This is a genomic window from Chromobacterium sp. Ag138, assembly GCF_055181315.1.
This window is the reverse complement of the sequence record NZ_JBUPWA010000001.1, coordinates 2,601,764-2,654,769: the sequence shown is the minus strand read 5'-3', so window position 1 is coordinate 2,654,769 and position 53,006 is coordinate 2,601,764. Positions and strand designations below refer to the sequence as shown.

61 protein-coding genes (1 of these 61 cut by a window edge) are annotated in these 53,006 nt (G+C 63.3%); 38 read left to right on the top strand and 23 right to left on the bottom strand.

Annotated features, from left to right (window positions below):
• The 4 genes in view from ACY3GB_RS12250 to ACY3GB_RS12235 are tightly spaced (each overlapping or abutting the next) and all read right to left on the bottom strand, a layout consistent with a single transcriptional unit that may run on beyond the window.
• Window positions 1-85, bottom strand: the 5' end (the start) of a protein-coding gene (locus ACY3GB_RS12250) for an RDD family protein (protein ID WP_463088982.1). 437 nt of this gene lie to the left of the window's left edge; only the first 85 of its 522 coding nucleotides appear in the window; its start codon is at window positions 83-85; its stop codon lies beyond the left edge, outside the window.
• Window positions 82-477, bottom strand: a complete 396-nt coding sequence (locus ACY3GB_RS12245; protein WP_463088981.1) for a DUF3106 domain-containing protein — start codon at window positions 475-477, stop codon at window positions 82-84. Before ACY3GB_RS12245 ends, ACY3GB_RS12250 begins: the two co-directional genes overlap by 4 nt.
• Complete coding sequence (locus ACY3GB_RS12240; RefSeq protein ID WP_463088980.1) at window positions 470-850, bottom strand: DUF3619 family protein; 381 nt, start codon at window positions 848-850, stop codon at window positions 470-472. Before ACY3GB_RS12240 ends, ACY3GB_RS12245 begins: the two co-directional genes overlap by 8 nt.
• Entirely contained in the window at window positions 847-1,413 is a 567-nt protein-coding gene (locus tag ACY3GB_RS12235) for an RNA polymerase sigma factor (protein ID WP_021478381.1), read from the bottom strand. Before ACY3GB_RS12235 ends, ACY3GB_RS12240 begins: the two co-directional genes overlap by 4 nt.
• 193 nt (window positions 1,414-1,606) lie before the next feature.
• On the opposite strand from ACY3GB_RS12235, the gene ilvB reads away from it, so the two are divergent.
• The 4 genes from ilvB (at window position 1,607) to ACY3GB_RS12215 (ending at window position 5,478) form a co-directional block, all read left to right on the top strand.
• Window positions 1,607-3,373 (top strand): biosynthetic-type acetolactate synthase large subunit, encoded by a 1,767-nt coding sequence (gene ilvB / locus ACY3GB_RS12230; RefSeq protein ID WP_463088979.1) that lies wholly within the window; start codon window positions 1,607-1,609, stop codon window positions 3,371-3,373.
• A gap of 10 nt (window positions 3,374-3,383) precedes the next feature.
• A complete protein-coding gene (gene ilvN, locus ACY3GB_RS12225) occupies window positions 3,384-3,875 on the top strand; it encodes an acetolactate synthase small subunit (RefSeq protein ID WP_011134142.1) in 492 nt (163 codons plus the stop codon).
• Between the two features lie 45 nt (window positions 3,876-3,920).
• Window positions 3,921-4,937 carry a ketol-acid reductoisomerase gene (gene ilvC / locus ACY3GB_RS12220; RefSeq protein ID WP_463088978.1) on the top strand — a complete coding sequence of 339 codons (1,017 nt, stop codon included), beginning with the start codon at window positions 3,921-3,923 and terminating at the stop codon, window positions 4,935-4,937.
• A gap of 178 nt (window positions 4,938-5,115) precedes the next feature.
• Window positions 5,116-5,478, top strand: coding sequence for a hypothetical protein (locus ACY3GB_RS12215; RefSeq protein WP_463088977.1), 363 nt, complete (start codon window positions 5,116-5,118; stop codon window positions 5,476-5,478).
• A 132-nt stretch (window positions 5,479-5,610) separates the two neighbouring features.
• Here the strand turns inward: ACY3GB_RS12215 and asd are convergent, their stop codons facing one another.
• Window positions 5,611-6,453 carry an archaetidylserine decarboxylase gene (asd, locus tag ACY3GB_RS12210; RefSeq protein ID WP_463088976.1) on the bottom strand — a complete coding sequence of 281 codons (843 nt, stop codon included), beginning with the start codon at window positions 6,451-6,453 and terminating at the stop codon, window positions 5,611-5,613.
• Window positions 6,454-6,656: 203 nt separating this feature from the next.
• The gene (locus ACY3GB_RS12205) at window positions 6,657-7,646 is read right to left on the bottom strand and encodes a DUF2860 domain-containing protein (protein ID WP_463088975.1); all 990 of its coding nucleotides are present in this window, start codon (window positions 7,644-7,646) and stop codon (window positions 6,657-6,659) included.
• Window positions 7,647-7,853: 207 nt separating this feature from the next.
• On the opposite strand from ACY3GB_RS12205, the gene ACY3GB_RS12200 reads away from it, so the two are divergent.
• The 3 genes from ACY3GB_RS12200 (at window position 7,854) to ACY3GB_RS12190 (ending at window position 11,876) form a co-directional block, all read left to right on the top strand.
• Complete coding sequence (locus ACY3GB_RS12200) at window positions 7,854-8,510, top strand: response regulator (RefSeq protein WP_463088974.1); 657 nt, start codon at window positions 7,854-7,856, stop codon at window positions 8,508-8,510.
• A 46-nt stretch (window positions 8,511-8,556) separates the two neighbouring features.
• Entirely contained in the window at window positions 8,557-9,903 is a 1,347-nt protein-coding gene (locus tag ACY3GB_RS12195) for a HAMP domain-containing sensor histidine kinase (RefSeq protein ID WP_463088973.1), read from the top strand.
• Between the two features lie 185 nt (window positions 9,904-10,088).
• Window positions 10,089-11,876: a 2-isopropylmalate synthase gene (locus tag ACY3GB_RS12190; protein WP_463088972.1), complete on the top strand. Its 1,788-nt coding sequence runs from the start codon at window positions 10,089-10,091 to the stop codon at window positions 11,874-11,876.
• 274 nt (window positions 11,877-12,150) lie between these two features.
• Here ACY3GB_RS12190 and ACY3GB_RS12185 read toward each other — a convergent pair whose 3' ends face one another.
• Window positions 12,151-12,594: a hypothetical protein gene (locus ACY3GB_RS12185; RefSeq protein ID WP_463088971.1), complete on the bottom strand. Its 444-nt coding sequence runs from the start codon at window positions 12,592-12,594 to the stop codon at window positions 12,151-12,153.
• A 221-nt stretch (window positions 12,595-12,815) separates the two neighbouring features.
• Between ACY3GB_RS12185 and bioD the strand changes: the two genes are divergently transcribed.
• The 6 genes from bioD (at window position 12,816) to ACY3GB_RS12155 (ending at window position 17,994) form a co-directional block, all read left to right on the top strand.
• The gene (bioD, locus tag ACY3GB_RS12180) at window positions 12,816-13,448 is read left to right on the top strand and encodes a dethiobiotin synthase (protein WP_463088970.1); all 633 of its coding nucleotides are present in this window, start codon (window positions 12,816-12,818) and stop codon (window positions 13,446-13,448) included.
• A 175-nt stretch (window positions 13,449-13,623) separates the two neighbouring features.
• Complete coding sequence (gene coxB / locus ACY3GB_RS12175; protein ID WP_463088969.1) at window positions 13,624-14,739, top strand: cytochrome c oxidase subunit II; 1,116 nt, start codon at window positions 13,624-13,626, stop codon at window positions 14,737-14,739.
• A gap of 13 nt (window positions 14,740-14,752) precedes the next feature.
• A complete protein-coding gene (gene ctaD / locus ACY3GB_RS12170) occupies window positions 14,753-16,390 on the top strand; it encodes a cytochrome c oxidase subunit I (RefSeq protein ID WP_463088968.1) in 1,638 nt (545 codons plus the stop codon).
• Window positions 16,387-16,947, top strand: coding sequence for a cytochrome c oxidase assembly protein (locus ACY3GB_RS12165; RefSeq protein WP_463088967.1), 561 nt, complete (start codon window positions 16,387-16,389; stop codon window positions 16,945-16,947). The genes ctaD and ACY3GB_RS12165 overlap by 4 nt, the downstream gene beginning before the upstream one ends.
• Before the next feature lie 2 nt (window positions 16,948-16,949).
• Window positions 16,950-17,126, top strand: coding sequence for a DUF2970 domain-containing protein (locus ACY3GB_RS12160; RefSeq protein ID WP_463088966.1), 177 nt, complete (start codon window positions 16,950-16,952; stop codon window positions 17,124-17,126).
• A 10-nt stretch (window positions 17,127-17,136) separates the two neighbouring features.
• Window positions 17,137-17,994 (top strand): cytochrome c oxidase subunit 3, encoded by an 858-nt coding sequence (locus ACY3GB_RS12155; protein ID WP_463088965.1) that lies wholly within the window; start codon window positions 17,137-17,139, stop codon window positions 17,992-17,994.
• A gap of 6 nt (window positions 17,995-18,000) precedes the next feature.
• Here the strand turns inward: ACY3GB_RS12155 and ACY3GB_RS12150 are convergent, their stop codons facing one another.
• On the bottom strand, window positions 18,001-18,198 hold the full coding sequence (locus tag ACY3GB_RS12150; protein WP_021478398.1) for a DUF2909 family protein: 198 nt from the start codon (window positions 18,196-18,198) through the stop codon (window positions 18,001-18,003).
• 103 nt (window positions 18,199-18,301) lie between these two features.
• Here ACY3GB_RS12150 and ACY3GB_RS12145 point away from each other — a divergent pair, with 103 nt between their 5' ends.
• From ACY3GB_RS12145 to ACY3GB_RS12040, 22 genes are all read left to right on the top strand, one after another.
• Complete coding sequence (locus ACY3GB_RS12145) at window positions 18,302-18,916, top strand: SURF1 family protein (protein ID WP_463088964.1); 615 nt, start codon at window positions 18,302-18,304, stop codon at window positions 18,914-18,916.
• A complete protein-coding gene (locus tag ACY3GB_RS12140; protein ID WP_463088963.1) occupies window positions 18,903-19,412 on the top strand; it encodes a hypothetical protein in 510 nt (169 codons plus the stop codon). Before ACY3GB_RS12145 ends, ACY3GB_RS12140 begins: the two co-directional genes overlap by 14 nt.
• Before the next feature lie 47 nt (window positions 19,413-19,459).
• Window positions 19,460-20,491 carry a COX15/CtaA family protein gene (locus ACY3GB_RS12135; RefSeq protein ID WP_463088962.1) on the top strand — a complete coding sequence of 344 codons (1,032 nt, stop codon included), beginning with the start codon at window positions 19,460-19,462 and terminating at the stop codon, window positions 20,489-20,491.
• Complete coding sequence (locus tag ACY3GB_RS12130; protein ID WP_463088961.1) at window positions 20,488-21,387, top strand: heme o synthase; 900 nt, start codon at window positions 20,488-20,490, stop codon at window positions 21,385-21,387. Before ACY3GB_RS12135 ends, ACY3GB_RS12130 begins: the two co-directional genes overlap by 4 nt.
• Complete coding sequence (locus ACY3GB_RS12125) at window positions 21,387-21,965, top strand: SCO family protein (protein ID WP_463088960.1); 579 nt, start codon at window positions 21,387-21,389, stop codon at window positions 21,963-21,965. The genes ACY3GB_RS12130 and ACY3GB_RS12125 overlap by 1 nt, the downstream gene beginning before the upstream one ends.
• A gap of 45 nt (window positions 21,966-22,010) precedes the next feature.
• The gene (locus ACY3GB_RS12120) at window positions 22,011-22,775 is read left to right on the top strand and encodes a flagellar brake protein (protein ID WP_463088959.1); all 765 of its coding nucleotides are present in this window, start codon (window positions 22,011-22,013) and stop codon (window positions 22,773-22,775) included.
• Between the two features lie 36 nt (window positions 22,776-22,811).
• Complete coding sequence (gene hisG / locus ACY3GB_RS12115; RefSeq protein WP_011134165.1) at window positions 22,812-23,453, top strand: ATP phosphoribosyltransferase; 642 nt, start codon at window positions 22,812-22,814, stop codon at window positions 23,451-23,453.
• Between the two features lie 90 nt (window positions 23,454-23,543).
• Window positions 23,544-24,854 (top strand): histidinol dehydrogenase, encoded by a 1,311-nt coding sequence (hisD, locus tag ACY3GB_RS12110; protein ID WP_463088958.1) that lies wholly within the window; start codon window positions 23,544-23,546, stop codon window positions 24,852-24,854.
• Between the two features lie 188 nt (window positions 24,855-25,042).
• Window positions 25,043-26,119: a histidinol-phosphate transaminase gene (gene hisC, locus ACY3GB_RS12105; RefSeq protein WP_463088957.1), complete on the top strand. Its 1,077-nt coding sequence runs from the start codon at window positions 25,043-25,045 to the stop codon at window positions 26,117-26,119.
• A 7-nt stretch (window positions 26,120-26,126) separates the two neighbouring features.
• Window positions 26,127-26,720: an imidazoleglycerol-phosphate dehydratase HisB gene (gene hisB / locus ACY3GB_RS12100; RefSeq protein WP_463088956.1), complete on the top strand. Its 594-nt coding sequence runs from the start codon at window positions 26,127-26,129 to the stop codon at window positions 26,718-26,720.
• Window positions 26,717-27,124 (top strand): VOC family protein, encoded by a 408-nt coding sequence (locus tag ACY3GB_RS12095; RefSeq protein ID WP_106075698.1) that lies wholly within the window; start codon window positions 26,717-26,719, stop codon window positions 27,122-27,124. The genes hisB and ACY3GB_RS12095 overlap by 4 nt, the downstream gene beginning before the upstream one ends.
• Before the next feature lie 4 nt (window positions 27,125-27,128).
• The gene (hisH, locus tag ACY3GB_RS12090) at window positions 27,129-27,767 is read left to right on the top strand and encodes an imidazole glycerol phosphate synthase subunit HisH (RefSeq protein ID WP_463088955.1); all 639 of its coding nucleotides are present in this window, start codon (window positions 27,129-27,131) and stop codon (window positions 27,765-27,767) included.
• A gap of 21 nt (window positions 27,768-27,788) precedes the next feature.
• On the top strand, window positions 27,789-28,529 hold the full coding sequence (gene hisA, locus ACY3GB_RS12085) for a 1-(5-phosphoribosyl)-5-[(5-phosphoribosylamino)methylideneamino]imidazole-4-carboxamide isomerase (RefSeq protein ID WP_021478411.1): 741 nt from the start codon (window positions 27,789-27,791) through the stop codon (window positions 28,527-28,529).
• A gap of 72 nt (window positions 28,530-28,601) precedes the next feature.
• Entirely contained in the window at window positions 28,602-29,366 is a 765-nt protein-coding gene (hisF, locus tag ACY3GB_RS12080; protein WP_166439555.1) for an imidazole glycerol phosphate synthase subunit HisF, read from the top strand.
• Entirely contained in the window at window positions 29,363-29,746 is a 384-nt protein-coding gene (gene hisI, locus ACY3GB_RS12075) for a phosphoribosyl-AMP cyclohydrolase (RefSeq protein ID WP_070980015.1), read from the top strand. Before hisF ends, hisI begins: the two co-directional genes overlap by 4 nt.
• A gap of 135 nt (window positions 29,747-29,881) precedes the next feature.
• Window positions 29,882-30,208, top strand: coding sequence for a phosphoribosyl-ATP diphosphatase (locus tag ACY3GB_RS12070; protein ID WP_463088954.1), 327 nt, complete (start codon window positions 29,882-29,884; stop codon window positions 30,206-30,208).
• A gap of 16 nt (window positions 30,209-30,224) precedes the next feature.
• Window positions 30,225-30,548 carry a histidine triad nucleotide-binding protein gene (locus tag ACY3GB_RS12065; RefSeq protein WP_021478415.1) on the top strand — a complete coding sequence of 108 codons (324 nt, stop codon included), beginning with the start codon at window positions 30,225-30,227 and terminating at the stop codon, window positions 30,546-30,548.
• Between the two features lie 36 nt (window positions 30,549-30,584).
• Window positions 30,585-30,791 (top strand): Sec-independent protein translocase subunit TatA, encoded by a 207-nt coding sequence (tatA, locus tag ACY3GB_RS12060; RefSeq protein WP_166439558.1) that lies wholly within the window; start codon window positions 30,585-30,587, stop codon window positions 30,789-30,791.
• Between the two features lie 14 nt (window positions 30,792-30,805).
• Window positions 30,806-31,324: a Sec-independent protein translocase protein TatB gene (gene tatB / locus ACY3GB_RS12055; protein ID WP_463088953.1), complete on the top strand. Its 519-nt coding sequence runs from the start codon at window positions 30,806-30,808 to the stop codon at window positions 31,322-31,324.
• Complete coding sequence (gene tatC / locus ACY3GB_RS12050) at window positions 31,321-32,064, top strand: twin-arginine translocase subunit TatC (RefSeq protein WP_463088952.1); 744 nt, start codon at window positions 31,321-31,323, stop codon at window positions 32,062-32,064. Before tatB ends, tatC begins: the two co-directional genes overlap by 4 nt.
• Window positions 32,061-32,408 (top strand): DUF2069 domain-containing protein, encoded by a 348-nt coding sequence (locus ACY3GB_RS12045; RefSeq protein ID WP_021478419.1) that lies wholly within the window; start codon window positions 32,061-32,063, stop codon window positions 32,406-32,408. The genes tatC and ACY3GB_RS12045 overlap by 4 nt, the downstream gene beginning before the upstream one ends.
• A gap of 200 nt (window positions 32,409-32,608) precedes the next feature.
• Window positions 32,609-34,240, top strand: a complete 1,632-nt coding sequence (locus tag ACY3GB_RS12040) for a methyl-accepting chemotaxis protein (RefSeq protein ID WP_463088951.1) — start codon at window positions 32,609-32,611, stop codon at window positions 34,238-34,240.
• Window positions 34,241-34,306: 66 nt separating this feature from the next.
• Here ACY3GB_RS12040 and ACY3GB_RS12035 read toward each other — a convergent pair whose 3' ends face one another.
• The 11 genes from ACY3GB_RS12035 to ndhC all read right to left on the bottom strand — a co-directional run bounded on the left by ACY3GB_RS12035 (window position 34,307) and on the right by ndhC (window position 45,801).
• Window positions 34,307-35,095, bottom strand: a complete 789-nt coding sequence (locus ACY3GB_RS12035; RefSeq protein WP_463088950.1) for a TatD family hydrolase — start codon at window positions 35,093-35,095, stop codon at window positions 34,307-34,309.
• On the bottom strand, window positions 35,095-35,778 hold the full coding sequence (locus ACY3GB_RS12030; RefSeq protein ID WP_463088949.1) for a hypothetical protein: 684 nt from the start codon (window positions 35,776-35,778) through the stop codon (window positions 35,095-35,097). The genes ACY3GB_RS12035 and ACY3GB_RS12030 overlap by 1 nt, the downstream gene beginning before the upstream one ends.
• Window positions 35,779-35,818: 40 nt before the next feature.
• Window positions 35,819-36,358 (bottom strand): NUDIX domain-containing protein, encoded by a 540-nt coding sequence (locus tag ACY3GB_RS12025; protein WP_463088948.1) that lies wholly within the window; start codon window positions 36,356-36,358, stop codon window positions 35,819-35,821.
• Window positions 36,355-38,115 (bottom strand): ABC transporter ATP-binding protein, encoded by a 1,761-nt coding sequence (locus ACY3GB_RS12020; protein ID WP_463088947.1) that lies wholly within the window; start codon window positions 38,113-38,115, stop codon window positions 36,355-36,357. The genes ACY3GB_RS12025 and ACY3GB_RS12020 overlap by 4 nt, the downstream gene beginning before the upstream one ends.
• Window positions 38,105-39,847, bottom strand: coding sequence for an ABC transporter ATP-binding protein (locus tag ACY3GB_RS12015; RefSeq protein WP_463088946.1), 1,743 nt, complete (start codon window positions 39,845-39,847; stop codon window positions 38,105-38,107). Before ACY3GB_RS12015 ends, ACY3GB_RS12020 begins: the two co-directional genes overlap by 11 nt.
• 67 nt (window positions 39,848-39,914) lie before the next feature.
• Window positions 39,915-40,832 carry a bestrophin family protein gene (locus ACY3GB_RS12010; RefSeq protein ID WP_463088945.1) on the bottom strand — a complete coding sequence of 306 codons (918 nt, stop codon included), beginning with the start codon at window positions 40,830-40,832 and terminating at the stop codon, window positions 39,915-39,917.
• Window positions 40,833-40,928: 96 nt separating this feature from the next.
• On the bottom strand, window positions 40,929-42,767 hold the full coding sequence (locus tag ACY3GB_RS12005) for a lipoprotein N-acyltransferase Lnb domain-containing protein (protein ID WP_463088944.1): 1,839 nt from the start codon (window positions 42,765-42,767) through the stop codon (window positions 40,929-40,931).
• Complete coding sequence (locus ACY3GB_RS12000; RefSeq protein WP_343480333.1) at window positions 42,767-43,120, bottom strand: hypothetical protein; 354 nt, start codon at window positions 43,118-43,120, stop codon at window positions 42,767-42,769. Before ACY3GB_RS12000 ends, ACY3GB_RS12005 begins: the two co-directional genes overlap by 1 nt.
• Before the next feature lie 580 nt (window positions 43,121-43,700).
• A complete protein-coding gene (locus ACY3GB_RS11995) occupies window positions 43,701-44,129 on the bottom strand; it encodes a hypothetical protein (protein ID WP_463088943.1) in 429 nt (142 codons plus the stop codon).
• Window positions 44,126-44,935, bottom strand: coding sequence for a hypothetical protein (locus tag ACY3GB_RS11990; RefSeq protein ID WP_463088942.1), 810 nt, complete (start codon window positions 44,933-44,935; stop codon window positions 44,126-44,128). Before ACY3GB_RS11990 ends, ACY3GB_RS11995 begins: the two co-directional genes overlap by 4 nt.
• Window positions 44,936-45,441: 506 nt before the next feature.
• On the bottom strand, window positions 45,442-45,801 hold the full coding sequence (gene ndhC, locus ACY3GB_RS11985) for an NADH-quinone oxidoreductase subunit A (RefSeq protein WP_463088941.1): 360 nt from the start codon (window positions 45,799-45,801) through the stop codon (window positions 45,442-45,444).
• A gap of 550 nt (window positions 45,802-46,351) precedes the next feature.
• Here ndhC and ACY3GB_RS11980 point away from each other — a divergent pair.
• Complete coding sequence (locus ACY3GB_RS11980) at window positions 46,352-47,830, top strand: adenosine deaminase family protein (protein WP_463088940.1); 1,479 nt, start codon at window positions 46,352-46,354, stop codon at window positions 47,828-47,830.
• A gap of 34 nt (window positions 47,831-47,864) precedes the next feature.
• Here ACY3GB_RS11980 and ACY3GB_RS11975 read toward each other — a convergent pair whose 3' ends face one another.
• Window positions 47,865-48,269 carry a hypothetical protein gene (locus tag ACY3GB_RS11975; protein ID WP_463088939.1) on the bottom strand — a complete coding sequence of 135 codons (405 nt, stop codon included), beginning with the start codon at window positions 48,267-48,269 and terminating at the stop codon, window positions 47,865-47,867.
• Window positions 48,270-48,496: 227 nt separating this feature from the next.
• Window positions 48,497-48,877 (bottom strand): DUF1484 domain-containing protein, encoded by a 381-nt coding sequence (locus ACY3GB_RS11970; protein WP_463088938.1) that lies wholly within the window; start codon window positions 48,875-48,877, stop codon window positions 48,497-48,499.
• Window positions 48,878-49,148: 271 nt separating this feature from the next.
• Here ACY3GB_RS11970 and ACY3GB_RS11965 point away from each other — a divergent pair, with 271 nt between their 5' ends.
• Together ACY3GB_RS11965 and ACY3GB_RS11960 are read left to right on the top strand one after the other, a co-directional pair.
• Entirely contained in the window at window positions 49,149-49,412 is a 264-nt protein-coding gene (locus ACY3GB_RS11965; RefSeq protein WP_046158542.1) for a helix-turn-helix domain-containing protein, read from the top strand.
• A 569-nt stretch (window positions 49,413-49,981) separates the two neighbouring features.
• Window positions 49,982-51,127: a restriction endonuclease gene (locus ACY3GB_RS11960; protein WP_463088937.1), complete on the top strand. Its 1,146-nt coding sequence runs from the start codon at window positions 49,982-49,984 to the stop codon at window positions 51,125-51,127.
• Window positions 51,128-51,809: 682 nt separating this feature from the next.
• On the opposite strand, the gene ACY3GB_RS11955 is transcribed toward ACY3GB_RS11960, so the two are convergent.
• Both ACY3GB_RS11955 and ACY3GB_RS11950 read right to left on the bottom strand, forming a co-directional pair.
• Window positions 51,810-52,079: a hypothetical protein gene (locus ACY3GB_RS11955; RefSeq protein WP_463088936.1), complete on the bottom strand. Its 270-nt coding sequence runs from the start codon at window positions 52,077-52,079 to the stop codon at window positions 51,810-51,812.
• Between the two features lie 62 nt (window positions 52,080-52,141).
• Window positions 52,142-53,006, bottom strand: an 865-nt coding sequence (locus tag ACY3GB_RS11950) for an IS110 family RNA-guided transposase (RefSeq protein ID WP_463088935.1), incomplete at its 5' end; no start/stop codon positions are given.

Sequence of the window (53,006 nt, the reverse complement as noted above, 5' to 3'; positions counted from 1 at the left end):
TCAGCAGCATGGCGACGATCAGCAGCGATTCATAGAACAGGCTGGCCAGGCAGCGGGCGAGGCCGGGAGTGGCGTTATCGGTCATGGCGAGGAAGCGAGTGGTTTGGCGTCGCGCGAGCGCAGCCGGCTCAGCGCCTGTTCGCGCTCGGCCGCGGGCAGTTGCTGCAGCTTCTTCCAGTTGGCGCGGATTTCGTCGCGCTGGGGCTCGCTCAGCTCGGTCCAGGCCTTCAGCCGGCGTTGCAGCCGCTGCTGTTGGCCGGATGTCAGTTCGGCGAAGCGCGGAACGATGGTCAGCAGATCCTGCTTCTTGTCGGGCGCGTAGCGGTTCCAGTCGGCGGCCAGCGGCGCCAGCACCTGCTGCTGCTCGCTGTTCAGTTGTTCCCAGCGCGGATCCGCCAGGGGGGAGGAGTGGACGAAGCGGGGAATCAGCAGGCCGGCCAGGCAGACCGCCCTGGTCAGCCATCCGGCCTTATTCATGCAACCCCCGGCTGAAATGCGGCTCCAGCAAGGAATCCAGCGGCAGGTCCTGGGACAGCACGGTGGCGTCCACCGCGTCGGTTTCGGCCATCAGCCCTTCCACCAGCATCAGGCCGGCGCCGGTGACCACGGCGAAACCCAGCGCCGCGCTGCCGCGCTTGATCAGCAGGGTGTGGCGTTGCGCCCAGAGCAGGATTTTCTCCTGCAGGCCGCAATTTTCGGCGGCGCGCTGTTCGAAGCGGCGCATCGCGGCGGCGCGCGCGTCTCTCAGGCTGGCGATCTGCCGGGGCGTCGGATCAGAATGGGGATTGTCCAGTATGCGGGCGATATGGACGGGCAAATGGTCTCCCTGCCCGTCATTGGCGTGTTTCATAGCAAAACTCCCTTCTGCGCAAGAATGGCCGCCAGGGTGTGGTTGGCGCGCGAGCAGTGCGTCTTCACGCTGCCCTCGGAGCAACCCATGACCAGAGCGGTTTCGGCAACATCCAGTCCTTCCCAGTAACGCAGCAGAAACGCCTCGCGTTGACGGGCGGGCAGCAGTTGCAGCGACGCGTCTATCATCAGCGCCACTTCCTTGCGCTGGTACCACTGCTCCGGATTGGTGTGCGCCTCGTCGGCGGCGACGTCCAGCGTTTCGAGCGGATCGAGGGAGTCGTCCTCGGCGTGGGTGGGGATCAGCGACGACAGCAGGGTGCTGACGAAGCTGCGCACCTTGCTGCGCCGGTAGTGGTCGCGGATGGTGTTCTGCAAGATGCGCTGGAAGATCAGCGGCAGCTCGTGCGCGGGCGCGTGCGCGTAGCGGTCGGCCAGCTTCATCATCGAGTCTTGCACGATGTCGAGCGCATTGTCTTCATGCCGAACCGCGTATAGCGCCTGCTTGAAGGCGCGCTTCTCCACCGACTCGAGGAAGTCGGCCATTTCCTTGCGGCTTGCCATCTGTGCATTTCAGGTTGATGCCAACCAAAGATGGTAGCAGAGCATGATTCACTAGGCTAGTGGCAGTTTTTCTTCTGAAATAACCGTGGCTTAGCGGTATTTTGCACCTGCACAAAATCACTTGACCGTACTTTGAGCAATAAGCTAAGGTCTTTGAGCAAACGGGATGAAATCAACACGAAATAGAGGCGATATGCAGATATCGGGCGCCGAAATAGTAGTCCGCTGCCTGCAGGAAGAGGGGGTCGAATTCGTCTTCGGCTACCCAGGGGGCGCAGTACTGGAAATCTACGATGCCATCTTCCGACAGGACAAATTCAAACACGTGCTGGTGAGGCATGAACAGGCGGCCGTGCACGCCGCCGACGCCTATTCCCGCTCCAGCGACAAAGTGGGCGTGGCGCTGGTGACCTCCGGTCCCGGCGCGACCAATGCCGTGACCGGCATCGCCACCGCCTACATGGACTCCATTCCGATGGTGGTGATCTCCGGCCAGGTGCCTTCCCCGGCCATCGGCCTGGACGCGTTCCAGGAAGTGGACATGGTGGGCATCACCCGTCCCTGTGTGAAGCACAACTTCCTGGTCAAGGACGTGAACGAGATCGCCGCGACCATCAAGAAGGCGTTCTACATTGCCAAGAGCGGCCGCCCCGGCCCGGTGGTGGTGGATATTCCCAAGGACATTACCCAGGCGCGCGCCGAGTTCCGCTATCCGGACAGCGTGCACATCCGCTCTTACGTGCCGGCCACCCGCGGGCACAGCGGACAGATCAAGAAGGCAGTGAACCTGCTGCTTGAGGCCAAGCGTCCTTACATCTATGTCGGCGGCGGGGCGGTGCAGGGCCGCGCCGAAGCCGAGGTGACCGAGCTGGTGCGGTCCTTGAACCTGCCGTGCACCAACACGCTGATGGGCCTGGGCGCCTATCCGGGTTCCGACCGGCAGTTCCTGGGCATGCTGGGCATGCACGGCACTTACGAAGCCAATATGGCGATGCAGTACTGCGACGTGCTGATCGCCGTGGGCGCGCGCTTCGACGACCGCGTGATCAGCGTGCCGTCGCACTTCCTCGGCCAGGCCAAGAAGATCATCCATATAGACGTCGATCCGTCGTCGATCTCCAAGCGCGTCAAGGCCGACATACCCATCGTCGGCGACGTCAAGCTGGTGCTGCGCGAGATGCTGGACCAGCTCAAGCAATCCGGCCAGAAGCCGGATGGCTCGGCGCTGAACCAGTGGTGGAAGCAGATCGAGGAGTGGCGCGGCCACGACTGTCTGCTGTACACGCCGTCCGATGAGCTGATCAAGCCGCAGTACGTGGTGGAGCAGCTGTACCAGATCACCGGCGGCCAGGCCATCATCACTTCGGACGTCGGCCAGCACCAGATGTGGGCAGCGCAGTACTACAAGTTCGACCGGCCCAAGCAATGGCTGAACTCCGGCGGCCTCGGCACCATGGGCTTCGGCCTGCCGGCGGCCATCGGCGCGCAGCTGGCCAACCCCAACGCGCAGGTGGCCTGCATCACCGGCGAGGGCTCGATCCAGATGAACATCCAGGAGCTGTCCACCGCCAAGCAGTACCACACCCCGGTCAAGGTGGTGGCGTTGAACAACCGCTACCTGGGCATGGTGCGCCAGTGGCAAGAGTTCTTCTACGGCACCCGTTACTCCGAGTCGTACATGGACGCGTTGCCGGACTTCGTCAAGATCGCCGAGGCTTATGGCCACATCGGCTTCAAGGTGGAGAACCCGGCCGACGTGGAGCCGGTGCTGCGCGAGGCGTTCAGCGACAAGCTGAAGGAGCGCCTGGTGTTCCTGGATTTCCGCACCGACCAGTCGGAAAACGTGTTCCCGATGATCCAGAACGGCAAGGGCCTGGATCAGATGGACCTGCCGGCGCACATGCGCGCCATCCAGCAGGTGCCTTTCGAGAACAACCGTGACTACGGCAATATGTGCTAAGGCGGCCGGCATGCGACACATCTTATCCATACTTCTGGAAAACGAGGCGGGCGCGCTGTCGCGCGTCGTCGGGCTGTTTTCGGCCCGCGCCTACAATATCGATTCGCTGACAGTGTCCACCACCGAGGACCCGACATTGTCGCGGATGACCATCGTCACCCACGGTTCCGACGAAGTCATCGAGCAGATCACCAAGCAGCTCAACAAGCTGATCGAGGTGGTCAAGGTGATAGACCTCAACGAATCCGAGCACATCGAACGCGAGATGATGCTGATCAAGGTCCGCGCCGTAGGCAAGGACCGCGAGGAGATGAAGCGGATGGCCGACATCTTCCGCGGACGCATCATCGACGTGACGGAAAAGACTTACACCATCGAGCTGACTGGTACGAGCGACAAGCTCGGCGCCTTTATCGAGGCGGTGGACCGCACAGTGATCCTGGAAACGGTCCGTACCGGCGCATCCGGCATCGGTCGAGGCGAGCGGGTTCTGAAAATCTGAGCAGGGCTGCAAGTCCCTCAGCAAACCAATACCAAGGATAAAGAAATGAAAGTTTATTACGACAAAGACGCCGATCTCTCCATCATCAAGGGCAAGAAAGTGGCCATCATCGGCTACGGCTCGCAAGGCCATGCGCATGCGCAGAACCTGAAGGAATCGGGCGTCGACGTCATCGTCGGTTTGCGCAAGGATGGCGCGTCGTGGAAGAAGGCCGAAGCGGCCGGCCACAAGGTCAAGGAAGTGGCCGAGGCGGTGAAGAAGGCCGACGTGGTGATGATCCTGCTGCCGGACGAATCCCAGCCGGACGTCTACCACAAGGACATCGCGCCCAACCTGAAGAAGGGCGCGGCGCTGGCCTTCGCCCATGGCTTCAACATCCATTACAACCAGATCGTGCCGCCGGCCGACGTCGACGTGATCATGGTGGCGCCGAAAGGCCCGGGCCATACCGTGCGCTCCGAGTACCTGAAGGGCGGCGGCGTGCCGACCCTGATCGCCGTCTACCAGGACAAGTCCGGCAAGGCGCGCGACGTGGCCCTGTCCTACGCCGCGGCCAACGGCGGCACCAAGGGCGGCGTGATCGAGACCAACTTCCGCGAGGAAACCGAGACCGACCTGTTCGGCGAGCAGGCCGTGCTCTGTGGCGGCGCCGTCGAGCTGGTCAAGGCCGGCTTCGAAACGCTGGTGGAGGCCGGCTATGCGCCGGAAATGGCCTACTTCGAGTGCCTGCACGAGCTGAAGCTGATCGTCGATCTGATGTACGAAGGCGGCATCGCCAACATGAACTACTCGATTTCCAACAACGCGGAGTACGGCGAGTACGTGACCGGCCCGGAAGTGGTGACCGCCGCCACCAAGGAAGCGATGAAGAAGGCGCTGTACCGCATCCAGAGCGGCGAGTACGCCAAGATGTTCATCCTGGAAGGCAAGACCAACTACCCGGCCATGACCGCCCGCCGCCGCCTGACCGCCGCCCACCCGATCGAGAAGGTCGGCGCCGAGCTGCGCGCGATGATGCCGTGGATCGCCAAGAACAAGCTGGTGGACCAGTCCAAGAACTGATCGATCAACGGTCTGTTGTCGATGACGAAGCCGGGCGCAAGCCCGGCTTTTTCACGTAAATAACATAAAGAAATAAGCTTAGAAATAAACTTTGTAGTAAATGTTAGTTTTCATTAATATTGTAGATTCCGAGTAATTGATCTACTGCTGAAAAGCTGTTGAAAACCAAGATAAATTCATGAAACACAGAATCTGTTTGCCGTTGTTGGTGGGTGTCGTCGCAGGCTTGTCGGCATGCTCTTCTTTTAAAGCCACGATCCTGCCGCAGCAGGAAGGCAGCTTTACTGCGGTGGCCACCGCGGCTTCCTACAAGGATGCGGTGGAAAACGCCGTCGGCAAGGCCGGCGAGGTTTGCAAGAAACAGGACAAGAAGCTGGTCATCCTCGATCGGAAGGAAGAATCCAAAGACCAGGGGGACGGCGAGGTGATGAAGGCGGCGAAAACCGCCACCGACATCGTGCTCAAGCTGAGCACGCTGGGCATTGTTTCCCGCGGCGGCGATGAAGACTACAAGGTCACGCTGCAGTGCAAGTGCGAGTAAGCTAAGGCATCGCTTCGCGTACGTTTTGCCGGCCTTGGCCAGCTGCCGCGGCTTGGACAAACGGCTGTCCGTATCGCAGTGGAAACTGCGTATAAGGACAGCCATTTTTACGCTCTAATCCGCGACGCGGCTTTACGACGCCATCGCCTCGCCCAGCCGCACCGGGCTGGCGGCCTGCCACTGCGGATTGAATTTCAGCGGCCCGGCCGGGTACAGCAGCACTACGGTGGAGCCGAGCAGGAAGCGGCCCATTTCCTCGCCCTTGGCCAGACGGATGTCCTGGCCGCGGTAGTCCCATTTCTCCACCGCCGGCCGGCGCGGCGGGTTGACCACGCCGTGCCAGACGGTGGCCATGCTGCCGACGATGGTGGCGCCGACCAGCACCATCACGAACGGCTGCCCCTGCTCGTCTTCGAATACGCACACCACGCGCTCGTTGCGCGCGAACAGCCGGTCCACGCCGCGCGCGGTGGCCGGATTCACCGAGTACAGGTCTCCCGGCACATAAGTCATTTCCAGCAGCTTGCCGGCGCAGGGCATGTGGATGCGGTGATAGTCGCGCGGGCTGAGGTAGATGGTGGCGAAGTGGCCGTCGGCGAAGCGGGCGGCCAGCTCGGCGTCGCCGGCCAGCAGCGCGGTGGCGCTGTAATCGCGGCCCTTGGCCTGGAAAATGCGGCCGCTGTCTATCGGGCCCAGCTGGCTGACCGCGCCGTCCACCGGGCAAACCAGGCGGGCGTCGGCCAGCGGCCGCGCGCCGGGCCGCAGCGCGCGGGTGAAGAAATCGTTGAAGGTGGCGTAGGCGGCCGGATCGCTGTTGGCTGCTTCGCTCATGTCGACGTGGAAGCGGGCGATGAAACGGCGGATGGCGGCCGTGGTGATGCCGCCGCCCTTCCAGCCGGCGAAGCAGCCGGCGAGCCGGGTCAGCGCCAGTTTGGGCAGGATATGTTGAGACAGCACGAACAGGCGCTCGGACACGGGCATTTCCTGATGATGAGTTTAACCGCCCATTATATCGCAGCTGAGCGCGGCTGGCCCGCCGTCTGCCGATGGCGCGGGGCTTTCGCGCGGGCCATGCCGATTTCCCTAATGGACTAGCGCTCGACAGGAAGCGCCGCAGCCATCTGGCGCTGGGTCGCCAGCGCCCGCCTTGGCGACGCTAGCCGCGCGTTTCGACTGGATCAAAAATGGTAGCCCAGGCCGATGGACACTTCTCGGATATGTGCGTTGAAATAAGCCAGGTCCGAGTTGGCGCGGCCATAGTTGCCGCTGAGAAAGGCGGACCAGGCCTTGGCGCCGAACAGGTTTTTCCGGGTCAGGCCCAGGCTGAGCAAAGCGTCGCGGCTATCCGCTTTCTGGCCGGCAAAGACCGGATTGCCGGCTTGATAGCGGGTGCGGAGCGCTGTGAGGGAGGCGGCGGCGTCCCAGTCCGCGCCTTGGTAGGCGTAAGCCAATTGCACCCCGTAGCGTCGGGTGCTCATCGCCTTGCCGTCCAGATCGGCGCGCGCGTATATCAGTCCGGGGGTCAGCGTATGCGCGCCCTGGCCGTCCAACTTCCAGGCATAAGCGGCTTGGACGCCGTAGTTGTTGCCATTGCGTTGCAGCAGGGCTTGATTGGCCAGCGTCAAGCCTTGCGCCTGTCCACTTTGCTCATTGCTCAGCTTTTGCCTGGCGTAGCTGAAACTGGCGCTGAACGGTGTATTCAGGATGTTCGACCAGCCCAGCGCCAGACCCGCGCTTTTCAGCTTGCCGTCCTGACGGTCGACATTCAAGGCATAGGGGTCCAGCCAGACTTCGCTCTCGCCATAAGTCAGCGCTGCCGACACCGTGCCGGCTTGCGGTAGTTGCTGGCGCACGCCCAGCTGCAGGCCGCCTCCCGCGGCGAAGGTGCTGGTATTGGAGGGCGAGATGAAGAGCTGGGTGCCTGTGCCGGCGAAGCCATAGCTCAATTCGCCTTCGATCAGGGGGGCAGTGCCGGATTGCGAGGCTGGCGATTGCGTCAAGCTGGTGGCGCGGGGGTGGCCGTCGTTCGGTGCCTTGAGGAAATTGCTGGCCAGCTGATAGTGGCTGACGCCCAGCTGGAAGGTCCCGGAGAAACCGTCTTGTTCATTCTCTGCGGCGGTTGCCAGCACAGGGACGCTCAACAGTATCAATACGGCATGATGCCTCATCGGATATTCCTTTGGATGGATTGAAAAGAGCGGGCCGCCGGGTGGGCAATTCATCCTGGCGCTGGATGGCCAAGCCGATTGTCTGTCTTGAGCGCGCGACCATATACTCGATGGCCAGCGCAAAGAGAGAGGGCATCCCGTTTGTATGGTGCAAGTATGCGTATGCCAACCTTTTGCTAAGCCAAAGACTGTTGCGGTGAAACGAAAATGCATCTATTGATTGTTGAGGATGACTTGGACCTGGGCCGAGCTTTGCAGGCCGCGTTGAAAGCCGAAGCGGTGACGACCGAATGGGTGCGCAAGCTGGCGGATGCGGACGCCTTGCTCGAGCCGGACCGGTTCGATTGCGTATTGCTGGACTTGGGCCTGCCGGACGGCAGCGGCTTGGCCTTGTTGCGGGCCTGGCGGGCCAGGCAGATCGCCGTGCCGGTGATCATGATTACGGCCAGCGCCGATTTGAACGATAAATTGGCGGGTTTGGACGATGGCGCCGATGATTATCTGTGCAAGCCGTTTGCAGTGTCGGAAATGGTGTCGAGAGTCCGGGCGGTATGTCGCCGCAGCGCCCGCCAGGCCAGCGAAGTCTGGAGCCTGGGCGCGCTGAGCCTCAAGCCCCGCGTGCATTTGGCTTGGCTGGATGGCCTGGCGCTGGACTTGTCGCCTCGCGAATTCCGTTTGCTGGTGGAACTGGCGCGCGACCCTGGCCGCATCGTGTCGAAAACGGTGCTGGGACAACGTCTGGAGCCGCTTGGCGATATTGTCGACGGCGCGGCGATAGAGGTGCACGTGTCCAATCTGCGCCGCAAGATAGGCGCCGAACGCATCCGCACCGTACGCGGCGTGGGCTATCAGTATGTGGTTTAAGCGACTGGCGGATGGTTTGGCGCCGTCGCTGACGAGGCGGGTCTTGTTGGCGTTGCTGCTGGCTTTCGCCTTGATATGGCTGGTGCTGGTTCGGCTGGAGTACCAGGAGTCGAGGTCATCTGAATCCCGGCGCCAAGTTTTGTGGAGAGTGGCCGATCTGATTTCCGTGACGCTGTCGCCTGGCCGAATGGAGCGCAATCGGCAGGCCTTGGAGACGGCGGATCGCTTGTTCAACGCATCGCGGCGCATCAATGTGGCCTCCAAGGTCGAAGTCGACTATCCGGGCGATTTGTTGATTTCCGCGCGCACGCGGCAAGGCGAATGGATCTACGCTTCGCCGGGCGTCCCTGCCATTGCGTTGCCGGCGCGTGATTTGAACAAGGGCGTGGTGCAGCTGCAAGGAAAAGCGTATCGGGTAGCGGAGCGTCTCTATGCTGCTGGATATTTGACTGTGTTCGAGCCGGTGATTCCAGACGAGGAAGTGCTGCCTTTTCTCACGAAGCAATATATCGCGCCCCTGGCCATCTCTTTTTCATTAGTCCTGCTGCCGCTGTGGCTCGCCATTTCGCGCGGCTTGCTGCCGCTGAGGCGCTTGGCCGATTATCTGAACCGTCGCGCCTCCGATGATTTTTCTCCTTTGTCCATGCGCTTGCCCTACCGGGAGTTGAAGCCGATTGTCCAGGCGCTGGACCAGCTGCTCAGGCGCAGCCGCGACAGCATCGCTCGCGAACGCGCCATCGTGCAGGATGCCGCCCATGAGATGCGCACGCCGTTGGCGGTGATTTCCACGCAGGCGCATGCTTTGGCCCGCGAGGAGGATGCCGAAGCCAGGCAGCAAAACCTCGCCGCTTTGGAGCAGGCGGTGGCCCGTCATTCGCATTTGGTGCAGCAGCTGTTGCAGCTGGCGGCGCTGGATGGCGTGGAGAGCGAGCGCCGGCAACAGGTCGATCTGGTCGAGGTGACGCGCAATGCCTTGATCGGCTTGTCGCCGCGGGCGGAGGCAAAGGGCATGGAACTGGAGCTGGACTCGCCTGATGGCTTGCTGGCCAGCTTGGCTTTGGTTTCCTTCCTCTCCATTGTGGATAATCTACTGTCCAATGCGGTGGCCTATGGCCGCGCCGGCGGTCGCGTCCGGGTGCGGCTTGCCGCCGCTGATGGACGAATCGAGTTGGTGGTGGCGGATGACGGGCCTGGCATCGCCGTCGAGGACAGGCCGCATCTGTTCGAGCGCTTTTACCGGGGCAAGACGGCATCTGCGCCCGGTTCCGGCTTGGGGCTCGCCATTGTTTGGCAGGCGGTGCGGGCGCAGGGCGGCCGCATCCGGATGGCGGAGGGGCTGGAGGGGCGGGGCGTGGCGTTTCATATCAGTCTGCCCTGGTGGTCGCCAAGTTAGATGCTCGGTAAGATTTGTCCAGGCGTCTGCGGGCGCCTTTTTTTACGGCTAAATTCTACATTTTGTCTAAAAAATAAAGTTGGACATGAATTGTGACGAATTTGACACAGATATTTTCTGTCAAATTTGACCTTGTGTCTCATGTTTGAGTAGGCTGATTCAAAACATGCTGCAGGAGCACATTGATGCAAGTGGATATTGAACGACTGGTCGCGGACTTCGGCGGACCGAGCCATCTGGCCGATGAGCTGAACCGTCTGTTCCCCGACGAGCCGGTGAGCCGCGCAGCGATATACAAATGGAGGGAGCGCGGCAGCCTGCCGCTGACCCAGTTGAGCCGGCTGGCGCAATTGGCCGCGGGACAGGGCAGGCGTTTTGATTTCAACGACTATCTGGTCGGCGAGCCGAGCCAGGCGGCAGGGAGAACTATCGACATGGGCGAGCGCCTCTACATTTTCGACACCACCTTGCGCGACGGCGAGCAGTCGCCGGGCGCCTCGATGACCAAGGAAGAGAAGATCCGCATCGCGCGCCAGCTGGAGCGCCTGGGTGTGGACATTATTGAGGCCGGCTTCGCCGCCGCCAGCCCCGGCGATTTCGATGCTATCCGCGCCATCGCCGAAACCATCAAGGATTCCACCGTCTGTAGCCTGGCGCGCGCCAACGAGCGCGATGTGCGCGCCGCCGGCGAAGCGATCAAGCCGGCCGCGCGCGGCCGCATCCACACCTTCATCGCCACCAGCCCCATCCACATGGAAAAGAAGCTCCGGATGAGTCCGGACGAAGTGGTGGACGCGGCGGTGAAGGCAGTCACGATCGCCCGAGAATATACCGATGATGTCGAGTTTTCCGCCGAGGACGCCTTGCGTTCCGACATCGACTTCCTGGCCCGCATCTTCGGCGAGGTGATCAAGGCCGGCGCCACCACGCTGAACGTGCCGGACACCGTCGGCTACGCGGTGCCGCGCTTGACCGAGGCCTTCTTCCGCGAGTTGATCGCCCGCACACCGGGCGGCGACAAGGTGGTCTGGTCCGCCCATTGCCACAACGATTTGGGTATGGCGGTGGCCAACAGCCTGGCGGCGGTGCTGGGCGGCGCGCGCCAGGTGGAGTGCACCATCAACGGCCTGGGCGAGCGCGCCGGCAACGCCAGCCTGGAAGAAATCGTGATGGCGGTGAAGACCCGCCGCGACGTGTTCGGGGTGGACAGCCGAGTCGACGCCACCCAGATCGTGCCGGCATCCAAGCTGGTGTCCACCGTCACCGGCTACCCGGTGCAGCCGAACAAGGCCATCGTCGGGGCCAACGCCTTCGCCCACGAGTCCGGCATCCACCAGGACGGCGTGCTCAAGCACCGCGAAACCTACGAGATCATGTCGGCCGAATCGGTGGGCTGGAGCGCCAACCGCCTGACCCTGGGCAAATTGTCCGGCCGCAACGCGTTCAAGACCAAGCTGTCCGAGCTGGGCATCGTGCTGGACAGCGAGGAGGCAGTGAACGCCGCCTTCGCCCGCTTCAAGGAGCTGGCCGACAAGAAGCGCGAGATTTTCGACGAAGACCTGCACGCGCTGGTGTCCGACGAGATGGTCAACATCGAGCGCGAGGACTACAAGCTGGTGTCGCTGAAAGTGGTCAGCGAAACCGGCGAACCGCCGCTGGCCAGCATCGTGTTTGTCGAGCACGGCGAGGAGCAGCGCGGCGAGTCCAGCGGCTCCGGTCCGGTGGACGCGGCGTTCAAGGCGATCGAAGCGGTGGTCGACAGCGGCGCCGAGCTGGAGCTGTATTCAGTGAACGCCATCACCAAGGGCACCGAGTCCCAGGGCGAGGTGACGGTGCGCCTGTCGCGCGACGGCCGCATCGTCAACGGCCAGGGCGCGGACACCGACATCATCGTCGCCAGCGCCAAAGCTTATCTATCGGCGCTGAACAAGCTGACCATCGAGGAGAAAGTGAGCGCTCAGGCCGTGGTCTGAGCCGACTGAGGTTCCCCGGCGCGGCGGCCCGTCGCCGCGAGGAGGCGGCAAGGTTTTCCATCCCGTTCTTGTCGTTGCGCCCCGCGGCCCGAGCCGCCAAGCCAAAAGGCTTTCACCCCATCCCGCGTGAAATCCTGCGCAGGCCTATCCGGCCGAACTCATCGCGCCCACGCCCAAAAGGCCGACGGCACGACGCCGACCCACAAGGTCGGCGTTGGCACGTCGAGGGCGCGGCCCCCGCGCCGTTGGAGAAACCGGCGCCAGACTGCGATTGCTATGTCGCCAATGCCGCTTGGGCAGGCTGCAGCAGCCTGCGGTAGCCGGCCATTTTCACCCAGTGCGCGATCCACAGCGCGAGAGCGGGTAGCGCGGCCAGCAGATTGACGTAGGGAATGAAGCACAGCACCTGCAAGATCACCAGCGCCAGGCTGATGCCGAAGCCGCCGTCGCCCGGCTGTTGCCGCTGCGCCAGCTCCTTCCGCAATGCGCTGGACAGCAGCAAGATGTAGATCATGTACCAGACCAGCCCCAGGCCTGGAATCAGCGCCAGCCAGATCAGTCCGCCGGCCAGTGGACGGCGCTCTTCTCCGACGGCGTTCATCGTCTGATGCAGGGTCAGGAAATAGAAGATGCTGACCGCCAGCACCAGCGCGCCCACCACCACCAGCACCATGATGCCCATGCCGGCCAGCGCGGCCAAAGTTTCGCTCTCTTTCATGGCGAGTTCCTAAAAAAGTTGAGGATTGCGATTTTGGCATGGCGCGAGTTGGCCTTTGCCTGGCGACCTGATCTTTATGCTTAAAGGATTGCGCATGCCCTGTTGAAGGCGGAGACGGCGGCCGGTGGCGCCGGAAGTGTTGAAATATCGGCGCGGCCTAGTGTAAAACGTCGGTCCCGGCCCAGGGCGTCGGCGCGGGACAACCATAATCGGGAGCGAGCATGAGCCAAGGCTATTTCATCACCGGCACCGACACCGAGATCGGCAAGACCCATTCCGCCGTCGAACTCATCCATTCGTATCAAGAGCAGGGCAAAACCGTGTTGGCGATGAAGCCGGTGGCGTCCGGTTGCGAGATCTTGCCGGACGGCGGCTGGTGGAACGACGATGTGGCCAGGCTCACCGCGGCAACCGGCCAGACCGACCTGGAACTGATGAATCCCTATCGCTTCCTGCCGCCGGTGTCGCCGCACATCGCCGCGCGCGAAGCGGGCGTGGAGATCGAGCTGCCGCGCATCGTCGATCATTGCCGGCGCCTGCGGGCGCAGGCCGACATCGTGCTGGTGGAGGGGGCGGGCGGCTGGCTGGCCCCGTTGTCCGACAGCCTGTTCATGTCGGACATGGCGCGGGCGCTGGCGCTGCCGGTGATCCTGGTGGTGGGCATGCGGCTGGGCTGCATCAATCACGCCTTGCTGACGGCGCAGGCGGTGCGCGGCAGCGGGCTGGAGCTGGCCGGCTGGATCGCCAACTGCGCGCAGCCGCCGCAAGCGGCCTACGCGGAGAATCTGGCCACGCTCAAACGCCACATTCCGGCCCCGCTGCTGCTGGAAATCCCCTACCGGCCGGCGGCCTGAGCGCCTTCCCATGGACGGCGGCCGCCGTCCATGGCCCCGATCCGCGCGCATTGCGCCGCGTCATGACGCATTCTTGTTTTTCTTGACATTGCTCCTACGATGAAAACATGCCGGCAACAAGCCGGTGCTTGTGCATGCAGTGCATTGTGTCGGTCGTCTTGACCTAGGGGGCAACATGTCTTGTTTGCGCATTCCGCTATGCCTGCTGATGGCCGTCCAGAGCGCGGCCGCGGCCGAATTCAACCTGCAGCCGCCGGTCACCCCGCTGGCGCGCACCGAATACCACCTGCACACCATGTTGCTGATCGTCACCGGCGTGATTTTCGCCGTGGTGTTCCTGGTGATGCTGTATTCCATCTTTCATCACCGCAAATCGGCTGGCAACGAGGCCAAGCAATTCCACGAAAACACCACGGTGGAGATCATCTGGACCGTGGTGCCGCTGCTGATCCTGGTCGTCATCGCGGTTCCCGCCACCCGCGCGGTGCTGGCGCAGAAGAGCACCCGCAGCGAGGACATGACCATCAAGATCACCGGCTACCAGTGGAAATGGCGCTACGACTACCTGGACGACAATTTCGGCTACGTCAGCCATCTCGCCACCCCTAGGGAAGCGATCGAGGGAACCATCCAGAAGCCCGCCAACTACCTGCTGGAAGTGGACGAGCCGCTGGTGGTGCCGACCGACCGCAAGATCCGCCTGCTGTTGACCGCCAACGACGTGATCCACTCCTGGTGGGTGCCGCAGCTGGGCGTCAAGCAGGACGCGGTTCCCGGCTTCCTGCGCGACAGCTGGATGCTGATCGAGAAGCCCGGCGTCTACCGCGGCCAGTGCTCGGAGCTATGCGGCAAGGATCATGGCTTCATGCCCATCGTGGTGGAAGCCAAGTCGCCGGCCGACTACGAAAAATGGCGCGCGGCCAAGCTCAAGCAGATGGCAGCCGCCGCCGACGATCCCAACAAGGTGTGGAAGCTGGAGGACCTGAAGGCGCGCGGCGAGAAAGTCTACGCCCAGAACTGCGTGCCCTGTCACCAGGCCAATGGCAAGGGCATCCCGGGCACGTTCCCGGCGCTGGACGGCTCGCCCATCGCCACCGGCGACAAGGCGGGCCACATCGAGATCGTGCTGTTCGGCGGCAAGAAGAATCCGGCGATGGCGGCCTGGGGCAAGCAATTGTCCGATACCGACATCGCGGCGGTGATCACCTACGAGCGCAACAGCTGGGGCAATCATACCGGCCAGATCGTGCAGCCCAAGGAAGTGAAGGCTGCGCGCGGCAAGGCGGCATAAGGAGTCGGACCTAATGGCAATCGCGGAAACCACCCACGCCGGCGGCGCCCACCATGGCAAGCCGCATGGCATCGCCCGCTGGCTGATGGCCACCAACCACAAGGACATCGGCACGATGTACCTGTGGTTCTCGTTCACGATGTTCCTCACCGGCGGCGTGCTGGCGCTGTGCATCCGCGCCGAGCTGTTCAGCCCCGGCCTGCGCTTCTTCCAGCCGGAGCTGTTCAACCAGCTGACCACGCTGCATGGCCTGATCATGGTGTTCGGCGCCATCATGCCGGCCTTCACCGGCATGGCCAACTGGATGCTGCCGCTGATGATAGGGGCGCCGGACATGGCTTTCGCGCGGATGAACAACTGGAGCTTCTGGCTGCTGCCGCCGGCGGCGCTGCTGCTGCTGATGTCGTTCGCGGTGCCGGGCGGCGCGGCCGCCGCCGGCTGGACGCTGTACGCGCCGCTGTCCACGCAGATGGGCATGGGCATGGACATGACCATCTTCGCCATCCACATCCTCGGCATCAGCTCCATCATGGGGTCGATCAACATCATCGTCACCATCCTCAATCTGCGCGCGCCGGGGATGACGCTGATGAAGATGCCGATGTTCGCCTGGGCCTCGCTGATCACCGCTTACCTGATCATCGCCGTGATGCCGGTGCTGGCCGGCGCGGTGACCATGGTGCTGACTGACCGCCATTTCGGCACCCACTTCTTCAATGCCGCCGGCGGCGGCGATCCCATCCTCTACCAGCACGTGTTCTGGTTCTTCGGCCACCCCGAGGTTTACATCATGGCGCTGCCGGCCTTCGGCATCGTCAGCCAGGTGATCCCCACTTTCGCCCGCAAGCCGCTGTTTGGCTACACCTCGATGGTGTACGCCACCAGCTCCATCGGCATCCTGTCCTTCATGGTGTGGGCGCATCACATGTTCGTCACCGGCATGGCGGCCACCGCGCAACTGTTCTTCATGTACGCGACGATGCTGATCGCGGTGCCCACCGGCGTGAAAGTGTTCAACTGGATCGCCACCATGTGGGAAGGCGCGATGAGTTTCGAGACCCCGATGCTGTTCTCGATCGGTTTCATCCTGCTGTTCACCATCGGCGGCCTGTCCGGCATCACGCTCAGCGTGGCGGCGGTGGACATCCAGCTGCACGCCAGCTACTACGTGGTGGCCCATTTCCACTATGTGCTGGTGGCCGGCGCGCTGTTCAGCCTGTTTTCCGCGATCTACTACTGGTTTCCCAAGATGAGCGGCCGGATGTACAACGAGAAGCTGGGCAAGCTGCATTTCTGGTGGTCGATGATCTGGTTCAACGTCACCTTCTTCCCGATGCATTTCCTGGGCCTGGCAGGCATGCCGCGGCGGATTCCGGACTACGCGCTGCAGTTCACCGACTTCAACCGCATCGCCAGCGTCGGCGCCTTCATGTTCGGCCTGGGCCAGCTGATCTTCCTGTACAACATCCTGCATGCGCTGCGCCACGGCGAAAAAGCGCCGCACAGGCCCTGGGAGGGCGCCAACACGCTGGAGTGGGAGCTGCCGACCCCGGCGCCCTACCATAGCTTCGAGCAGGCGCCGCGGGTCGAGGTCGGCGAGAACGGCGTGATCGTATCCTGCCAGGAGGGCGGGGGCGGACATTCGCATTGAGCGGGGAGACGGGCATGGACGCGATGGCGATGCGGCGGCGCAACCTCCGGCTGGTGAAGCGGCTGGTGCTGATTGTCGCGCTGATGTTCGCTTTCTCCTGGGGGATGATTCCGTTGTATCGCATCGTGTGCGAGAAAACCGGCCTCAACGACGTCGTCAAGGCGGACGAGCTGGAGCAGGAAGATCTGGTCGCCGGCGACGGCGAGGTCCGGATGACCTTCGACTCCACCGTGCAGGCGGGCCTGCCGTGGCAAGTGCAGCCGCTGACCACCCATCTTAAGGTCAAGCCGGGCACCTTCGTCCAGGTGCAGTACCGGATCACCAACGCCAGTCCGCGCGAGGTGGTGGGGCAGGCGCTGCCGCGCTATCTGCCGGCCGAGGCCGGCGAGTACGTCAAGAAGCTGGAATGCTTCTGCTTCACCCAGCAGCGTTTCCAGCCCGGCGAGACCCGCACCTTCCCGGTCGTGTTCGTGATAGACCGCAAGCTGCCGGCCTCGATCACCAGCATCACGCTGGCCTATACCGTGTTCGATGTGCCGGGCCAGGGAAAGGGATGACCATGAGCTGGGGGCAAGGGGTCAAGGCGGTGCTGGGCGCCTTCATCGGCGTGCGCAAGGGAGCGGCTTCCGAGGCCGACCAGGCGCTCAAGCCGTGGCAATTGATCGTCACCGCGCTGGCGCTGGCGGCAGGGTTGATTGTCGCCCTGTTGCTGCTGGTGTCCTGGGTGACCCGCTAGGAGGAGTGAGATGGCAAGCGTAGAAGAACAGAACCGTTATTTCGTGCCGTCGCCGTCGCGCTGGCCCATGGTGGGTTCGCTGGCGCTGTTCTGCATCGGCCTGGGCGCGGCGTTCGCCGTCAATGGGATGCTGCTGGGCAAGGTGTCGCTGGCGCTGGGGATGTTGATCCTGGTGGCGATGCTGGTGGGCTGGTTCGGCGACGTGATCCGGGAAAGCCGGCTCGGCGTGTATCTGGGGCGAGAGGACATGTCCTTCCGCTGGGGCATGGGCTGGTTCATTTTCTCCGAAGTGATGTTCTTCGGCGCGTTCTTCGGCGCGCTGTTCTGGGTGAGAACGGTGTCGGTGCCGGAACTGGGATCGCTGGACTACAAAATCCTTTATCCGGATTTCGAAGCGTCGTGGCCGTTGTCCACCGGCCCGGGCATCACCCAGGCCTATCAGGCGATGGAAGCCTGGGGGCTGCCGTCGCTGAATACGATGATCTTGTTGAGTTCAGGCGCCACCGTCACCTGGGCGCATTGGGGACTGCTGCAGGAGAAGAGAAGCCAGTTCACGCTGGGGCTGCTGTTGACCGTGGTGCTGGGCTGCACTTTCCTGGGGCTGCAGATGCACGAGTACGGCCACGCTTTCAGCAAGCTGAATCTGACGCTGGCTTCCGGCGCGTACGGCATGACCTTTTTCATGCTGACCGGCTTCCATGGCCTGCACGTGCTGCTGGGCTCCATCATCCTGTTCGTGGTGTGGCTGCGCAGCATGAGCGGGCATTTCGATGCCCACCACCATTTCGCCTTCGAGGCGGCCAGTTGGTACTGGCATTTCGTCGACGTGGTGTGGCTGCTGCTGTTTATCTTCGTTTACTGGCTATGAGGGAAATCAGACATGGTGCGGGCGCCACCAGCCGAACAGCGCGCCCAGCAACAGCAGCAGGAATAATCCAATCGACAGTCCAACCCGCAGGGTCAAGGAGCGCACCAGGCGCTGGGAGCCGTGCTCGGCCTTCATCAGCCCGGTCAAGCCCCAGAACAGGGCCAGGACGATACAGGCAAGCAACAACAGGATGACGAGTTTCATGACCGTATCCTCCACGCAAACTGATCCGGAACGCAAGCCGAAGTCTAAATGGCAACGAACGCTGTGGCTGTTTCTTTTGGTAATCAATTTATTACCATATGTATTGGCAGTATGGCAGTGGCAAAGGGGGCAAGACAAGGAGGCGCTGCTGAGCTCCTTGACCAGCGCGATGAGCGTGGCGCCGGTGGACTTGGTCTACCGCGAAGCGGAGCCGCCGCCGGAGTTCACTCGGGTCAGGCTGAGCCGGGCCGAGCCGGCCGGCCCGGTGATCGAGCTGCGCAACAGCTTCCTCGCCGGACAAGTCGGGAGGCGCATCCTGCAGCCGTGGCGACAAGGCGGCGACGGTTCGCTGGCATTGCTGGACCTGGGGTGGCTGGTCGACGGCGCGCCCTTGCCGGCTTTCCGGCCGGAGCAGGTGCAAGCCCAGGGCTATCGGATGCCGACGCCGCGCCATTTCGTTCTGTCGGGCGCGGTCAAGGGAGCGGAGGGTCCTGTCGACGAGGTGGACGAAGCGGCGTTGCGCCGCCGCTATCCCGGGCATTGGTTCCAGGGCGTGGTGGTGCTGGAAAGCTCCCCGCCGCCGCTGTTGCACTGGCCGGTAGTGCCGGAGTTCATGCCGGACCGCCACTATGCTTACGCGTTGCAATGGCTGCTGCTGGGCGTCTGCATCAGCGGCGCCAGCTGGCTGATGTGGAGGCGCAGGCATGAAATCCATTAACCGGGGGCGGATGGTGTTGCTGGCGATGGGATTGTTGTGCCTGGTGCCGGTTCTGGCCGCCTTGCTGGCTTATTGGTTGTTGCCGCCGCAGGGTGGACGCAGCTATGGCCAATTGCTGCCCACTCATCCTTTCGCCGCCGCGACGCAGCCGCAATGGCCGCGCGGGAAATGGGTGCTGGCGGCGGTATGGGGCACGGAGTGCCATGGGCGTTGCCAGCAGCGCTGGCATGCGATGCGCCAGATAGAAAGGGCGCAGGGCGAAGCGGCCGGGCGCGTGACCAGGGTGGCTTTGCAGGTTTCGGAGCGGGCGCCGCGGCTCGATGTGCCGCACCTGCTGCCGCATTCGGCCGAGTCGGCCTTGCCGGCCGGCAACCAGGGTTTTTATCTGGTCGATCCGCTGGGCAATCAGGTGATGTTCTATCGTGACGGCGCGGATCCGCGCCGGATCATCGATGAAGTGGCCAAGGTGTTGAAGGTGAACAACGGGCTGGGCTGAGCCGGCGGCTGACCGGCGGACACGCTGTGCACTGGGGGGCGCTCGCCATGCGGAAACTGGTTTGGCTGGCTTTGCTGCTGGCCGTCGTCGTGGTGCCGTTCGGCGCCTATGTCAGATTGTCCCACGCGGGCCTCGGGTGCCCGGATTGGCCAGGCTGCTACGGCCAGATTTCGCCGGCGCACGCGGCCGACAGCATACTTCAGGCCCAGGCGCTGTCGCCGGAAGGCCCGGTCAGCCTGGGCAAGGCCTGGCGCGAGATGCTGCACCGCTATCTGGCGGGCAGCCTGGGCGCGCTGATCGCGCTGATCGCCTGGCGGGCCTGGCGGGAAAAGCGCCAGCGCCTGCCGGCTGGACTGCTGCTGGCGGTGCTCGGCCTGCAGGGCTTGCTGGGCATGCTGACCGTCACCTTGCTGCTCAAGCCCGTCATCGTCACTTCCCATCTGCTGGGCGGCATGGCGGTGCTGCAGATTCTGGTCTGGATGGCCTTGTCCCCCGGCTTGCCGCCTGTCGCCGTTCCCGCAAGGCAAGTCAGGCTTGCCGCCTGGCTGGTTTCGGCGCTGGCGCTGCAACTGGCGCTGGGCGGCTGGGTGTCCAGCAACTACGCCGCGCTGGCTTGCCAGGGCTTCCCCGCCTGCAACGGCGAAAGCTGGCCGGCGTTGCGTTTCGATCACGCCTTCCACCTGTTGCGCGAACTGGGCGAGGCGCCGGACGGCAGCCTGCTCGATTTCGCCAGCCTGGTGACCATACATTGGCTGCACCGGCTGGGCGCACTGCTGGTGTCGCTGTTGCTGGCGTCGCTGTTGTGGATGGGCTGGCGGGAGAGGGCGTTGCGGCGGCACCTGCTGTGCCTGGGGATGGCATGGGCGGCCCAGGTGGGCCTGGGCGTCGCCAATGTGCTGCTGCAACTGCCCTTGCCGCTGGCGGTGGCGCATAACGCCGGCGCGGCCGTGTTGCTGGCGACATCCTTGTTGCTGCTGTCCCGGCTGCACGCGAGGGAGATGGAGCGGCGGCGCGTGGCTTGGCCGAGGCTGCCGTTTTTCCATCACGAGCGTTTGAGCGGGCCGGGAGAGGGGCGATGAGCGCCGTCGGCCTGACGCTGTGGCGGCAACACGCCTACGCCTTGTGGCAGCTGTCCAAGCCGCGGGTGGTGGCGCTGATCGTGTTCTGCGCGGTGATCGGGATGTTTCTCGCCAGCCCGGGCGTGCCGGATGCCGCGGTGGTGGCGCCGGCCACGCTGGGCATCGCGCTGGTGGCCGGCGCGGCGGCCATGGTCAACTGCCTGGTGGAGCGCGGCGTTGATGTCAGGATGCGGCGCACCGCCTGGCGGGCCACGGCCACCGGCGAGGTGGGCGCGCGGGAGACGCTGCTGGCGGCGCTGGCCGTCGGCGGCATGGGGCTGGCGCTGCTGCTGGCCTGCTGCAACGCGCTGACCGCCTGGCTGACCCTGGGAACTTTTGTCGGCTACGCCATTGTCTACACCTTGTTGCTCAAGCCGAACACGCCGCAGAACATCGTGATCGGCGGTGCCAGCGGCGCGATGCCGCCGGTGCTGGGGTGGGTGGCGGTCAACGGCGAAATCGACGCGTTCGCGCTGGTGCTGTTCCTGATCATCTATACCTGGACGCCGCCGCATTTCTGGGCGCTGGCCTTGTACCGGCGCGACGATTACGCCCGCGCCGGCTTGCCGATGCTGCCGGTCACCCATGGCCAGCGCTACACGACGCTGTCCATCGTGTTGTACGGTTTTTTGCTGACGGCGGTCACGCTGTTGCCGGTGGCGCTGGGCGAGGCGGGGGCAATATATTTGGGCGCGGTTTTGCTGTTGGACGGCAGATTGTTGTTCCTTGCCGTCAGGCTGCATCGCCAGTATGCTGACGCTTTGGCGCGCCGCCTGTTCGCTTGGTCCATCTGGTATCTGACCTGGCTGTTCGCGGCGCTTTTGCTTGACCATTACTACCTGATTCGATTGAGCTGATGTCCCGACTCCTGAAGTGCCTGCTAGGCTTGTTCGCTGCGTTGGTGTTGTCCGCCTGCGCCCAGAAAATCGATTTCAAAGGCACCGCCATCGAGGACGCCTCGATGGGGGGCGATTTCAAGCTGACCGATTTCCACGGCAAGCCCCGCGGCCTGGATGAGTTCCGCGGCAAGGTGGTGGCGCTGTTCTTCGGCTATACCAGCTGCCCCGACGTTTGTCCGACGACGATGCTGGAGTACGCGTCGGTGATGAAGCAGCTGGGCGCGGACGGCGACAAGGTGCAGGTGCTGTTCGTCAGCGTCGATCCCGAGCGGGATACGCCCCAGGTGCTGGCCGGCTATGTGCCGCATTTCGACAAGCGATTCATCGGCCTGACCGGCGGCGCTGGCGACATCGAAAAGGTGATGAAGCAGTACAAGGTTGTCGCGCAGAAGGTGAAAAACGAGGAGGGCGGCTACACCGTCGACCACAGCGCCGGTTCCTATCTGCTGGACAAGGAAGGCAAGCTCCGGGTGTACGAGGCCTACGGCACCCCGGCCGCCAACCTTGCTTCTGATATCCGGCTGTTGTTACGCTAAACTTGGCGTATCACTCAACCCCGCAGACATGAAGGCCGGAATATCGTGAGCAACGACAATACGCCAGGCATGCCGGCAAGTTCGCATCAGCCGCTGGATCTGGCCAAGTTCACCCTGAGCTCGCCGACCGAGATCGCGCAGCATCTGACCAATATCGCCAAGCACGGCCATATGGTGACGGTTTTTGCCAACAAGGGTAAAAACTTCATTCTGACCCGGCTGTTGGAGGTGGATTACCAGGCCGGCGTTTTCATCTTCGACTGGGGCGCCGAGGAAGAAACCAATGCCCAGGTCCTGAACAGCGAGCGCAATGTCTTCGTCTGCTCTCCCGAGGGGGTGAAGACCCAGTTCGTCACCGGCCAGATCAGCCGGGTGACGATGGATAACCGCCCGGCCTTCCAGTGCCGGCTGCCGGAGCAGGTGATCAAGCTGCAGCGGCGCGAGTTTTTCCGCATCCAGACGCCGCTGGGCCAGCCGATTTTTTGCCATATCGGCGATTTCGGCCAGCGGGAGATCGATCTCGCGCTGTTCGACATCAGCCTGGGCGGCCTGAGCCTGTGGCTGCCGGGCGTCGATACGCCAGGCTTCGACATCGGCCAGCAGTATCGCCAGTGCTCGATCGACCTGAAGCCGTTCGGCACGCTCTCGCTGGGCGTGGAGGTGCGCCACCGCCTGACCGCGCGGATGCGCAACGGCAACGAGGCGATGCGGGTGGGATGCTCCTATCTCAACCTGACGCCGCCGATGGAAACCATCATCCAGCGTTATGTCGGCTTCCTCGAGCGCGAACGCCGCGCGATGGTGGGTTGACCGCAATTATCGAAATCCTTTTCGCAGTAGAACATCATGAAGCTGACCATTGCCCTGTCCAAGGGCCGCATCTTTGAAGAAACGCTGCCCTTGCTGGCGGCGGCCGGCATCGTGCCGGCCGAAAATCCGGAATCCTCGCGCAAGCTGATCATCGGCACCAACCACCCGGACGTGCAACTGGTGATCGTGCGCGCGTCCGACGTGCCCACCTATGTGCAGTACGGGGCGGCCGATCTCGGCATCGCCGGCCGCGACGTGCTGATCGAGCACGGCGGCGCCGGCCTGTACCAGCCGCTGGACCTCAACATCGCCAAGTGCAAGATGATGGTCGCGGTGCAGGAAGGCTTCGATTACGACGCGGCGGTGCGCCGCGGCGCGCGGCTGAAGATCGCCACCAAATATCCGCAGATCGCCCGCGAGCATTTCGCCAAGAAGGGCGTGCACGTCGACATCATCAAGCTGTACGGCTCGATGGAGCTGGCGCCGCTGGTCGGCCTGGCCGACGCCATTGTCGACCTGGTGTCCACCGGCGGCACGCTGCGCGCCAACAAGCTGGCGGCGGTAGAGCACATCATCGACATCAGCTCGCGCCTGGTGGTGAACCAGGCCGCGCTGAAGCTCAAATACGACGCGATCCAGCCGGTGCTGGACGCCTTCGCCGGCGCCGTGCCGGCCTGACCGTTTCCAACTCTTGCCGCGTCGCCGGTCAACCGATTGCTGGCGGCCGGCGTTGCCCATTCTTCAAGCTCCAAGCATCAGAGAATCATCATGTTGAAACTGTCCTCCTCCCAGCCCGACTTCGCCGCGCGCCTGAAAGCGCTGCTGGCCTTTGAAACCGCGCAGGACCCCGCAGTCGACGCCGCCGTGGCGTCCATCTGCGCCGATGTCCATCATCGCGGCGACGCGGCGCTGGTGGAGCACACCAACCGTTTCGACCGCATGCAGGCGGCTAGCATGGCCGACCTGACGCTCAGCCGCGAGCAGCTGGAAGCCGCCTGGGGACGCTTGGGGGCCGACGTGCGCGACGCGCTGTCCGCCGCCGCCGACCGCGTGCGCCGCTACCACGAGAAGCAGCTGGCGCACAGCTGGAGCTATGAAGACGAAGACGGCACCTTGCTGGGCCAGCAGGTGACGGCGCTGGACCGCGTCGGCATCTACGTGCCGGGCGGCAAGGCCGCCTATCCGAGCTCGGTGCTGATGAACGCGCTGCCGGCCAAGGTGGCCGGCGTCGGCGAGATCATCATGGTGGTGCCGACGCCGGGCGGCGAGCGCAATGATCTGGTGCTGGCCGCGGCCTATATCGCCGGCGTCGACAAGGTGTTCACCTGCGGCGGCGCCCAGGCGGTGGCTGCGCTGGCCTACGGCACGGAAACCGTGCCGCAGGTGGACAAGATCACCGGTCCCGGCAACGCTTACGTCGCGGCCGCCAAGCGCCGGGTGTTCGGCGTGGTCGGCATCGACATGGTGGCCGGCCCGTCCGAGATCCTGGTGATCTGCGACGGCGACACGCCGCCCGACTGGGTGGCGATGGACCTGTTCAGCCAGGCCGAGCACGACGAGATCGCCCAGGCCATCCTGTTGTGCCCGTCGGCCGACTACATCGCACAGGTGGAGGCCAGCATCGCCAAGCTGCTGCCGTCCATGCCGCGCCGCGCCATCATCGAAGCCAGTCTGGGCAACCGCGGCGCGCTGATCCAGGTGGCCGACCTGGCCGAGGCCTGCGAGATCAGCAACTACATCGCGCCCGAGCACCTGGAATTGTCGGTGGCAGATCCGGAAGCCCTGCTGCCGCAGCTGCGCCACGCCGGCGCCATCTTCATGGGCCGCTTCACCTCGGAGAGCCTGGGCGACTACTGCGCCGGCCCCAACCACGTGCTGCCGACCAGCCGCACCGCGCGTTTCGCCAGCCCGCTGGGCGTCTACGACTTCCAGAAGCGCAGCAGCCTGATCCGCGTGTCGCAGGCCGGCGCGCAGAAGCTGGGGCGCATCGCCAGCTTGCTGGCGCATGGCGAGGGCCTGACCGCCCACGCCCGCGCCGCCGAGCTGCGTCTGGACGGCAGCGGGGAGCGCAAAGCCTGACACGGCGCTGAGCCGCCATGTCTCAGGCCGGGTGCTGATTTTTGCCCGTTTTTCCTGGAAGGCGTGCCCGGGCCGCAACAGGCGCGGCTTCCTGAGCGCGCGGCGGTAGCCCGCCGCACGCCGACGGGTTACGATGTTTTTTTGCCCGCCCGCGGGCCTATGACGGCGCGACGCGCCGCAGACACACGATGACGACCAAACTGACCGCCAAGCAACTCGTCCGCGACGAGATCGCCGCCATCGGCGCCTACCATGTCGCCGACGCCGAAGGCTTCATCAAGCTGGACGCGATGGAAAACCCGTGGCCGCTGCCGGTCGAGCTGCTGCACGAATTGGCCGCCGAGCTGGCCCGGGTGGCGCTGAACCGCTATCCGGACGCCAACGGCGGCGGCCTGAAAGACGATCTGCGCGCCGCTTTCGCCATTCCGGCCGTGGCCGATGTCGTGCTGGGCAACGGTTCGGACGAACTGATCACGCTGGTCACCCAGGCGCTGGCGCGTCCCGGCGCCAAGTTGCTGGCGCTGGAGCCGTCGTTCGTGATGTACAAGATGAACGCGCTGTTCTCCGGCCTGCAGTACGTCGGCGTGCCTCTGCGCGAGGATTTCACGCTGGATCTGCCGGCCACGCTCGCCGCCATCGAGCGCGAGCAGCCGGCGGTGGTGTTCGTGTCCTACCCCAATAATCCCACCGGTCCGCGCTACGCCCGCGACGAGGTGATGGCGATCTGCCGCTCGGCGCCGGGGCTGGTGGTGGTGGACGAGGCTTACCAAAGCTTCGCCTCCGACAGCTTCATGGATCTGGCCGGCGAGCTGGACAACCTGCTGGTGATGCGCACGCTGTCCAAGCTGGGCTTGGCCGGCATCCGCCTCGGCTACGCGGCGGCCAGTCCGGTCTGGATCAATGAATTGAACAAGGTGCGGCCGCCGTACAACGTCAATGTGCTGACCATTGCCGCCGCCCGTTTCGCCCTGAAGCATCTGGACGTGTTCAACCGCCAGGCCGCCGAGCTGCGCGCCGAGCGCGCGAAACTGTCCGGGGCGCTGGCCGCCTTGCCTCAACTGGCGGTGTTTTCGTCCGAGGCCAATTTCGTCACCGTCCGCGTGCCGGACGCGCCGGCGCTGTTCCAGCACCTGAAGGCGTCCGGCATCCTGATCAAGCAGCTGCACGGCGGCCACCCGCTGCTGGCGAACTGCCTGCGCCTGACCGTCGGCAGCCCGGATGAAAACGCCGCGCTGCTGTCCGCCATCCAACGTTTTTTCGCCTGAAGCCGCAATGAGAACCGCAACCGTCACCCGCAACACGCTGGAAACCCAGATCACCGTCAGCCTGAATCTGGACGGTACCGGCGTCGGCCGCTTTGAAACCGGCGTGCCCTTCCTCGACCACATGATGGACCAGATCGCCCGCCACGGCCTGATCGACCTGGACGTCAAGGCGGTGGGCGACCTGCATATCGATGCCCACCACACGGTGGAGGATATCGGCATCACGCTGGGCCAGGCTTTCGCCCGCGCCATCGGCGACAAGAAGGGCATCCGCCGCTACGGCCATGCCTACGTGCCGCTGGACGAGGCGCTGAGCCGGGTGGTGATCGATCTGTCCGGCCGTCCGGGCCTGGTCTACAACGTCGACTACACCCGCGCCAGCATCGGCCAGTTCGACGTCGACCTGTTCTCCGAATTCTTCCACGGCTTCGTCAACCACAGCATGGTCACGCTGCATATCGACAATCTGCGCGGCCACAACAGCCACCATCAGGCCGAGACCATCTTCAAGGCCTTTGGACGCGCGCTGCGCATGGCCTGCGAGCACGACGAGCGCATGGCCGGCATCACGCCGTCCACCAAGGGGACGCTGAGCGCATGAGCCGGGTCGATCCCGGCATCGCCGGACTCAACCACCTGTGCCTGTCGGTGCCGGATCTGGCGGCGGCGAAGGCCTTCTACGATGCCGCGATGCCGGCGATGGGCTGGCGCGCGGCTGGGCCGACCGCCTATGCCGCCGGCAACTATGAAATCTATCTGCAGCAGAGCCAGGCAGACGGAGCGGGCTTCATCCGCCATGGCGTCGGCCTGCAGCATCTGGCCTTCAACGCGCCCAGCCGGCAGGCGGTGGACGCGCTGCATGGGCTGCTGCTGGAAATCGGCGCGCGCGTCACCGACGCGCCGGCCGAGTATCCGCATTACAGCGACGGCTACTACGCTGTCTTTTTCCAGGATCCCGGCGGCATCGCGCTGGAGTTCTGCCACACCCCGAACATGAGCTTGTAGCAAGATGAAAGTCGCAGTCATCGACTACGGCATGGGCAATCTGCACTCGGTGCTGAAGTCCCTGCAGGCCGCCAACGAAAACGGCGCCGATATTTTCCTGACCCGCGACCCGGAAGCGGTGGTGAAGGCCGACAAGGTGGTTTTCCCCGGCCAGGGCGCGATGCCCGACTGCATGCGCGAGCTGAATCGCCACGGCTTGGCCGAGGCGGTGCGTGAAACCACGCAGAGCAAGCCGTTTTTTGGAATCTGCGTCGGCGCGCAGCTATTGTTCGATCATAGCGAGGAAGGCGACACCGCCGGCCTGGGCCTGTTCCCGGGCTGCGTGCGGCGTTTCGCCGACGATCTCGTCGCCGGCGGCGAGCGGCTGAAGGTGCCGCACATGGGCTGGAACCAGGTTTACCAGACCCGGTCCCATCCGTTGTTCGCCGGCATCGCCGACGGCGAGCGCTTCTATTTCGTCCACAGTTACCATTTCGCGCCGGCCGACGCGGCGCTGACGCTCGCGGAAAGCGATTATCCGCAGCGGTTTGCTTGCATCGTCGGGCGTGGCAACATATTCGCCACGCAGTTTCACACCGAAAAGAGCCACCGGGCCGGACTTCTGATGATGAAGAACTTCCTGGCCTGGGACGGCAATGTTTAACTTACGAATACACCTAGCACCATGCTGCTGATACCCGCGATAGACCTGAAAGACGGTCAATGCGTACGCCTGAGACAGGGCGCGATGGACGACGCCACCATTTTCTCCGACGATCCGGTCAAGGTTGCCGCCCACTGGCGCGATCAGGGCGCGCGACGCCTGCATCTGGTGGACTTGAACGGCGCCTTCGCCGGCAAGCCGAAAAACCTGTCGGTGATCCGCGACATCCTCGGCGAGGTCGGCACCGACATGCCGGTGCAGCTGGGCGGCGGCATCCGCGATCTGGACACCATCGAGGCCTACCTCGACATGGGCTTGTCCTACGTGATCATCGGCACCGCCGCGGTCAAGACGCCGGGCTTCCTGCACGACGCCTGCGACGCCTTCCCCGGCCAGGTCATCGTCGGCCTGGACGCCAAGGACGGCATGGTGGCCATCGACGGCTGGGCCAAGATCACCAACCATAACGTGATCGATCTGGCCAAGCGCTTCGAGGACTACGGCGTCAACTCGGTGATCTACACCGACATCGGCCGCGACGGCATGATGACCGGCGTCAACATCGACGCCACCGTCAAGCTGGCGCAGGCGCTGACCATCCCGGTGATCGCCTCCGGCGGACTGACCAACCTCGACGACATCCGCGCGCTGTGCGCGGTGGCGGACGAGGGCGTGGAGGGCGCCGTCACCGGCCGCGCCATCTACGAGGGCAGCATCGATTTCGCCGCCGCACAAACGCTGGCGGACGAACTGGCCGGCTGAGCCGGCTGATCGCGTGGAAGCGGCGGGCATGCTCCGCCGCTTCAGCGCGCCTGAAGCTTTCTGGAAACGCACATGCTTGCCAAACGCATCATCCCCTGCCTGGACGTGACCGCCGGCCGCGTGGTCAAGGGCGTCAACTTCCTGGGCCTGCGCGACGCCGGCGACCCGGTGGAAATCGCCCGCCGCTACAACGAGCAGGGCGCCGACGAGCTGACCTTCCTCGACATCACCGCAAGCTCCGACCAGCGCGACATCATCCTGCACGTCATCGAGGCGGTGGCCGAGCAGGTGTTCATTCCGCTGACCGTGGGCGGCGGCGTGCGCAGCGTCGCCGACATCCGCCGCCTGCTCAACGCCGGCGCCGACAAGGTCAGCATCAATACCGCGGCGGTGACCAACCCCGAGTTCGTGCGGGAGGCGTCCGATCACTTCGGCAACCAATGCATCGTGGTGGCGCTGGACGCCAAGGCGGTGACGCCGGAGAACGACCGCTGGGAAATCTTCACCCACGGCGGCCGCAACCGTACCGGGCTGGACGCCGTCGAATGGGCGCGCAAGATGCAGGCGCTGGGCGCCGGCGAAATCCTGCTCACCAGCATGGACCGCGACGGCACCAAGGCTGGCTTCAACCTGCCGCTGACGCGCGCGGTGTCGGACGCGGTGAACATCCCCGTCATCGCCTCCGGCGGCGTCGGCAATCTGCAGCACCTGGTCGACGGGGTGAAGGAAGGCCATGCCGACGCGGTGCTGGCGGCCAGCATCTTCCACTTCGGCGAATACACGGTGACGGAGGCCAAGCAGGCGATGCGCGACGCGGGAATCGAGGTGAGGCTATGAGCTGGCTGGACGAGGTGAAGTGGGACGACAAGGGCCTGGTGACCGCCATCGCCCAGGACGCGGCCAGCGGCCGGGTGCTGATGGTGGCGTGGATGAACCGCGAAAGCCTGCAGCTGACGGCCGATACCGGCATCGCCCATTACTGGAGCCGCTCGCGGCAAAAGCTGTGGAAGAAGGGCGAGGAGTCCGGCCATCTGCAAAACGTCAGCGAGCTGCGCCTGGACTGCGACGGCGACGTGATCGTGATGCAGATCGAACAAATCGGCGGCATCGCCTGTCACACTGGGCGGGAGAGCTGTTTCTACCGCCGTTTCGAGAACGGCGGCTGGACGACGGTGGACGCGGTGCTGAAAGACCCGCGCGCCATCTACCATCCCTGAATTGCGGCCGGTCAACGCCGGCGCCGCCCACCGGGTTACAATGGCGGACCGGTTTTGCCAGAATGTCATGCCCGCGCCGTATACTGGAAGGCTGGCGGGCATCAGGGCCTGGAAAGGGCTCGAAAGGATAAGGATATGACCCCGGACGTGTTGAAGAACATAGCCGATACACTGGAAGCCCGGCGCGAGGCGGCGCCGCAGTCGTCTTATGTGGCTTCGCTGTTCCACAAGGGCGAGGACGCCATCCTGAAGAAGGTGGCGGAAGAGGCGGCGGAGACGCTGATGGCCTCCAAGGACAAGGACAAGCTGCATCTGGTGCGCGAAGTGGCCGACTTGTGGTTCCATACCATGGTGCTGTTGACATATCATGGCTTGCGCCCGGAAGACGTCGTAATGGAATTGCACCGCCGCGAGGGCATTTCCGGCCTGGACGAGAAGGCCTCGCGCAACCCTACAGCCTGATTACGGAATACCAACGATGAGCGACTGCCTTTTCTGCAAGATCGTGGCGGGCCAGATTCCCGCCAACAAGGTTTACGAGGACGACGACGTGCTGGCCTTCCACGACATCCGTCCGATCGCGCCGGTGCATTTCATGATCATCCCCAAGCGGCACGTCGACTCGCTGGCCCATTGCGGCCCCGAGCACGAGGCGGTGCTGGGCAAGATCCTGACGCTGGCGCCCCGGCTGGCCAAGGAGCAGGGCCTGGAGTCCGGCTTCAAGACCGGCATCAATACCGGCCGCGGCGGCGGCCAGGAAGTATTCCATCTGCACGTGCACGTGTTCGGCCACAAGGGCTGAGCGCGGCCCCCGTTTTTTCATCAAGGAAGAGTCACAATGGGTTCTCTGAGCATCTGGCATTGGCTGATCGTGCTGCTGATCGTGGTATTGGTGTTCGGCACCAGGAAGCTGCCCAGCATCGGCAAGGACCTCGGCAACGCGGTCAAGGGCTTCAAGGAAGGCATGAACGAAGGCGCCAAGGAAGGCCAGCCGCCGGCCAAGGACGCCGGCCGCATCATTGACGGCGAAGCCGACAAGAAATGACGTGGTGACACGGCGTGCTTGACATCAGTTTCGGCGAATTCGTCCTGATCGGCGTGGTGGCGCTGGTGGTGCTGGGCCCGGAGCGGCTGCCCACGGTGGCGCGCACCGTCGGCGCGCTGGTGGCGCGCGCGCAGCGCTTCGTCGCCAACGTGAAGGCGGACATGCAGCAGCAAGCCAATCTGCAGGGGCTGGACACCATCCGGCAAGACCTGCAGGAGGCGGCGCAAAGCTTCCGCGGCCAGCTGGAGGCCGAGGTGCAGCAGGTCCGCGACACGATAGGCCAGGGCGCCGCCGATGCGCGCGCGCTGGCCGATGAGGCGGCCGAGCCTTTCCACGAAGCCGAGCGCACGATACACGGCGGCCATGAGCCGGACGCCGAGGCGAGGGAGGCCGAGGCCCGCCCCGCCGAGGAGGCGCCGGCCGCCCAGGCCGACGCTGCGCCGCCGCGCGACGAGAATCAGCTGGATCTGTTCGACGACGCGCCGGCGCACCGGCCCGTTTCCCAACCCACCGCATCACAAGCCCGCGAATGAACGAACAACCGCTGCTCGCGCACCTGATCGAGCTGCGCACCCGGCTGGTGCGCGCCCTGTTGGGCATCGCCCTGGTGTTTCTCGGCCTGTTCCATTGGTCGTCCGACATCTACCATCTGTTGGCCAAGCCGCTGCTGGACGCCTTGCCGCAGGGCGGCAGCATGATCGCCACCGAGGTGACGTCCACCTTCTTCGTGCCGATGAAGGTGACCATGCTGGTGGCCTTCCTGATTTCGCTGCCCAATACGCTGTACCAGGTGTGGGCCTTTGTCGCGCCGGGCCTGTACAGCCATGAAAAGAGGCTGGTGCTGCCGCTGGTGCTGGCCAGCCTGCTGCTGTTCCTCACCGGCATGGCCTTCGCTTATTTCCTGGTGTTCCCGGTGGTGTTTCACTTCATGTCCGCGGTCACGCCGGCCGGCGTCAGCATGATGACCGACATCGACAAATATCTGTCCTTCGTCCTGGGCATGTTCCTGGCTTTCGGCACCACGTTCGAGGTGCCGGTGGTGGTGGTGCTGCTGACGCGGATGGGGGTGGTGACGGTGGCCAAGCTGCGCGAGGCGCGGCCTTATGTGATCGTCGGCGCCTTCGTGGTCGCGGCCATCGTCACGCCGCCGGACGTATTGTCGCAAACGATGCTGGCGGTGCCGCTGTGGCTGCTGTTCGAGGCCGGCGTGCTGGTGGCGGCGCTGCTGGAGCGCAGGGCGCGCGCCCGGGAACAGGCGGAGTCGGCGCCATGAGCCGCGAAGCCTGCCGCGCCGGCGCGTCCGCCGCGCTGATCGCCTTGATCGCGCTGACCCTGGCCTGGGAGCTGTGGCTGGCGCCGCTGCGCGCCGGCGGCTCCTTTCTGGCGTTCAAGGCCTTGCTGCTGTTGCTGCCGCTGCGCGGCATCCTGGCCGGACGGCTCTATACCTACCAGTGGTCGAGCATGTTCATCCTGGGCTTCTTCATCGAGGGCGTGATGCGCGGCTGGGCCGACCATGGCCTGTCGCAGCGATTGGCATGGTGTGAAGTCCTGATCAGTACACTATTCTTCATCTGTGTATTGGGATACGCCAGGAGCTTCAAGAAGCTCAAGGCCTGAGGCTAGCTAGAATCAAGAACAAGACCGGCATCCCATGATGCCGGTTTTTTTTTGAGCTTTTTGCCACTGATATCGCGTGGATTTAGCCGTTCAGAATGCCGCGGCTGGCAGGCCGGCGGGTCGCTCATCTAGAATCGCTGCACAAAACGGACCGGGCCCAGCCCGGCCACTTTCATCTCATCGGGTGTGGGGAAGTAACAATGCGGAATTTTTCTATCGCAGCCAGGATTACCCTCGGCTTCGGGCTGCTGCTGGCGGCCCTGGTTCTGACCGGCGTGTTCACGCAACTGGGTTTGAACAAGATTTCGTCGCGGGTGGCGGAAGTCAGCTCGCACGAGTTGGTGTTCTACACCGATATCGTCGATTTGCAGCGCGGCATGGGCAATTTGCGCCGTTTCGAGAAAGACTACTTCATCAATATCGCCAGCGACGCCAAGCGCGGCGAATACCTGGGCAAATGGAAGGACGCGCTGGCTGGGGCGCAAAAAGCGATCCAGCAGGCGGGCACCCATCCGCTGGACGACGGCGCCAACCAGAAGCTGGCCAAGCTGGGCACGTTGCTGGCCGGCTACGCTGACGGTTTCGGCAAGGTGTCGGCCCAGGTGGAGGCCAAGCAGCTGACCGCGACCGCCGACGCCAACAAGGAACTGGACAAGTACAAGGACAATATCCACCAGATGGAAGGCGCGTCCGCCGAGCTGAGCAAGGCCGCGGCCGATGCGGTCGGCCTGCTGGACGATCAGATCGATGCCACCGCCAGCGCGGTGCGCACCCAGCTGATGATGGAGATCATCAGCGCGCTGGCGGTAGGCGCGCTGTTCGCCTGGTACATCATTTCGTCGATCCGCCAGCCGCTGCTGATGATGCGCGACGCCAGCCAGGAACTGGCCGACCAGCGCAACCTGCGGCTGCAGCTGCCGGATTTCGGCCGGAATGAACTGGGCAGCGTCGGCGGCTCGCTGGGCAAGCTGGTGGACAGCGTGAGGTCGGTGGTGGAGGAGTCGCAGCAGCATTCCGCCAGCCTGGCGAAGGCCGCAGGCCAGCTGTCCGGCGTCAGCGAGCACGTGTCGTCGGCGTCCGTTCACCAGTCGGAGGCGGCGTCCAGCGGCGCGGCGGCGATCGAGCAGATGTCGGTCAGCATCAATCTGGTGGCCGACAGCACCCAGGACGTCGAGCGCCAGGCGCGGCTGACCATGGAGCAGGCGACCGCCGGGACCGAGCTGGCGCAGAAGGCGGCCGGCGAGATCCGCCAGATCGCTACCACCATCACCGAGACCGCGACCGTGATGGACGGCCTGAACCAGCGCTCGGCCGACATCGGCGACATCGTCCGCGTGATCCACGACATCGCCGACCAGACCAATCTATTGGCGCTGAACGCAGCGATCGAGGCGGCGCGCGCCGGCGAGATGGGCCGCGGCTTCGCCGTGGTGGCGGACGAGGTGCGCAAGCTGGCGGAACGCACCAGCCAGGCCACCACCGAGATTTCCAGCCACATCGACGGCGTGCTGGCCGATACCCAGCGCGCCTATCAGAGCATGCAGCAGGCCAACAGCCGGATCGAGAACGGCGTGGTCAGCGCGTCCAGCGTCGCCGACGCGCTGGGCCAGATCCGCGAGCTGGCCCAGCAATCGGTGGAGCGCATCGCCGATATCGCCAACGCGATCAAGGAACAGAGCCTGGCCAGCCAATCGGTGGCGCGCAATGTCGAGCAGATCGCGCAGATGAACGGCCAGACCACCGAGGCGGCCACCGAGGCCAGCAAGCTGGCCACCGAGCTGAGCGGCCTGTCCGAGGAGCTGGACGCCTGCCTGCAGCGTTTCCGCACCTGAGCCTGGCGCGCGCGGCGAAAAACGAAAGCCCCGGCTACGCGCCGGGGCTTTTTGCAGGCCTGCGCGTCAGCTCAGGGCCAGCGCCGCCAGCGTGTTGTCGCGCAGCGCGCGCCGCAGCGGCGCGGCCTCCATGCCGCGCAACTCGGCCAGAACCTCGATGAAGCGCGCCAGCTGGAAGGGCTCGTTGGGCACGTCCTGCGCGTATTCCGGGCGGATGTCCGGCGCGTCGGTTTCCAATACCAGGCTGGAGAGCGGCAGGGTCGCCGCCAGCGAGCGGATACGGCGCGAGCCGCTATAGGTCATCGCACCGCCGAAGCCCAGCTTGAAGCCCTGGCGGATGAAGGCCTGGGCCTGCTGCTCGCTGCCGTTGAAGGCGTGGGCGATGCCGCATTCGATCTTCTGCTCGCGCAGGTGCTTCAACACCCGGTCCACCGAGCGCCGGACGTGCAGCACCACCGGCAGGCCGTGTTTGCGGGCCAGCTTCAGCTGTTCGACCAGCAGCGCCTCCTGCCGCGCCGGGTCCAGCTCCGGCAGGTAGAAGTCCAGGCCGATCTCGCCGACGGCGGCCGGGGCATGCCGCGCCAGGTACTCGTCCAGCAGGGCCAGGTGCTCGTCCAGATGCCGGTCCAGGTAGATGGGATGCAGGCCGAAGGCGATCCAGCAGCCGTAGCGCTCGCGCATCGCCAGCACGTCATCGAAGGTGCCGGTCATCACTGCCGGCACCAGCAGCTGGCCGACGCCGGCCGCCTGCGCGCGGGCCGCCACGCCGTCCACGTCTGCCGCCAGCTCCGGCGCGTCCAGGTGGCAGTGGCTGTCTATCAGGCAGTCTTCGGCCGGCAACGGGTTGAAGCGCATCACAGCTTCCAGGTGAAGCCGAGCAGCGTCTGCCAGCCGGCGGTATGCTCGCCGGTGTTTTCCGCGGCCCAGCGGCTGCCGGCGCCCAGGTCCAGCGTCCAGTGGCGCGAGAGCGGATGCGACATCACCAGCAAGAGATTGCTTTGCTCCAGCTGCCAGCCAGATCCGTCGTCATGGTGATTCAAACCCAGCCGGCGCTTCTGGTTGGCCAGGCTGGCCCATCCCAGCAGCGAGAACTTCTGGCCCATCCAGTCGCCCAGCGGCGCATCCAGCGTGGCTACCAGCAACTGGCCGGGATGGCTGTCGCCGATGCGGCTGGCGTAGCCGAAGGACAGGCTGCCGTCGCGCGGCAGATCGAAGCCGTAGCGCGCCAGCGCCAGGCTCTGCGACACCCCGCCGCCCAGGCTCCACGCCGGCTCGCTGGCCACGCCCAGCGACACCCATCCCGCGGGCGCCGGCAGCGCCCAGCCGCCTTCGCCGTCCTGCACGTACAGCGCGCCGAAACGGGTGCGGTATTGCAGGTCCACGCTGGGCTGCAGCCGCGAAGAATTGCCGTATGAGGTTTGCCGCGTCATCAGCTCGGTGCTGATCGACAGATCAAGATCCTTGCCGTCTTCTGCATGGCAGGAAAGGGCGGTCAGCAGCAGGCAGAGCAGGCTGGCGAGGGCGGGCGGGCGTGGCATCGGGGCTCCGGTACGGGGAAGGGCCGCGGCGCAGCCCGGTTCAAGCGATCATTTTAGCCAACTTGGCGGCGAAGCGCGCCAGATGCGGATCGCTGTCGGCGTATGGCAGCTGGTCAAAATCGAACCAGCGCGCCTGGTTGAATTCAGTCTGGTCGTAGCGCAGCGGCAGGTCTCGCGAAACTGGCATCGCGTACCAAAGCGTCACATCCAGATGATTGCCGGCGACTTCTGTGCGGGTGAGAAAGGAGGCGGAGGGCACCGGCAAGCCGCTTACGCCCAGCTCCTCAAGCAGCTCGCGCGCTACCGCGTCGCGCGGGTGCTCGCCGGGATCGACATGGCCGCCGGGGGGCAGCCATAGCTTGGCATTCTTGTGATCCACCAGCAGCATGCCGGTCTCGTCCACCAGCGCGAAGTAGGTCGATAGATGCTCCGGCGGCGTGGCCGGCTTTTCCCGCCGCCATAGTTCGGCGTCCGAATCTATCCAGGCCAGCGAGGCCTGGAGGTGTTCCGCTTCCAGCGCGTCCAGCGGGATGATGGCGGCCGCTTCGGCGCGAATGGCGGCGCGCAGCTCCAGGCTCAATCCCGCTCCTCCGGCTGCAGCTGCTGCAGCAGGTAGAGCTTGTGGTAGATGCCGCCGTGCCGCATCAGCGCGTCGTGGTCGCCGGATTCGGCGATGCGGCCGTGGTTGAGCACGACGATGGTGTCGGCGTCGCGGATGGTGGACAGCCGGTGGGCGATGGAGATCAGCGTGATCTTGCCGGCCAGCCGCGCCAGCGCCTGCTGCACCAGCTGCTCGGTTTCGCTGTCGATGCGTGAGGTGGCCTCGTCCAGCAGCAGGATGCGCGGCTTGCCCGCCAGCGCGCGGGCGATGGCGATCAGCTGTTTCTGGCCGCTGGACAGCCGCGCGCCGCTCTCGCCCATATCGCTGTCGTAGCCGTTTTCCAGCGATAGGATCAGCTCGTGCACGCCGGCGGCGCGGGCGGCAGCCTCTATCTCGCCTTGCGGCAGGCCGCGGCCCATGTCGATGTTTTCGCGGGCGCTGGCGGCCAGCAGGAACGGGTCCTGCGGCACCAGGCCGACGCCGGCGCGGAAGGCGGCGTCGCCGATGGCGTAGAGCGGCTGGCCGTCGACCAGGATCTCGCCCAGCTGCGGGCGGTAGAAGCGCAGCAGCAGCGACAGCAGCGTGGACTTGCCGCTGCCGGTGTGGCCGACGATGCCGACGAAGCTGCCGGCCGGAATCTCCAGGCTCAGATCGTGCAGCACCGGATGCTCGGCCTGGTAGCCGAAGCGCAGGCCGCGGAAGCTGACCGCGCCGTCGGCGATATGGCCGGCTTCGGAGGCTGGCGGCGCGGCCGGCTCGGCCAGCAGCTGGCTGACGCGGCTGGCGGCCACCACCGCCTGCTGCAGCTGGCCGAATTGCAGCGTGATCTGGATCAGCGGCTCCACCACCCGGCCGATGTAGCCGACGAAGGCGTACAGCACGCCGATCTCCAGCCCGTCCAGCGGGCGCTGGCCGTAGCTGTGGATCACCGCGACCAGCAGCAGCACGTTGAGCAGGTCCAGCGCCGGGCGCAGCAGCCAGGCGTTGGCGCGCAGCTCGCGCAGCCGCGCGTGGTAGTAGCGCTGGTTGGTGTCGTCGAAGCGGCCGATGAAACGGGCCTGGGCATTGCTGGCCTGCAATACCGAGATGCCGGAGATGGATTCCGCCATCTGGGCGTTGATGTCGCTGCGCAGCGCGCGGGCGCGCGCCACCGACGGCGCGCTCAGCCGCTGGTACAGCCAGACGATGGCGAGGGTGGCCGGGAACAGCAGCAGGGAGACCAGCATCAGCCGCCAGTCCAGCCAGGCCATCGCCGCCAGCGCGCCCAGCACCACGATGCTGCTGTTGAGGATGACGAACAGCGCCTGCACGTACAGCGCTTTGACGGATTCGGTGTCGTTGGTGACGCGGCTGACCAGCTGGCCGGTGATCGCCTTGTCGAAGAAAGCCATCGGCAGCCGCATCACGTGGCCGTACACCCGCTCGCGCAGCCGCAGCACCGCGCGCATCGCCACGCCGGCCAGCCGAACCAGCTGGCGGTAGCGCAGCGCGGCGGCGGCCAGGCCCAGCAGCAGGCTGCCGGCCAGCAGGCCGGCGATGGCGCTCCAGTCCTGCCGGTGCGGCAGCAGGTAGTTGTCGATGAATACCTTGCCCAGCAGCGGCGCTCCGGCTTCCAGCAAGGCGGCGATCATCAGCCAGAATCCGCCCCGCCACAGGTGGCGGCGGTCGGGGCGGGCGGCGTCGACGAGCAGGGAGACCGCAGCGCGGGTTTGCAGGCGGTTGGCGTCAGATTTCATCGAGGCTGGCTTCCAGTTGTTGATAGCGCCATTGGCTGGCGTACCAGCCGTCCTGCCGCAGCAGCTCGTCGTGGCTGCCTTGTTCGGCGATGCGGCCATGGTTCAGCGCCACGATGTGGTCGGCGTCGGCCACCGCCGACAGCCGGTGGCTGACGATGATCACGCTGCGGCCGCGCCGCGCCTCGCGCAGGTGGCCGAGGATGCGGCTCTCGGTATCGGTGTCCACCGCCGACAGCGTGTCGTCCAGCAGCAACAGCGGCGCGTCGGCCAGCAGCGCGCGGGCGATGGCCAGCCGCTGGCGCTGGCCGCCGGACAGCGCCACGCCTTTTTCGCCCACCGGCGTGGCGTAGCCCTGCGGCAGCCTGAGGATGTCGTCGTGCACCGCCGCCAGCTTCGCCACGCGCTCGATCTCCTCCGGGCCGGCATCCGGCCGCGCCAGCGCGATGTTTTCCGCCACGCTGGCGGAAAACAGGAAGGCTTCCTGCGGCACCCAGCTGATCGCGCCGCGCAGGGTTTGCAGCGAGTAGTCGTCGATGTCGGCGCCGCTCCAGCGTATCGCGCCTTGCTGCAGCGGGTACTGCCGCATCAGCAGCTTCAGCAGCGTGGATTTGCCGCTGCCGGTGGGGCCGACCACGCCCAGCGTCTGGCCGGGAGGCAGCTGCGCCGACACCTGGCGCAGCGCTGCGGCGGCGTCTTCCGAATAGTGGAAGGTGAGGTCGTCGAAAACCAGCGCGCCCGGGGCGAGTTCGGTCCGGCCGCCGTCGTCGGCGACGTCGGGCTCGGCGTCCAGCACCGGCTGCAGCCGGCGCCAGGCGGCGGCGCCGCGCTGCAGCAGCGACAGCACCCAGCCAGCGGCGAACATCGGCCAGATCAGCTGCACCAGATACATGCTGAAGCTGGTGAGCGCGCCTATGGTCAGCTGGCCGTGCCAGACCAGATAGCCGCCCAGCGCCAGCGCGATGGCGGTGGCGGTGACCAGGGCGACGCCCACCGCGGGCTCGAACGCGGCTTCCCAGCGCTGGGCCTCGAAGCTGCTGTCCGACGCCGCGGCCGCCAGCCGCGACAGCTCGGCGTCGTTGCGCGCCTCCAGGCCCAGCGCGCGCAGCGTGCGCACGCCGGATAGGGTTTCCTGCACGTGATCGTTGAGCTGGCCGAAACGGGAGAGGGCTTCGCCCCATTCGCGGTGGATGTGGTCGGAAATGCGGGCGAAGGCCCAGGCCATGAAGGGGAAGGGCAACAGCGCCGCCAGCGCCAGCCGCCAGTCCACGCCCAGCGTCATCATCGCCAGCACCAGCACCAGGGTCAGCAGGCCGTCGAAGCCCGCCAGCATCGCTTCGCCCGCCGCCATCTCCACCGAGTCGATGTCGTTGGTGGCGCGGGCCATCAGATCGCCGGTGCGCTGGCGCTGGAAAAAGGCCGGGCCTTGGCCGGCCAGGCTGCGGTACAGCTTGCCGCGCAGCTCCACGCCCAGTTTGTACGAAGCGGTGAACAGCTGCAGCCGCCAGCCCACGCGCAGGGCGTAGATGGCCAGGCCCATCGCCAGCAGCCGGCCCAGCTCCATCAGCAGCGCGTCGCCGGACAGCCGCCGCGCCACCAGCGCGTCGACGATATGGCCCACCTGGCGCGGGATCATCACGGTCAGCACCGCCACCGAGGCCAGCATCAGCGCAGCCAGGATGTAGGAGCGCCAGTGGCGGGAGACGAAGCTGAACAGCAGGCGGGTCAGGGACATGGGGACGCCGGAGGTCGTTCGGAGCCGTCCATTCTATGCAAACTCCAATGTCATTGCCACCCGGCGCTCAATGCAGGTATATGCCGCGCCTGGGCGGCGGCGCCGCTTCCAGCGGCAGGCCCTGCATCTCGCGCAGCGACGATTCGATGGTGTGGCACAGCGTGGACAGCGGCAGGTCGTTGCCCTCGGTGCCGAACGGCTCTTCCAGCTCTTCGGCGATCTGTTCCAGCGCGAAATAGGTGTAGGCGATGAACACCGCGATCGGCGGCGTGAGCCAGCCTATGCTGCTGGCCAGCCCGGCGGGCAGCAGCAGGCAGTAGATGGTGACCGTGCGGTTCAAGAGCACGCGGTAGGTGAACGGCATCGGCGTGGTGGCGATGCGCTCGCAGCCGCCCAGGATTTCCGACAGCGTGTTCAGATTGCGGTCCAGCGCGTGCCATTGCAGCTCGCTCAGCCGCCCCTCGCGCTGCAGTCGCTGCGCCTCGCGGCCCAGCCAGGCGAGGATCAGCGCCGGGCGGAAGCTGCCGGCCATGATCCGCTCCCGCTCGTCCGCCGGCAGCAGCCGTTTCAGGTGCTGGTCGGCGTCGTCGCCGCGCAGCTGCGCCTTCAGCGCGTAGGCGAAGGCGCAGGCCGCGTCGACGAAACGGCGGCTGTCTGCGCCGTCGCCCAGCGCCGCCAGCATTTGTCGCCCCAGCGAGCGGCTGACGATCAGCAGGCTGCCCCACAGCTTGCGCGCTTCCCAGAAGCGGTCGTAGCTGACCGAGTTGCGGAAGCCGAGAAAGATCGCCAGCGACACGCCCAGCAAGGTGAAGGTGGGAATGCCCAGCGACGACTCGCGCAGGCTGGCCAGCCACCAGTGGCGGATGGACGCCGCTGCGACGGCGACGGCCAGCACCAGCAGCAGCCGCGGCAGGATGCGCGGCAGCACCGAGCCGTGCCAGACGAACAGCAGGCGGAACCAGGATGGGATGTTGCGGACTATCATGGCGGAACAGGCGGGATGGGTACGTTAAAATGGTACACAATAATCCCGGCCAGGTTGTTACGTGTCGGGAATATTTCCGCTTCGGCCGTCCGTTTTTCAGAACAACTGCTTATAACCCAGTTGCCATTCGCGGCGGACGCGGTCACTAGACTGCTCCTGTTTCCAGCTGGCCGACACGCTTTGATTCCGGTTCAGGTAGCGGATCTGCCGCAGGCTGACGCGGCTGAATGCGCTGCCGCTGTCCGCCTGATTGAAATGCCGGCTGACCGACAGCCAGGTTTTCATGTCCCATAGCTCGCGCACCATCACGCCGCCTTCCAGTTCGCCGAAGGCATAGCCTTGCCTGCCGGTGGTGGCGAGCCCGCCGCCCGCCAGCGCGTAGAAGTCCGCGTCGCGCTGGACGCGCCGGGCGAGGCCGAGCGCGCCGTTGATCTGCGCGACGGATCGCTCCTGCAAATTTTGATCCAGTTGCTGCTGGTAGGCGATGTTCAGCCGTCCCGCCAGGCCGCCGGCGATCGGGTCGCGCGGCAGCAGGGTCTGCATGCCGTACAGCACGAATTGCCGCAGCCTAGGCGATCCGCCGCGCACAGGCATCCGGAATGTCGGGGCCAGGATTTGCAGCTCGTTCTCCTGGTTGTAGCCGCGGTTGTCGTCGTCCAGGCGGTGGGAGGCGGGCACCAGGCTGATTTCCAGATTGTCTTCGCCATCGCGCCGCAGCCAGGACAGGCTGGCCTGCGAGGAGGGCGGCGTGTACATCGGACCAAAGCCCTTGCTCATGTCCAGGGACATTCCGGGGTAGCGCTCCCGCTCCACTGCCTCGAGCCGCGCGGCGTTGGACAGCCAGCGTTCGCGGGCCAGCTGTTGTTCCAGGTACAGATGCTGGTTGAGCGCCTGCGCGTGCTCCAGTTGCAAAAAGCCCTCGGGGCTGGGCGGCTGCGCCAGGCCGGCGGGCATGTCGCCTGCCGCCAGCGCGCGCTGGTTTTCGCGGCGGCGGGCGGCGGGCAGCGTTTCATCCAGGGTGCGCACCAGCCAGCGGCTGGGCGCGATCATCCTGCTGGCCTGGACCAGCCCGGCGTCGCTCGCCTCGCGCACTAGCTCCATCGGCGCCAGCCAGCGTTTGGCCGGCAGCGGCTTGCCGCTCAATCCCATGATGAAGTGGATGACGGTCGCGCAATTGTACTTCTGGAAAAAATAGGTCAGCCGCGCCCGCTTCAGTTCCAGCAGGTGCAGCCGGATCAGTTCGCGCTGCCAGGCGTCGAACGACAAATCGTATTCCCAGACGCTGCGCTGCTCCTGATCGACGTAGCGCCGCAATTGCTCGTAATAAGGCGACAGCGCGAAATAGCCGGTCTTGCCGATGAGCAGGCTGTCCACCAGCAGCTTGGGCAGGTTCCAGGTATCGGCGTCGGTGTAGAAGGAGATCGCGTGCTCCAGGGGGCTCCCGTCCGGCCGCGCGCCGGCAATCTTCAGGAAAGCATGCCCGAGCATGCTGGCGGGCAAGGCCTGGTTTTCGCTGGCGAATACCAGGCTGATGCGGTCCATCGGCGCGCGCGCGCGGAAGTCGGCCACTTCCTGGCACTGGTCCAGCGGCAATTCCGGCGCGTTCAGCGTTTTTCGCAGCCACCAGTAGCGGGCCGGGAAGCGGCAGACCGCGTCCTGGGGGCCGCCGTACAGCAGGCGCAGCGTCGCGTCGAGCTCCCGGGCTGCGGAGAAGGGCTGGCCGGAGAGAAGAAAATCCGGATCGGCGACGAGGGGCTCGCCGTTCTGGCTATGCAGCAGGGACTGCCACTCGCGGGCCTCGGCCAGACGCGCGGCGCGCGCCGTGGCGATCAGCTGTTCCGGCAGTTTGTCCTCAGCCTGGGCGCAGTGTGCCGCCAGCAAGCAAAAAAGGGCGGCAATGCTGCCGCCCTTGGCGATGATGTCGCGTAGATTCATTATTTCCGGCAGGAAACAACGATGTTGTCCGAGTACTTCCACATTTTTTCGGTGGAGTAATCGGTGGTGGAGCCAAACGCGCCGCCGCTCAGGATGTTGATGAAGAATTTCGGATCAACCGTTTTTTCCGCGACGGTTTGCTGAGCGCAACCTTCGGTTTCGGTCATGATGATCTTGTTCTTGTTTTCACGCTTCAGGTCGACGATGCCGGGCGCTTTGAACGCTTGGCCATCGATGGTGCCCTTGATTTCAGTGCCGGTGGAGCTGGACACGTTAACTTGTTGGGTTTGGTCGTTCAGAATGGAGGCGCAGCCGGTCAGGCCGAGGGCCAGCAGGGCGGCGGGCAGCAGCAAGTGTTTCATTTTATTTTTTCACGGAAATTAAGGCGGGAATGCCTGGTTTTACAAGGGGTGTCCCTTGTAAAGGGCGTTGATGCTAATTGAAAAAATAATAGGGTGCAACTTGAATTATTTACCAGCCATATTGTTGCGGGTCTGATTTTTGACTGCTGCGGGTAAATCATATTTCACGCATGTAATCTTTCCTGAATATTTGAATAGTTTTAACTATCCCGGGTGGCTTCTGGCTATGCCGCAATGGCCGCGATCCCGCCTGAATAGAGCATATATTTTATTTTCTTGGATTGAAGTAATTGCTCTTTATTAAGTTTCACTTTTGTGATTTTTATTAGATGAAATCGCTTTTAATGAATTTCGGCTGGCATTTTGTTTCACTTGATTTCGGTTGCCGGCGCAAGAATGAAATGGGCAGTTTGCGCTAATGGCGGCGAGGCGCTCTGCGCCGCTGCCCTTGCCACTTAAGAAACCATCGCAAATGGCATGGGAAGCAGGCGCATTCCGGTGGCGGATGAATCGTTGGAGACCTCCGGATAGGCGAATGCCGGATCGCGTTCCAGATGGCGGCGGAGTCGATTCAGCTTTTGTCGGCTTCGGTGGGAATGCGCAGCGCGCGGTTGACCAGGCCGGTGTCTTCGTCCCGGCTGTCGTCCAGCAGCCGCCATTGCAATGCTTGGCCGTTGGTGGAGAACAACACCACCAGTTCCTTGGTCTGGTGGGACTGGCTGCGGAACAGCAGCGACACATTGGTGAAGTTCTGCCATTTGGCTTGGTACTTGTCGCTGCGGTAGACCCATACCTCGCGGCCGGCGGCCAGGCGCACCCGGTCGTCGGGCTGGCCGAGCAGGGTTTGCAGCCGGTCGCGGGCGCTAGAGGCGGAATCTTGCCGGAGCAGGAGTTGCCGGATGTCCTGATTATCGGCGTCCTGCAGCCTGGTGTTGCCGACGGTGGCGCAGCCGCTCAACAGAGAGGCGAAGACAAAGGGAAGCAAAAGAGGACGCATCATGGTTGTGTGGCCATGGTTTCGAAGACGACCCGGGTGTCGTCCGGCCAGTCGGCCGATTCCAGGGGCAGCGAGTATAGATACTCGCGCGGATAGGGCCAGGCGGTGTAAGGGCTGGTGGTGATCGCGCTGCCGTACTGCCATATCGCCGGCAGCACCATTTTCTGATCGCCATGCTCCAGCGTGATGGAGAACAGAGGTTGATCGGCGATGAACAGGTAGTGGCGGGGCCGGCTCTGGTAGGGGCCGGCCTCTACTTGCAGCTGGCCCATTTGCTCCACCTGGCCTAGCAGAGCCAGCGACGCCTGGCGCAGACAGCTCGCCACCTCGTCCAGGCAGGCGGCTTTGCGTTCGCCGGGCTCGCAGAGACCGGCATCGCCGCCCGGATTCAATCCGCCCTGCGCATCCACCAGGCATTCCAGCCGCAAATCGCCCAGCCGGCGCGCATTGTCCGGCAGGCCAGGCGTGCGGATGTCTGGACGCCAGGCGAAGCTGCCGCTTCGTCCCGACACCGCCTGCACGCCATGTCCGTCAAGGAGGGCGGAGGCGGAAAAACCGGTGTCCGCTGACGGCGGCAGCCGGGTTTTGCCGGCCGGGCCGGTTTGCCACAGCGAGAAGGCTGCAGGCCTAGCCGGAAACACCCGGTAGCGCAGGGTGGCCTGCGGCGCCAGTTGCCGGTTTCGCTCGAAGGCCTGGCGGGTCTTGGCGAAGACCGAGGCCGGGCGGACGGCGATGTCCGAAGCAGGCGGCGTGTCGGCGCAGCTGGCGGCGGACAAGAGAACGGCCAGCCAGGGCAAGGGCCAAATCATGGGGGAAGAAGTATTCACGCTGGCGTCGCAGAGGATGTTTTATGCTCAATTTACTATTTTACGCAAAAATAGATGCTTTTGGCATTTCGATTGGGATGGCTGAGCGGGTGAATGGGCGGCGCCATCCGTTTCAGGGTGAGAACGCGACATGACTGTCGTAAGGAACGGTTTGCGCTGGTGCTGATGTTTCGGAGTGAATGAATTGCGCAAGGGCCGCGCGGCCGGTTCAGGAAGCGTCCCAGTTGCTGCATCGGCATGCGGCAGGTCCCGGAGCTCAGCGTGGCCACCGTCGACCAACCGGATTTCCCGTCCGCGCGATGGAGACGGCGGAGGGCGGCGTTCTCAAGCTGTGGCGGCATCGTCTGGGCCGGAGCGTGGGCCGCCACGCGAGATCCGAGCAGGCGCGGGGAGGGCATGCTCGCGATCATTGACAAGCTTACGCCTGCTGCGACCAGGCGGCGGACCTGCGCGCAGGCCTAGCCTGGCCGGTCAGGCTCCGGGCGCGCTCAGTCCCACTGTAGCGCGCCCTTTTTCCATTCGTAGACGAAGCCGATGACCAGGATGGCCAGGAACACCGCCATCGCTCCCAGGCCGAACAAGCCCAGTTCATCCTTGAGCGTCACCGCCCACGGGATCATGAACGCCACTTCCAGATCGAACAGGATGAACAGGATGGCCACCAGGTAGTAGCGCACGTCGAAGCGCTTTCGCGCGTCGCCGAAGGCATTGAAGCCGCACTCGTATGGCGACAGCTTTTCCGGGTCCGGCCGGTTGGGGCCGAGCAGCTTGCCCAGCAGCAGCGGCAATACGCCGACCAGAAGGCCGACCAGGATGAACAGCAGGATGGGGAAGTAGTTCTGCAGCATGTGGCGGTTTTCCTGCGCGAGATGGCGAAACAGGAATAGACCGCCACAGGCCGCCGAGTGCCGCGGCAAACGGTAAAAGTTTGGTAAAAGCCGCACGGCATGGCCCGGCCCGTCATAACAAAGGCCATCCTGCTGGGGATGGCCTGAGTTGGCGTTGTCGCGCAGAGCGCTGGCAATCTGGCGTCGCTGCCGCCTGTCGTCTCGCAGTGTGACCGTTGCCGGAGTCCTGGCCGGAATAGCGGTCTGGTGGGTGCTGCGGATGGCGGTGTGGCGCGGCGCAACCAATCAGAGTGCGGGATCGGAAGGTTCGCCTGAGTTTGCCGGTATGCGTCGCTCCATGGTGAGATGATCGGGACTTCTTGTGCTTTATATCGGTCTTTTATAGCTATCCTAAATAGCTGTTTTTCTTATTTTTTGTTACGGCTGGTACGCTTCTTGTCTGGGCCGCTGCCCCTTGTCCAGCTGGCCATGCTGCCACGCCGCCATCCTTCCGGTTTCCCTTCGCCGCTGTTACGGTTATGTCGTTGTCAAAATGCGAATGGGAGCGAATGTGAAATCGATACTGGCTTTGGCCTGCCTGCAACTGTCGCTGGCGCTGCTGCCGCTGGGCGCGCGGGCGGAGGCGCCGCAGGGCGCGGCGCAGCAAAAGACGAATTACCAGGCGACACGCGCCTATTACCAGCAGCTGCTGGCCGACAAGGGGCGGGGGGCGGAACTGGGCATGCTGATGAACATGCTGCCCAAGGGCGGCGATCTGCATCACCACTACACCGGCGCGCTGTATGCCGAAACCTATCTGGATTGGGTGGATAAGCAGAAGTACTGTGTTTACCCGACCACGCTGAGAATAGAAACCAAGCCGGAGCAGGCGCAACCGGGCACGCCCTGCCTGAGCGGCAGCCAGATCAAGGACGACAACGGCTTGTACCGCAAGCTGCTGACGCTGTGGTCGGACAAGGATTTCGACAACCACAGCCATGACCAGCCCCCGCCGGACAAGCAGTTTTTCGACACCTTCGGCTATTTCGGCGGCGTTTCCGGCTATTCGCCGCGCGAGGGCCTGCAGCTGCTGAAAGCCCGGGCCAAGGCGGAAAATCTGCAATATCTGGAAACCATGCTGCGCGGCGCGCCATCCGGCAACAGCGCGCTGGCCGCCAATCTGGACAGCCTGGCTCCGGACGCCGCTCCGGCCGCCATCGAGCAGGCGCTGGGCTTGGCCGCATCGGCGCTGGCGGCGGACGCCTCCACCGCCGAACAAGTCCAGCGCTACCGGCAGGATCTGGCCGGCTTCGCCCAGGGCATGGACGACGACGATTTCACGCTGCGCTTCCAGACCTATGTCTCGCGCAACAACAAGCCGTCGGCCACCTTCTCCGCCCTGTACGCCGGCTTCGCCGCCGCGCACGACAACCCGCTGGTGGTGGGCCTGAACATCGTCGGTCCGGAAAACGGCATTGTGGCGATGCGCGATTACGCGCTGCACATGCGGATGATCCACTTCCTCAAGCAGCGCTTTCCCGATGTGAAGCTGGCGCTGCACGCCGGCGAACTGGTGCTGGGCATGGTGCCGCCGGAGGGCCTGCGCGACCACATCCGGCTGGCGGTGGAGCTGGCCGGCGCGCAGCGGATAGGCCACGGCATAGACGTCGGCCACGAAAGCCGCCCGGACAGCCTGCTGAACGAGATGCGCCGCCGCGACGTGGCGGTGGAAATCAACCTCACCAGCAACCAGTTCATTCTGGGCGTGCAGGGCGCCGCGCATCCCATCCTGCTGTACCGCAAGTACGGCGTGCCGTTCGTGATCTCCACCGACGACGAAGGCGTGTCGCGCAGCGACATCAGCAATGAATACCTGCTGTACGTCAACCGCTACCAGCCCTCGTACGACGAATTGAAACGCACTGTCTACAACAGCATCCGCTATTCCTTCCTCAGCCCGGCGGACAAGGCGCGGCAGCAACAGCGGCTGGAGCAGCGCTTCGCCCAGTTTGAGGCGAGGGCGGCCGCCTTGCGCAAGATGGGGCGCTGACGCGGCGCGGAAACAAGGAGGCGGCGGCGGGAAATCAGCGCGGCGGCAGCCGGCTGATTTCCATCACGCCAGCCATCTCGCTGTAATAGAAAAAGTCCGACCCATTGTCTTTCAGCCAGGGAATGCCGGCGCGTACGCGCTTGGGCACCTGGCAAAACAGATCTTCGCCATTGCCGGCGCATTGCGCCGCCGCGCTGCTTGCCGCCGGCCATCCCATCTTTTGCCAGAAAGCGGCCCGTTCCTCTGCCGATAAATTGTGCAGCAATACGGGCACGGTTCCGTCATTGCCGCTCAACGCGAGTCCATCGCCAACTTGGCGCAGGTTCCAGACGGGTTCGCCGGCTTGCGCGGTGTATTCGTGGCCGTATACGCCGGCCGGAAAGTCCTGAGCCTGGGCGAAGCCGCAGCACAGCAGCAGGGTGGCGATGAGTGGTTTCATGGGCGGCGCCGCTTGGGTTGAAACGGCGGATTATGAAGATAAACAGGCCGCCGGGCCATGGGCGGGACGGCAGTCGTGCCGTAAATGTAGAGCGTAGGGTGCAATACCCGGCCAGAAACCTGCCGATGCAGCCATCTTGTAGCCGGGCATTGCACCGCCTTGGACCACGAAATCAAAAACAGCCAGACCACGGCCGCGGCTGGCTGTTGGCATTTATGGAGCAGGGCTTACAGCACGCGGGTGAGCAGGGTGAGGGACTGGTTCATCCGTTTATCCAGCGGCTCCAGTAATTCCATGATGCGGCTGGACGGCAGGCGCACGTCGTCGCCCAGGCAAGCCAATAGATCGATCACGGATTGCAAACCCAACTGGCCATGGGCCAAGTGGCAGATGGATTCCACCACTGCCTGCTCGATGTCCTGGCACAAATGCGCGACGCGCGCGGCCGGCTCTCTGACTTTGGACTGGCCCTTCTTGGCCAACTGCTCCTGCAAGGCGGCAAAGGCTTCATGCAGCCGGGTCATGGCTAATAGGCTGGGTGGATGCGTGGGGGCTTGGTTATTCAGCGAGAACGCGAGGCGCGACGAACTGCGGGTGATGCTAGGCATGGCAAAACCCTCATATTGATTGAGCCTTGCAGTGCTTGGGCGGACAAGGCTCCAGATGTGGTCAAGGCTGGGCGACAGCGGCAAGACGTTTGTGAATCACGGAACGGGAGTCTTCTGCATAAGCACCTCCATGTCTGGCTGCCACAGCAGCGCATAGCACATAATGAGTGTCATGAAGATATCAATAACAATCAAAAAGTCACTTATAGTTATCATTTTGCAAATCATACCGTGTGGTCTCAGCACAAGCAAGCGCTGATGCTATCGGGGTATGGAAAACACAACGAAACCCTCAACCGCCCGCGCGGTTTTCGCCCGCAACCTGCGGATCGCCAGACGGCTGAACGACGTGTCGCAAGAGGCGTTGGCCTTGCAGGCGGGAATGAGCCGAACCTATGTTTCGGAGATCGAGCGCGGCGAGCGCAATGTCTCCATCGACAATATGGGCGCACTGGCCGACGCCTTGGGTGTTGCGCTGAAAGACTTGGTGGACCCAGAGATGTTTGGTGGGCTGCTGGACAAGGCGAACAAGTAGCGGCTGGTCTGCCAGTTATGCGCTTTTTGGAATCCGCTGTGCTGATGCTGATTTAGATTGCCGGGGCTGCCCGGCTGCAGGGAGGGGATATTTGCGTGGCCAAATATCCCCTCCACCCCTAAAGGCCACCCTGCAAGCCTGGCCTGCGGCTTCCCGCCGGGTCCCGTCAGGCCCGAGGCGCGGCTGAACTCGCGATTTGCTAACGTCAAATCGCTCAAACAGGCAGCCGCTTAAATCCTCGGGCCTGCCACCCGTCGGCAGGCTTGAAGGGATTGGGGCGCGTTGTAAACGTGCTTGTGTTTTTCAGAGTCTCTATCAAAAAGACATCGTAAGTAAATGTTATTATTGATATTTTTCTATTGTGAAAACAGATATATACACAAAAATATACACGCAGCTTCCCAATTATAAAGACATATTTAATTGACATTAAGTATATAATGCTATGGCCATGTCTTTTTTATAGAATTTTCGGTGGCTTTAATGGCAGGTATACACTTGTCCATAAGGTGGTGTTTTCAAACTCTAAATTTTCAATTAATGAAATCGTAATCAAAGGGATTTAATAAATGATATACCAGTGCAATAGTTGTTCAGGTTTCTCTTTTAAGTCTTCTTGTTCAAGGTGCGGCGAATCTGGAAGTGATACGCAAATACCATTAGATCCTTCCTTTTATCAAGAATTTCAATATAAATCTAAAGGCTTCTTTAAGGACTTGCTCAGTAAAAAGAAAGAAGTAGCTAACCTTGAAGAATTGTTGAATAGAGTTCTAAGAAAATATGCAGACTTAAAGCATCCGTTTTTTACAAATTTTGTTTTTGTCTCTAATTTTAATAATGCTCATGTGGATCAGGTTCAAGAATATACCGGATTTGTAGTTGGGAAAGATTATGCTGATATTGAATTATTTCAGGAAGTTCTGGTTAGAAATGGGTTTGATGAACTTAAGCGATTGCCGGAGCTAATTAATAAGCTATTGGCTACTACTTTATTTGAAAGTGAGTATATTGGATTCTCAAACCAAATAGTACGCCATGTTAGTGACAATGTTAGAACATCTCTTGAGTCATGGATTTCTGAAGTTGGGATGGGTTTTAGAAAGTATCTTCCTTTGTTTCTGTATTATGCGTGGGTTAATAAATCTTTTCATTCATCTATTCATTTCAATGAAAACGCAAAAGAAAACAAAAGCATCCAACTTGTTGAAGATTCAGAATATATCAAGTGGCTATCAGTGGCAGAAGAGATTTATTATGATGTTTTGGTTCGGAGAATGGATAAGAAATTGAGGAATTTTAATATAAGTCAGTACCGGACTATGCATGATGTAGACGCAATGAGTGGGTTTGACTTTGAGGATTTCTTAGTTTCGCTTTTCCAAACGATTGGATATGATGTAAAGGAAACAAAGAAGACAGGGGATCAAGGTGCAGATCTTTTTGTTGAGAAATTTAGTGAAAAAACAGTTATTCAGGCAAAAAATTATACTGCGGGGAATGTTGGAAATAAAGCAGTTCAGGAGGTATTAGCTGCGAAATCATTTTATCGCTGTGATCGAGCTATGGTTGTGACGAACTCCTACTTTACTTCTTCTGCAAAAGAGCTGGCAGAGGCGACTTCTGTTACTTTAATTGATAGAGATGATTTTCAAAACTATTTAAATGATTACAATCAATGTTTGATTGATAAGTTTTCTGAAAATAACTCTCTATAGAACAAGAGTGAAAATGGGGGCACTTTTGCCCCCTCTTTTTTTACTGTTGGATTGATAGAATCTAATGAGCATGTTCATAGCTATTTATAGAAGGATTTTGGGGAAATAAATTCAGCTCATGTGCCCATATGTATTAATGCCGAAAAGAATATAATTAATCCACAAGTAATTTATATTTTTCGACTTGCCGTCTTTTCCTCTCGCCAGTAGCTCAAACCTGCGTTAATCCGCAATAGAGTGGGGCCGGGAGCTGGTCGAACAGTGTCCGCGTCATGTCTTCCCCGAATGGGTCTTCGTCATGTGATGTCTATGTATCTAGGCTGGCACAATTTGTCTTAAATGATATGCCGATTAATTTTAAACCGCGCTTCTTTTTTCTTACGTATGTAGCAAAAGCCACTGCCAACGCTGCCAACGCTGCCAACACTGCCAACTTGTCTGTAAGTTGCTGATTAGTATGGATTTAGTTGTTGGCAGTGGCGGCTAAAGCACTGCCAACAGGAGGAGGCAAACTGCCAACTGGGCGGGATGGGGCGGAGGAACTGCCAATTGACTGCCAACACTGCCAACTCACTGCCAACAGATAAAGCTATATAAATCAGTTAATTATATAGGTGTTGGCAGAGTTGGCAGAGTTGGCAGTGTTGGCAGTGGGTTTGGCCTCACGTGAGAGATTTTTCGCTTACTCTTCCGCTTCGCCGTCGTGCGGATGCAGCTGCATGCGGTAGACCTGGCCCACGCCTTTGCCGCCATGCACGGTCCAACCGGCGCGCCCCTTGGGTCGTTGCAGCATCCCCGCCCGGTACAGCACTTCGCAGGCATGCCGCACTTCATAGCCGGCGATGACTTCGCCCTTGAACGCGCCCGGCGTCACCAGAAACACCGCTTCGCCTTCCAGCGTGTAGCGCTTGTAGCCCATCAGGTTGGGAACCAGCGGGTCGCTGTCATTCATCGGCAGCAACACGAAGCGGGCGTACTGGCTGGCTTGCAGGGCCGTAGATACCGTCTTTCACGTCAAGCGGCTCTTGCGTAGTCGGCCCGGTAAGGTTGGCGTGTTTTCAGCACGCCAAAGCACAGATGGACAAGCTTGCGCATAGCTGCTCCCAGGGCGGACATTTTCGTCTTGCCCCGCGCTAATAATCGGTGATACAGCGCCTTAACATGTGGGTTGTATCGTATGGCGACCACTGCTGCCATATACAGCACGGCTCGAAGGCGCGCTGGCCCAGCTTTGGATAGGTGAGCTCGGCCCAAGAGCGAACTACCTGATTGACGTTCCACTGGCACCAAACCGAGATATGCGGCCAATTGCTCGGCGCTGACGAAATGATGGGTATGCATGATGGCCAGAAGATTGCTGCCCGACTGCGGGCCAATGGCCGGAATGCTGCTCAACAGGGCCAGGTCCGCTTTCAATTCCGGGTGACGGTCAATATGGTCGTCGATATCCTGCTGCAACTTGGCCAGTTGTGTTCCGATAAACGCAATCGACTCGATCAGCGACTGCTGAATCAGCTCTGGTGTATCGGTGGCTTCGGCTTTTTCTTGCCGATTCAGCTCACGGCGAAGATCCTGCTGCAGCGCCTCGCGCCGAGCCAGCAACGCCTGTAGCGCACGGGCTTGCCGGCTGGGAGGAATCCAGGCCATAGGTTGGAGCAAGGCTCCATAACGCGCCAGGACCAAGCTATCTACGCCATCGGTCTTGGTTCGAATCGCCAAGCCTTTAGCGAAGTCGCGGATTTGCGCCGGGTTGATGATGGAAACGATCACACCGGCATCGCACAAGGCGATGGCTGCTTGTTCGTGATACACGCCGGTGCCTTCCATCACAGCATGAACCTGCCGGGGCTCCAGGCCTTGCTTGGTCAGCCATGACAAC

What these genes read in the sequence shown, in the direction of transcription:
- ACY3GB_RS12245 (WP_463088981.1), bottom strand. Translation starts at nt 477, where the DNA reads ATGAATAAGGCCGGATGGCTGACCAGGGCGGTCTGCCTGGCCGGCCTG.
- ACY3GB_RS12240 (WP_463088980.1), bottom strand. Translation starts at nt 850, where the DNA reads ATGAAACACGCCAATGACGGGCAGGGAGACCATTTGCCCGTCCATATC.
- ACY3GB_RS12235 (WP_021478381.1), bottom strand. Translation starts at nt 1,413, where the DNA reads ATGGCAAGCCGCAAGGAAATGGCCGACTTCCTCGAGTCGGTGGAGAAG.
- ilvB (WP_463088979.1), top strand. Translation starts at nt 1,607, where the DNA reads ATGCAGATATCGGGCGCCGAAATAGTAGTCCGCTGCCTGCAGGAAGAG.
- ilvN (WP_011134142.1), top strand. Translation starts at nt 3,384, where the DNA reads ATGCGACACATCTTATCCATACTTCTGGAAAACGAGGCGGGCGCGCTG.
- ilvC (WP_463088978.1), top strand. Translation starts at nt 3,921, where the DNA reads ATGAAAGTTTATTACGACAAAGACGCCGATCTCTCCATCATCAAGGGC.
- ACY3GB_RS12215 (WP_463088977.1), top strand. Translation starts at nt 5,116, where the DNA reads ATGAAACACAGAATCTGTTTGCCGTTGTTGGTGGGTGTCGTCGCAGGC.
- ACY3GB_RS12205 (WP_463088975.1), bottom strand. Translation starts at nt 7,646, where the DNA reads ATGAGGCATCATGCCGTATTGATACTGTTGAGCGTCCCTGTGCTGGCA.
- ACY3GB_RS12200 (WP_463088974.1), top strand. Translation starts at nt 7,854, where the DNA reads ATGCATCTATTGATTGTTGAGGATGACTTGGACCTGGGCCGAGCTTTG.
- ACY3GB_RS12190 (WP_463088972.1), top strand. Translation starts at nt 10,089, where the DNA reads ATGCAAGTGGATATTGAACGACTGGTCGCGGACTTCGGCGGACCGAGC.
- ACY3GB_RS12185 (WP_463088971.1), bottom strand. Translation starts at nt 12,594, where the DNA reads ATGAAAGAGAGCGAAACTTTGGCCGCGCTGGCCGGCATGGGCATCATG.
- bioD (WP_463088970.1), top strand. Translation starts at nt 12,816, where the DNA reads ATGAGCCAAGGCTATTTCATCACCGGCACCGACACCGAGATCGGCAAG.
- coxB (WP_463088969.1), top strand. Translation starts at nt 13,624, where the DNA reads ATGTCTTGTTTGCGCATTCCGCTATGCCTGCTGATGGCCGTCCAGAGC.
- ctaD (WP_463088968.1), top strand. Translation starts at nt 14,753, where the DNA reads ATGGCAATCGCGGAAACCACCCACGCCGGCGGCGCCCACCATGGCAAG.
- ACY3GB_RS12160 (WP_463088966.1), top strand. Translation starts at nt 16,950, where the DNA reads ATGAGCTGGGGGCAAGGGGTCAAGGCGGTGCTGGGCGCCTTCATCGGC.
- ACY3GB_RS12155 (WP_463088965.1), top strand. Translation starts at nt 17,137, where the DNA reads ATGGCAAGCGTAGAAGAACAGAACCGTTATTTCGTGCCGTCGCCGTCG.
- ACY3GB_RS12150 (WP_021478398.1), bottom strand. Translation starts at nt 18,198, where the DNA reads ATGAAACTCGTCATCCTGTTGTTGCTTGCCTGTATCGTCCTGGCCCTG.
- ACY3GB_RS12140 (WP_463088963.1), top strand. Translation starts at nt 18,903, where the DNA reads ATGAAATCCATTAACCGGGGGCGGATGGTGTTGCTGGCGATGGGATTG.
- ACY3GB_RS12135 (WP_463088962.1), top strand. Translation starts at nt 19,460, where the DNA reads ATGCGGAAACTGGTTTGGCTGGCTTTGCTGCTGGCCGTCGTCGTGGTG.
- ACY3GB_RS12130 (WP_463088961.1), top strand. Translation starts at nt 20,488, where the DNA reads ATGAGCGCCGTCGGCCTGACGCTGTGGCGGCAACACGCCTACGCCTTG.
- ACY3GB_RS12125 (WP_463088960.1), top strand. Translation starts at nt 21,387, where the DNA reads ATGTCCCGACTCCTGAAGTGCCTGCTAGGCTTGTTCGCTGCGTTGGTG.
- hisG (WP_011134165.1), top strand. Translation starts at nt 22,812, where the DNA reads ATGAAGCTGACCATTGCCCTGTCCAAGGGCCGCATCTTTGAAGAAACG.
- hisD (WP_463088958.1), top strand. Translation starts at nt 23,544, where the DNA reads ATGTTGAAACTGTCCTCCTCCCAGCCCGACTTCGCCGCGCGCCTGAAA.
- hisC (WP_463088957.1), top strand. Translation starts at nt 25,043, where the DNA reads ATGACGACCAAACTGACCGCCAAGCAACTCGTCCGCGACGAGATCGCC.
- hisB (WP_463088956.1), top strand. Translation starts at nt 26,127, where the DNA reads ATGAGAACCGCAACCGTCACCCGCAACACGCTGGAAACCCAGATCACC.
- ACY3GB_RS12095 (WP_106075698.1), top strand. Translation starts at nt 26,717, where the DNA reads ATGAGCCGGGTCGATCCCGGCATCGCCGGACTCAACCACCTGTGCCTG.
- hisH (WP_463088955.1), top strand. Translation starts at nt 27,129, where the DNA reads ATGAAAGTCGCAGTCATCGACTACGGCATGGGCAATCTGCACTCGGTG.
- hisA (WP_021478411.1), top strand. Translation starts at nt 27,789, where the DNA reads ATGCTGCTGATACCCGCGATAGACCTGAAAGACGGTCAATGCGTACGC.
- hisF (WP_166439555.1), top strand. Translation starts at nt 28,602, where the DNA reads ATGCTTGCCAAACGCATCATCCCCTGCCTGGACGTGACCGCCGGCCGC.
- hisI (WP_070980015.1), top strand. Translation starts at nt 29,363, where the DNA reads ATGAGCTGGCTGGACGAGGTGAAGTGGGACGACAAGGGCCTGGTGACC.
- ACY3GB_RS12070 (WP_463088954.1), top strand. Translation starts at nt 29,882, where the DNA reads ATGACCCCGGACGTGTTGAAGAACATAGCCGATACACTGGAAGCCCGG.
- ACY3GB_RS12065 (WP_021478415.1), top strand. Translation starts at nt 30,225, where the DNA reads ATGAGCGACTGCCTTTTCTGCAAGATCGTGGCGGGCCAGATTCCCGCC.
- tatA (WP_166439558.1), top strand. Translation starts at nt 30,585, where the DNA reads ATGGGTTCTCTGAGCATCTGGCATTGGCTGATCGTGCTGCTGATCGTG.
- tatC (WP_463088952.1), top strand. Translation starts at nt 31,321, where the DNA reads ATGAACGAACAACCGCTGCTCGCGCACCTGATCGAGCTGCGCACCCGG.
- ACY3GB_RS12045 (WP_021478419.1), top strand. Translation starts at nt 32,061, where the DNA reads ATGAGCCGCGAAGCCTGCCGCGCCGGCGCGTCCGCCGCGCTGATCGCC.
- ACY3GB_RS12040 (WP_463088951.1), top strand. Translation starts at nt 32,609, where the DNA reads ATGCGGAATTTTTCTATCGCAGCCAGGATTACCCTCGGCTTCGGGCTG.
- ACY3GB_RS12035 (WP_463088950.1), bottom strand. Translation starts at nt 35,095, where the DNA reads ATGCGCTTCAACCCGTTGCCGGCCGAAGACTGCCTGATAGACAGCCAC.
- ACY3GB_RS12030 (WP_463088949.1), bottom strand. Translation starts at nt 35,778, where the DNA reads ATGCCACGCCCGCCCGCCCTCGCCAGCCTGCTCTGCCTGCTGCTGACC.
- ACY3GB_RS12020 (WP_463088947.1), bottom strand. Translation starts at nt 38,115, where the DNA reads ATGAAATCTGACGCCAACCGCCTGCAAACCCGCGCTGCGGTCTCCCTG.
- ACY3GB_RS12015 (WP_463088946.1), bottom strand. Translation starts at nt 39,847, where the DNA reads ATGTCCCTGACCCGCCTGCTGTTCAGCTTCGTCTCCCGCCACTGGCGC.
- ACY3GB_RS12010 (WP_463088945.1), bottom strand. Translation starts at nt 40,832, where the DNA reads ATGATAGTCCGCAACATCCCATCCTGGTTCCGCCTGCTGTTCGTCTGG.
- ACY3GB_RS12005 (WP_463088944.1), bottom strand. Translation starts at nt 42,767, where the DNA reads ATGAATCTACGCGACATCATCGCCAAGGGCGGCAGCATTGCCGCCCTT.
- ACY3GB_RS11995 (WP_463088943.1), bottom strand. Translation starts at nt 44,129, where the DNA reads ATGATGCGTCCTCTTTTGCTTCCCTTTGTCTTCGCCTCTCTGTTGAGC.
- ACY3GB_RS11990 (WP_463088942.1), bottom strand. Translation starts at nt 44,935, where the DNA reads ATGATTTGGCCCTTGCCCTGGCTGGCCGTTCTCTTGTCCGCCGCCAGC.
- ndhC (WP_463088941.1), bottom strand. Translation starts at nt 45,801, where the DNA reads ATGCTGCAGAACTACTTCCCCATCCTGCTGTTCATCCTGGTCGGCCTT.
- ACY3GB_RS11975 (WP_463088939.1), bottom strand. Translation starts at nt 48,269, where the DNA reads ATGAAACCACTCATCGCCACCCTGCTGCTGTGCTGCGGCTTCGCCCAG.
- ACY3GB_RS11970 (WP_463088938.1), bottom strand. Translation starts at nt 48,877, where the DNA reads ATGCCTAGCATCACCCGCAGTTCGTCGCGCCTCGCGTTCTCGCTGAAT.
- ACY3GB_RS11965 (WP_046158542.1), top strand. Translation starts at nt 49,149, where the DNA reads ATGGAAAACACAACGAAACCCTCAACCGCCCGCGCGGTTTTCGCCCGC.
- ACY3GB_RS11960 (WP_463088937.1), top strand. Translation starts at nt 49,982, where the DNA reads ATGATATACCAGTGCAATAGTTGTTCAGGTTTCTCTTTTAAGTCTTCT.
- ACY3GB_RS11955 (WP_463088936.1), bottom strand. Translation starts at nt 52,079, where the DNA reads ATGAATGACAGCGACCCGCTGGTTCCCAACCTGATGGGCTACAAGCGC.